59 protein-coding genes and 1 pseudogene (1 of these 60 only partly in view) are annotated in these 55508 nt (G+C 54.3%); 20 read left to right on the forward strand and 40 right to left on the reverse strand.

Annotated features, from left to right (window positions below):
- Together QMZ65_RS12460 and QMZ65_RS12465 are read left to right on the forward strand one after the other, a co-directional pair.
- Positions 1-237, forward strand: partial view of an efflux RND transporter permease subunit gene (locus QMZ65_RS12460; protein WP_283216080.1) — the end only. It extends 2826 nt beyond the left edge of the window; the window shows 237 of its 3063 coding nt (coding positions 2827-3063); the start codon falls outside the window, past its left edge; the stop codon is at positions 235-237.
- Complete coding sequence (locus QMZ65_RS12465) at positions 234-1199, forward strand: acyltransferase (protein WP_283216081.1); 966 nt, start codon at positions 234-236, stop codon at positions 1197-1199. Before QMZ65_RS12460 ends, QMZ65_RS12465 begins: the two co-directional genes overlap by 4 nt.
- Here QMZ65_RS12465 and QMZ65_RS12470 read toward each other — a convergent pair.
- Positions 1189-2694: an alpha/beta hydrolase gene (locus tag QMZ65_RS12470; RefSeq protein WP_283216082.1), complete on the reverse strand. Its 1506-nt coding sequence runs from the start codon at positions 2692-2694 to the stop codon at positions 1189-1191. The genes QMZ65_RS12465 and QMZ65_RS12470 overlap by 11 nt on opposite strands.
- The gene (gene pagP, locus QMZ65_RS12475; RefSeq protein WP_097117704.1) at positions 2684-3241 is read right to left on the reverse strand and encodes a lipid IV(A) palmitoyltransferase PagP; all 558 of its coding nucleotides are present in this window, start codon (positions 3239-3241) and stop codon (positions 2684-2686) included. The genes QMZ65_RS12470 and pagP overlap by 11 nt, the downstream gene beginning before the upstream one ends.
- A gap of 239 nt (positions 3242-3480) precedes the next feature.
- On the opposite strand from pagP, the gene QMZ65_RS12480 reads away from it, so the two are divergent.
- From QMZ65_RS12480 to QMZ65_RS12490, 3 genes are all read left to right on the forward strand, one after another.
- Complete coding sequence (locus QMZ65_RS12480) at positions 3481-3723, forward strand: type II toxin-antitoxin system ParD family antitoxin (RefSeq protein ID WP_097117703.1); 243 nt, start codon at positions 3481-3483, stop codon at positions 3721-3723.
- Entirely contained in the window at positions 3716-4006 is a 291-nt protein-coding gene (locus tag QMZ65_RS12485; RefSeq protein ID WP_097117702.1) for a type II toxin-antitoxin system RelE/ParE family toxin, read from the forward strand. Before QMZ65_RS12480 ends, QMZ65_RS12485 begins: the two co-directional genes overlap by 8 nt.
- 279 nt (positions 4007-4285) lie before the next feature.
- A complete protein-coding gene (locus QMZ65_RS12490) occupies positions 4286-4495 on the forward strand; it encodes an iron chelate uptake ABC transporter family permease subunit (RefSeq protein ID WP_255253250.1) in 210 nt (69 codons plus the stop codon).
- A gap of 7 nt (positions 4496-4502) precedes the next feature.
- On the opposite strand, the gene QMZ65_RS12495 is transcribed toward QMZ65_RS12490, so the two are convergent.
- Positions 4503-5507 (reverse strand): helix-turn-helix domain-containing protein, encoded by a 1005-nt coding sequence (locus QMZ65_RS12495; RefSeq protein ID WP_370523032.1) that lies wholly within the window; start codon positions 5505-5507, stop codon positions 4503-4505.
- Positions 5508-5624: 117 nt separating this feature from the next.
- Here QMZ65_RS12495 and QMZ65_RS12500 point away from each other — a divergent pair, with 117 nt between their 5' ends.
- A complete protein-coding gene (locus QMZ65_RS12500; RefSeq protein WP_160833178.1) occupies positions 5625-7109 on the forward strand; it encodes an MFS transporter in 1485 nt (494 codons plus the stop codon).
- Positions 7110-7112: 3 nt separating this feature from the next.
- On the opposite strand, the gene ddpX is transcribed toward QMZ65_RS12500, so the two are convergent.
- From ddpX to QMZ65_RS12540, 8 genes are read right to left on the reverse strand one after another with little or no spacing between them, the layout of a single operon-like run.
- The gene (ddpX, locus tag QMZ65_RS12505) at positions 7113-7673 is read right to left on the reverse strand and encodes a D-alanyl-D-alanine dipeptidase (protein ID WP_283216083.1); all 561 of its coding nucleotides are present in this window, start codon (positions 7671-7673) and stop codon (positions 7113-7115) included.
- Between the two features lie 15 nt (positions 7674-7688).
- Positions 7689-8801 (reverse strand): M24 family metallopeptidase, encoded by a 1113-nt coding sequence (locus QMZ65_RS12510; protein ID WP_283216084.1) that lies wholly within the window; start codon positions 8799-8801, stop codon positions 7689-7691.
- The gene (locus tag QMZ65_RS12515; RefSeq protein ID WP_283216085.1) at positions 8801-10027 is read right to left on the reverse strand and encodes a M20 family metallopeptidase; all 1227 of its coding nucleotides are present in this window, start codon (positions 10025-10027) and stop codon (positions 8801-8803) included. The genes QMZ65_RS12510 and QMZ65_RS12515 overlap by 1 nt, the downstream gene beginning before the upstream one ends.
- Positions 10028-10037: 10 nt before the next feature.
- Positions 10038-11675, reverse strand: coding sequence for a nickel ABC transporter ATP-binding protein NikE (gene nikE, locus QMZ65_RS12520; protein WP_283216086.1), 1638 nt, complete (start codon positions 11673-11675; stop codon positions 10038-10040).
- Positions 11675-12502 (reverse strand): ABC transporter permease, encoded by an 828-nt coding sequence (locus tag QMZ65_RS12525; protein ID WP_058960763.1) that lies wholly within the window; start codon positions 12500-12502, stop codon positions 11675-11677. The genes nikE and QMZ65_RS12525 overlap by 1 nt, the downstream gene beginning before the upstream one ends.
- The gene (locus QMZ65_RS12530; RefSeq protein ID WP_084932348.1) at positions 12495-13442 is read right to left on the reverse strand and encodes an ABC transporter permease; all 948 of its coding nucleotides are present in this window, start codon (positions 13440-13442) and stop codon (positions 12495-12497) included. The genes QMZ65_RS12525 and QMZ65_RS12530 overlap by 8 nt, the downstream gene beginning before the upstream one ends.
- A 9-nt stretch (positions 13443-13451) precedes the next feature.
- A complete protein-coding gene (locus QMZ65_RS12535; RefSeq protein WP_283216087.1) occupies positions 13452-15050 on the reverse strand; it encodes an ABC transporter substrate-binding protein in 1599 nt (532 codons plus the stop codon).
- Between the two features lie 21 nt (positions 15051-15071).
- Complete coding sequence (locus QMZ65_RS12540; RefSeq protein WP_283216088.1) at positions 15072-16352, reverse strand: M20 family metallopeptidase; 1281 nt, start codon at positions 16350-16352, stop codon at positions 15072-15074.
- Between the two features lie 79 nt (positions 16353-16431).
- Here QMZ65_RS12540 and QMZ65_RS12545 point away from each other — a divergent pair, with 79 nt between their 5' ends.
- Complete coding sequence (locus tag QMZ65_RS12545; RefSeq protein WP_283216089.1) at positions 16432-17202, forward strand: GntR family transcriptional regulator; 771 nt, start codon at positions 16432-16434, stop codon at positions 17200-17202.
- A 62-nt stretch (positions 17203-17264) separates the two neighbouring features.
- Here QMZ65_RS12545 and proX read toward each other — a convergent pair whose 3' ends face one another.
- The 3 genes from proX to QMZ65_RS12560 all read right to left on the reverse strand — a co-directional run bounded on the left by proX (position 17265) and on the right by QMZ65_RS12560 (position 21153).
- Positions 17265-18263 carry a glycine betaine/L-proline ABC transporter substrate-binding protein ProX gene (gene proX, locus QMZ65_RS12550; protein WP_283216090.1) on the reverse strand — a complete coding sequence of 333 codons (999 nt, stop codon included), beginning with the start codon at positions 18261-18263 and terminating at the stop codon, positions 17265-17267.
- 363 nt (positions 18264-18626) lie between these two features.
- On the reverse strand, positions 18627-20027 hold the full coding sequence (locus QMZ65_RS12555; RefSeq protein WP_034822473.1) for a YfcC family protein: 1401 nt from the start codon (positions 20025-20027) through the stop codon (positions 18627-18629).
- Positions 20014-21153: a M20 family metallopeptidase gene (locus QMZ65_RS12560; RefSeq protein ID WP_283216091.1), complete on the reverse strand. Its 1140-nt coding sequence runs from the start codon at positions 21151-21153 to the stop codon at positions 20014-20016. The genes QMZ65_RS12555 and QMZ65_RS12560 overlap by 14 nt, the downstream gene beginning before the upstream one ends.
- A 110-nt stretch (positions 21154-21263) precedes the next feature.
- Between QMZ65_RS12560 and QMZ65_RS12565 the strand changes: the two genes are divergently transcribed.
- Positions 21264-22184, forward strand: a complete 921-nt coding sequence (locus QMZ65_RS12565; RefSeq protein WP_283216092.1) for a LysR family transcriptional regulator — start codon at positions 21264-21266, stop codon at positions 22182-22184.
- 75 nt (positions 22185-22259) lie between these two features.
- Here QMZ65_RS12565 and QMZ65_RS12570 read toward each other — a convergent pair whose 3' ends face one another.
- A complete protein-coding gene (locus QMZ65_RS12570; RefSeq protein WP_283216093.1) occupies positions 22260-23465 on the reverse strand; it encodes an MFS transporter in 1206 nt (401 codons plus the stop codon).
- Between the two features lie 190 nt (positions 23466-23655).
- Here QMZ65_RS12570 and QMZ65_RS12575 point away from each other — a divergent pair, with 190 nt between their 5' ends.
- Positions 23656-24279 (forward strand): TetR/AcrR family transcriptional regulator, encoded by a 624-nt coding sequence (locus tag QMZ65_RS12575; RefSeq protein WP_283216094.1) that lies wholly within the window; start codon positions 23656-23658, stop codon positions 24277-24279.
- A 42-nt stretch (positions 24280-24321) separates the two neighbouring features.
- Here QMZ65_RS12575 and QMZ65_RS12580 read toward each other — a convergent pair whose 3' ends face one another.
- From QMZ65_RS12580 to QMZ65_RS12600, 5 genes are all read right to left on the reverse strand, one after another.
- Positions 24322-24543, reverse strand: a complete 222-nt coding sequence (locus QMZ65_RS12580; RefSeq protein ID WP_058960781.1) for a hypothetical protein — start codon at positions 24541-24543, stop codon at positions 24322-24324.
- A gap of 226 nt (positions 24544-24769) precedes the next feature.
- The gene (locus tag QMZ65_RS12585; protein ID WP_283216095.1) at positions 24770-25393 is read right to left on the reverse strand and encodes a response regulator transcription factor; all 624 of its coding nucleotides are present in this window, start codon (positions 25391-25393) and stop codon (positions 24770-24772) included.
- A gap of 142 nt (positions 25394-25535) precedes the next feature.
- Positions 25536-25649 carry a hypothetical protein gene (locus QMZ65_RS12590; RefSeq protein WP_283216096.1) on the reverse strand — a complete coding sequence of 38 codons (114 nt, stop codon included), beginning with the start codon at positions 25647-25649 and terminating at the stop codon, positions 25536-25538.
- A gap of 8 nt (positions 25650-25657) precedes the next feature.
- Complete coding sequence (locus QMZ65_RS12595) at positions 25658-26143, reverse strand: autotransporter outer membrane beta-barrel domain-containing protein (RefSeq protein ID WP_283216097.1); 486 nt, start codon at positions 26141-26143, stop codon at positions 25658-25660.
- Between the two features lie 117 nt (positions 26144-26260).
- A complete protein-coding gene (locus tag QMZ65_RS12600; protein WP_349306766.1) occupies positions 26261-26974 on the reverse strand; it encodes a response regulator in 714 nt (237 codons plus the stop codon).
- A gap of 401 nt (positions 26975-27375) precedes the next feature.
- On the opposite strand from QMZ65_RS12600, the pseudogene QMZ65_RS12605 reads away from it, so the two are divergent.
- A pseudogene (locus tag QMZ65_RS12605) lies at positions 27376-27510 on the forward strand (Fic family protein); the annotation flags it as partial.
- 107 nt (positions 27511-27617) lie between these two features.
- Here QMZ65_RS12605 and QMZ65_RS12610 read toward each other — a convergent pair.
- The 9 genes from QMZ65_RS12610 to QMZ65_RS12650 all read right to left on the reverse strand — a co-directional run bounded on the left by QMZ65_RS12610 (position 27618) and on the right by QMZ65_RS12650 (position 36238).
- Positions 27618-28487 carry an ATP-grasp fold amidoligase family protein gene (locus tag QMZ65_RS12610; protein WP_283216098.1) on the reverse strand — a complete coding sequence of 290 codons (870 nt, stop codon included), beginning with the start codon at positions 28485-28487 and terminating at the stop codon, positions 27618-27620.
- A gap of 5 nt (positions 28488-28492) precedes the next feature.
- A complete protein-coding gene (locus QMZ65_RS12615; protein WP_160833162.1) occupies positions 28493-29728 on the reverse strand; it encodes an oligosaccharide flippase family protein in 1236 nt (411 codons plus the stop codon).
- A gap of 447 nt (positions 29729-30175) precedes the next feature.
- The gene (locus QMZ65_RS12620) at positions 30176-31042 is read right to left on the reverse strand and encodes a DMT family transporter (protein WP_283216151.1); all 867 of its coding nucleotides are present in this window, start codon (positions 31040-31042) and stop codon (positions 30176-30178) included.
- A gap of 5 nt (positions 31043-31047) precedes the next feature.
- Entirely contained in the window at positions 31048-32418 is a 1371-nt protein-coding gene (locus tag QMZ65_RS12625) for an amidase (RefSeq protein ID WP_283216099.1), read from the reverse strand.
- Positions 32411-32614, reverse strand: a complete 204-nt coding sequence (locus QMZ65_RS12630) for a hypothetical protein (protein ID WP_283216100.1) — start codon at positions 32612-32614, stop codon at positions 32411-32413. The genes QMZ65_RS12625 and QMZ65_RS12630 overlap by 8 nt, the downstream gene beginning before the upstream one ends.
- Before the next feature lie 66 nt (positions 32615-32680).
- On the reverse strand, positions 32681-33688 hold the full coding sequence (locus QMZ65_RS12635; protein WP_283216101.1) for an ABC transporter substrate-binding protein: 1008 nt from the start codon (positions 33686-33688) through the stop codon (positions 32681-32683).
- A gap of 2 nt (positions 33689-33690) precedes the next feature.
- On the reverse strand, positions 33691-34533 hold the full coding sequence (locus QMZ65_RS12640; RefSeq protein ID WP_034822437.1) for an ABC transporter permease: 843 nt from the start codon (positions 34531-34533) through the stop codon (positions 33691-33693).
- 12 nt (positions 34534-34545) lie between these two features.
- Entirely contained in the window at positions 34546-35328 is a 783-nt protein-coding gene (locus QMZ65_RS12645) for an ABC transporter ATP-binding protein (RefSeq protein WP_034822435.1), read from the reverse strand.
- Positions 35321-36238, reverse strand: a complete 918-nt coding sequence (locus tag QMZ65_RS12650) for a carbon-nitrogen hydrolase family protein (RefSeq protein ID WP_097117672.1) — start codon at positions 36236-36238, stop codon at positions 35321-35323. Before QMZ65_RS12650 ends, QMZ65_RS12645 begins: the two co-directional genes overlap by 8 nt.
- A 133-nt stretch (positions 36239-36371) precedes the next feature.
- Between QMZ65_RS12650 and QMZ65_RS12655 the strand changes: the two genes are divergently transcribed.
- Complete coding sequence (locus tag QMZ65_RS12655) at positions 36372-37031, forward strand: helix-turn-helix domain-containing protein (RefSeq protein ID WP_034822430.1); 660 nt, start codon at positions 36372-36374, stop codon at positions 37029-37031.
- 72 nt (positions 37032-37103) lie between these two features.
- On the forward strand, positions 37104-37562 hold the full coding sequence (locus tag QMZ65_RS12660; protein ID WP_097117671.1) for an OsmC family protein: 459 nt from the start codon (positions 37104-37106) through the stop codon (positions 37560-37562).
- Here QMZ65_RS12660 and QMZ65_RS12665 read toward each other — a convergent pair whose 3' ends face one another.
- Entirely contained in the window at positions 37563-38648 is a 1086-nt protein-coding gene (locus QMZ65_RS12665; protein ID WP_283216102.1) for a diguanylate cyclase, read from the reverse strand.
- A 275-nt stretch (positions 38649-38923) separates the two neighbouring features.
- Here QMZ65_RS12665 and QMZ65_RS12670 point away from each other — a divergent pair, with 275 nt between their 5' ends.
- The gene (locus QMZ65_RS12670; RefSeq protein WP_283216103.1) at positions 38924-40207 is read left to right on the forward strand and encodes an MFS transporter; all 1284 of its coding nucleotides are present in this window, start codon (positions 38924-38926) and stop codon (positions 40205-40207) included.
- Positions 40208-40213: 6 nt separating this feature from the next.
- Here QMZ65_RS12670 and QMZ65_RS12675 read toward each other — a convergent pair whose 3' ends face one another.
- The 3 genes from QMZ65_RS12675 to QMZ65_RS12685 form a co-directional block, all read right to left on the reverse strand.
- Positions 40214-42049, reverse strand: coding sequence for a methyl-accepting chemotaxis protein (locus tag QMZ65_RS12675; RefSeq protein WP_097117668.1), 1836 nt, complete (start codon positions 42047-42049; stop codon positions 40214-40216).
- Positions 42050-42186: 137 nt separating this feature from the next.
- Positions 42187-42828: an aspartate/glutamate racemase family protein gene (locus tag QMZ65_RS12680; RefSeq protein WP_283216104.1), complete on the reverse strand. Its 642-nt coding sequence runs from the start codon at positions 42826-42828 to the stop codon at positions 42187-42189.
- Positions 42829-42945: 117 nt separating this feature from the next.
- The gene (locus tag QMZ65_RS12685) at positions 42946-43857 is read right to left on the reverse strand and encodes a LysR family transcriptional regulator (RefSeq protein ID WP_283216105.1); all 912 of its coding nucleotides are present in this window, start codon (positions 43855-43857) and stop codon (positions 42946-42948) included.
- Positions 43858-43968: 111 nt separating this feature from the next.
- Between QMZ65_RS12685 and QMZ65_RS12690 the strand changes: the two genes are divergently transcribed.
- On the forward strand, positions 43969-44409 hold the full coding sequence (locus QMZ65_RS12690; RefSeq protein ID WP_283216106.1) for an ester cyclase: 441 nt from the start codon (positions 43969-43971) through the stop codon (positions 44407-44409).
- A gap of 196 nt (positions 44410-44605) precedes the next feature.
- Positions 44606-45529: a formyltransferase family protein gene (locus QMZ65_RS12695; RefSeq protein WP_283216107.1), complete on the forward strand. Its 924-nt coding sequence runs from the start codon at positions 44606-44608 to the stop codon at positions 45527-45529.
- A gap of 34 nt (positions 45530-45563) precedes the next feature.
- Here QMZ65_RS12695 and QMZ65_RS12700 read toward each other — a convergent pair whose 3' ends face one another.
- Complete coding sequence (locus tag QMZ65_RS12700) at positions 45564-46613, reverse strand: NAD(P)-dependent alcohol dehydrogenase (protein WP_097117664.1); 1050 nt, start codon at positions 46611-46613, stop codon at positions 45564-45566.
- A gap of 110 nt (positions 46614-46723) precedes the next feature.
- Between QMZ65_RS12700 and QMZ65_RS12705 the strand changes: the two genes are divergently transcribed.
- On the forward strand, positions 46724-47155 hold the full coding sequence (locus QMZ65_RS12705; protein ID WP_097117663.1) for a winged helix-turn-helix transcriptional regulator: 432 nt from the start codon (positions 46724-46726) through the stop codon (positions 47153-47155).
- Here QMZ65_RS12705 and QMZ65_RS12710 read toward each other — a convergent pair.
- Entirely contained in the window at positions 47097-47921 is an 825-nt protein-coding gene (locus QMZ65_RS12710) for a helix-turn-helix transcriptional regulator (protein ID WP_097117662.1), read from the reverse strand. The two genes, QMZ65_RS12705 and QMZ65_RS12710, sit on opposite strands and share 59 nt — an antisense overlap.
- 103 nt (positions 47922-48024) lie before the next feature.
- On the opposite strand from QMZ65_RS12710, the gene QMZ65_RS12715 reads away from it, so the two are divergent.
- On the forward strand, positions 48025-48915 hold the full coding sequence (locus QMZ65_RS12715) for an SDR family oxidoreductase (protein ID WP_097117661.1): 891 nt from the start codon (positions 48025-48027) through the stop codon (positions 48913-48915).
- Here the strand turns inward: QMZ65_RS12715 and QMZ65_RS12720 are convergent.
- Positions 48900-49814 (reverse strand): LysR family transcriptional regulator, encoded by a 915-nt coding sequence (locus QMZ65_RS12720; RefSeq protein WP_097117660.1) that lies wholly within the window; start codon positions 49812-49814, stop codon positions 48900-48902. The two genes, QMZ65_RS12715 and QMZ65_RS12720, sit on opposite strands and share 16 nt — an antisense overlap.
- A gap of 102 nt (positions 49815-49916) precedes the next feature.
- Between QMZ65_RS12720 and QMZ65_RS12725 the strand changes: the two genes are divergently transcribed.
- Positions 49917-51092 (forward strand): MFS transporter, encoded by a 1176-nt coding sequence (locus QMZ65_RS12725; protein WP_097117659.1) that lies wholly within the window; start codon positions 49917-49919, stop codon positions 51090-51092.
- A 76-nt stretch (positions 51093-51168) separates the two neighbouring features.
- Here the strand turns inward: QMZ65_RS12725 and QMZ65_RS12730 are convergent, their stop codons facing one another.
- Both QMZ65_RS12730 and QMZ65_RS12735 read right to left on the reverse strand, forming a co-directional pair.
- Positions 51169-51990: a Cof-type HAD-IIB family hydrolase gene (locus tag QMZ65_RS12730; RefSeq protein ID WP_097117658.1), complete on the reverse strand. Its 822-nt coding sequence runs from the start codon at positions 51988-51990 to the stop codon at positions 51169-51171.
- 137 nt (positions 51991-52127) lie between these two features.
- Positions 52128-52766: a TetR/AcrR family transcriptional regulator gene (locus QMZ65_RS12735; protein WP_217992807.1), complete on the reverse strand. Its 639-nt coding sequence runs from the start codon at positions 52764-52766 to the stop codon at positions 52128-52130.
- An 81-nt stretch (positions 52767-52847) separates the two neighbouring features.
- On the opposite strand from QMZ65_RS12735, the gene QMZ65_RS12740 reads away from it, so the two are divergent.
- The gene (locus QMZ65_RS12740) at positions 52848-53519 is read left to right on the forward strand and encodes an O-methyltransferase (protein WP_097117656.1); all 672 of its coding nucleotides are present in this window, start codon (positions 52848-52850) and stop codon (positions 53517-53519) included.
- A 32-nt stretch (positions 53520-53551) separates the two neighbouring features.
- Here QMZ65_RS12740 and dksA read toward each other — a convergent pair whose 3' ends face one another.
- Positions 53552-53971, reverse strand: coding sequence for an RNA polymerase-binding protein DksA (gene dksA, locus QMZ65_RS12745; RefSeq protein ID WP_097117655.1), 420 nt, complete (start codon positions 53969-53971; stop codon positions 53552-53554).
- Positions 53972-54043: 72 nt separating this feature from the next.
- Between dksA and QMZ65_RS12750 the strand changes: the two genes are divergently transcribed.
- Positions 54044-54271 (forward strand): hypothetical protein, encoded by a 228-nt coding sequence (locus tag QMZ65_RS12750; RefSeq protein WP_097117654.1) that lies wholly within the window; start codon positions 54044-54046, stop codon positions 54269-54271.
- Between the two features lies 1 nt (position 54272).
- Here the strand turns inward: QMZ65_RS12750 and QMZ65_RS12755 are convergent, their stop codons facing one another.
- Positions 54273-55463 (reverse strand): CobW family GTP-binding protein, encoded by a 1191-nt coding sequence (locus tag QMZ65_RS12755; RefSeq protein WP_097117931.1) that lies wholly within the window; start codon positions 55461-55463, stop codon positions 54273-54275.
- Between the last annotated feature and the right edge of the window lie 45 nt (positions 55464-55508).

Genomic DNA, 55508 nt, shown 5'->3' on the forward strand with positions numbered 1-55508 from the left:
CAGGACAAAACGCAGCACGACGCGATTCTGTATGCCGCCACGTCGCGCTTGCGCCCCATCCTGCTGACCGCGTTCACCACAGTGTTAGGCCTGGCACCGCTGCTGCGCGATGTGTTTTTCCAGAGCATGGCGGTGGTGATTATGTTCGGGCTGGGCTTCGCAACGATACTGACGCTGCTGGTTCTGCCGGTGATTTATGCCTGCTTCCACCGCGCTGAGAAAGCGACGTCAACATGAACGCCACCGGGCTGAATGTCATTAAGACACTCGGCTGCATGGCGGCCGTGACCTTTTTTACGCTGTATAACACCTGGGACCGCTACGATTATGATTACCACTGGATTCTGGCGTTCCTGACGTTTATCTCCACCATCGCCACCCCGCTGTTTTTTGTGGTGGCGGGCATTATGGATAGCCACGCCGAGCAGGATTTACGTTGGCAGCTCAACAAGATCCGCAATGTGGTGATCGTGTTTCTGTTCTGGATGACGATTTACTATCTCTGGGAACCTTACCAGCGCGGCTATCTGATTCAGCCGTGGTTTGTGTTCTCGTTTATCGTGATCTACAGCTTCAATCCGCTGCTCAGCTGGCTCAGCCTTCATCGCCTGGCGTTTTGCGCGCTGGTCGGCGCCCTGTTGCTGTTTTCCTATGGCTACGATTTGCTGTCGGTGCTCTATCCCGAGGTGCGAGTGTTTAGCCTCGCGCCGCAATACCGTATCTGGACCTGGCTGCTGTTTTACCTCACCGGCCAGCTATTGTGTGAACCGGTGATTGCCGACTGGCTGAGTCGGAGAAGAGTCGCCCTTTTCGCTACCTGCGCCCTGCCGTTTATTTATCTGTTCACCTGGTTGTACGAGCAGCACTTCTTCTTCGCGCTGTTTAAAGCCGATCGCAATGCTTTCCTCCTCACCGGCTCACAAATCTACCTGCTGGTGGTCGCACTGGTGTTAGCCGCCAGCGGCGTGCGCTTTCGCCGCCATATCGCCCTCAAAGAGACGCTGCTGGCTACCGTGAGTAAAACCATGACCGGGGTGTACATCATGCACTACTCAGTGTTTCATATCGTCACCGCGTTGATCCCGATTAACTCGCTGGCCACTAAACTCACGCTGATTGTGCTGACCTTTGTGCTCTCGGTGTTGCTGGCCCGACTGATTCTCGCCAACGGGCTGCTGAAAAAAGTCATTACTCTTTAAGGCACTGTTGCAGATCCGGCTGCTGACCGCAGGCAGTTCGTCCATTTATTTGCGCCATCATATAAGTGAAAAACGGATTGGAGGTATTACGCATCAGCGTGTCGAGCCCAACGGTAAGACTGGAAGTTTCTCCACGCAGTGAGATGGTGCCGAGGCTGATGCCATAAAGATTTTTTTCAGTGGGTTCGCGGCCATACAGCGAATCGGTGAGAGGGAATGGGACAGCGATATGCGACAAGGAATACATATCCTGCGGCCACGCCAGATGCAGCGGACGCGTCACTTCGTTGGTTTGATCGGCAGGCGTGATGCGGGCGACCACGTCATAAGTGGTGGGCGACGCGTTAGTGATCACCGTTGTGGCGTAATGACGCGGCGCGGCAGGCAGTAAGTCGTTGACCGCTGAATACAGTGCAGGCCGGAACAGCGCGCGTAAGTTGGCCGCCTGGTTGATATCGAAAATCACTAACTGACTGCCGTTGTCCGGCAGGTAACGGTACAGCGCATTCACCACCGCGCGGGTACTGACAGTGGAATCGAGGATCGACTGGAACGACAGCACCGGTGGTAAGCCACGTATTTCGCCATCGCGTGCGAGTTGCACAATCTGTTCCTGCAACGCCTGTGTTAACAGCCAGGACTGACGCGCTGCTCGCACCGGGAACGAGTTGTATTTAAACGGGTTATATTCCGGCACGATATTGAGCCACGCCGCTTTGGCAAACACCGGGAACACCGCTGGCCATCCCGCTAACCCCGCAAAACGGGCGTATGCCGTCACACCAATCATCGGTGACAACAACACCACCTGTTGTGGTTTGCGCAGATTTTGATTCTGCTGAGCATCGAGCACATATTTCATCGCCAGCGCGCCGCCGTTGGAGTAGCCCACCAGATGCAACGGGACTTGCGTTCCCGCTAAGCGCGTGGCTTCACGTACGGCCAGACGCGTCGCGGCCAGCCACATTTTCCAGTCCACTTTGGTCAATGAGCCGGGTGCCGTGCCGTGGCCGGGTAATCTCGGTACTACCGCAACATAGCCTTGTTGCTGATAAGCCTGCGCCAGATAGCGCATGCTGTAAGGTGAATCCGTTAAACCGTGCAACAGCACCACCGCGCCTTTAATTTCACCAGCGGGTTTGAGTACAAACGAACGGTTCCAGTCGGTGGCAAATCCTGCCGGATAGACCGGGCTTTGCGCATAATAGCGGTTAAGCGAGGTTTTCTCTTCAACGCTAAGTTGATCCGTGACGTTGTGTTTCATCTGCTTGAAGATCACATTTTCCTGCGCCAGATAATCGTCGAAGGTGGCGTGATCTATTTGCTCCACCGTCATTTCATCAGCCGCCCAGGTGTGCCAGCGATGCAGCGGCGGCCCCTGCTCAGACTGATATCCACGAATCAGCAAAAACATGATCAGCAAAGAAACCACGCTCAGGGCGATTATCTTCAGCCACTTAAGCACGGGAGAACGCTGCACCCTGTCAGAAACCATAGCGGAACCAGGCAAACAGCACGTTGCCGTTGTTGTAGCTACCCGGAATATAGGTGAACTGCACGTTAAGATTTTTATAACCTGCGGAGAACAGCGGCAGGACAATCGGCAGTGGCACATAGTTGGCAAAATCATCACGCGCGGTGATGCCAGCGGTTAACCCTAGCCCTAAGCGTACATCGCGTGCCTCATCGAGATACCAGCCTTTCTCCCAGCCGTAACCGATAATCGGCTGCCACATGTTGTGCGAATCCTTAAACGCCATCGCATACAGCGCGCTCCAGTCACCGTCCTCGTTGTAGCGCGACACACCAAAACCCCCGCCCCACGGCGATTCGTTGTAGTTGTCGGTTTTGTCTTTGTCGTAGGCGAAACGCGCATGCCAGCTGATAAACGGTAGGTAGATATCGTAATACTGAGGCTGTTCCCAGGTTTGCGAGACATCCTGCTTCAGCCATTCCCAGCCATCACTCAATGTGCCCGCCGCCAGAGCCGGGAAGGTCAGAACACTCAACGAGATGCACAACGCCACCAGAAAATTACGCATGGGTTATCCTTCTGCAAAAGCACCGATGATAGTGAGCAAGGGAAACATCCAGCATGATCTGTGTGCCCATACCGGGCAGACCATCAGGGAATATTATAGTTGTTGAGTCGGGGTTGAGGTGCTGCGCAAAGCATACTGTTGCGTGGCACATTCCATAAGAACGAGGTCGATTTGACTGGCGGTGAAGACTTGCGCAAACTATGCTCTTTTGTATTAACAGTTAATACACGGTGAGTTCAATGAGAAAAATAACGTCGGTTAGCGTGGGTGAACAACTCGATAACTTCATCTCGCGCATGGTTGATTCAGGGCGATATGGATCAGCCAGTGAAGTGATGCGTTCGGCTTTACGCCTGCTGGAACAACAGGAATTACATGATCAAGTTGTCCGAAATGCCGTAGTTGATGGGTTGGAAAGTGGCGAAAGCCCGCGTTCACTGCGTGAAATCGCTGCTGAAAGGAAGAAGCTTAATCGTGTATAAACTGTCCGAACTTGCCGATAGTGACTTTGCCAATATCTATGATTATACCTTGCTCAAATTTGGTGAAGCCCAAGCCGATCGCTACACCGATGCATTGGATGAGTTCCTTGAAACATTGTCAAAGATGCCTGAGATGGGACAGGATTACCCGCGCGTGCAGGATGTGAAACGTATTGTTTTCCAGTCACATACCATTTTTTATACTGCCAATCCTTCCGGAATATTTATTGCCCGAATTTTACATCAACAGATGGATACGGCTCGTCACCTACCCGACTTTTAATTCCACACTCAGCACCCTATCGCGCCCAAAATCTTCCTCAACAACGCTTTTTTTACCTTTTCCAATCACCCCATCTTGATAACGATAACGATTTTCATTCAAATACAGCCTGCCACTCTTTTTTGTGCAGCACTGTGCGGTTGTTGGGAAGCTATCTTGCCAGCGTTACTATACGGAACTGTTCCGATATTTAAGCGGTAAACTGCGAGCTAAGCATCTCGCGAAAGAACTGACTCAGAAAACATTTAGCCGCGAGCATGGGAATTTCAACCAATATGTTTGCTGGCACCGCAATGCGCCAAAGCAATGGGCGCCAATCTACTAAGTCATCAACTGTGCGCCGCCGCGTTGATGGGAGGATTATTGATGGTGCTTGCCGACTGGTTGGGGCGCAACATCGCCTGGCCATGGCCGATTTCCGCCGGGCTGTTGACCGCATTTATCGGTGCCCCCTGGTTTTTATGGCAGCTGCGCAGAACGTCAGGCTGAAGAACACTCAGCCCATGACTACACGCTCATTGAACGCCTTACGCCATTTAGTCGGCGTGGTGTTAAAGCGTTGTCTGAAGTGATGGCGCAACGCTTCGGGAGAACCAAACCCCGCCAGCTCGGCAACCTGATCAATACTGAGCGCGTTGTTTTCCAGCATCGCGCAGGCCTTTTCCAGCCGAATACCGAGCAACCATTCACCCGGCGAGGTACCAGTGGCATCATGAAAGCGACGAATAAAGGTCCGACGGCTCATGCCTGCTTGCCGCGCCAACTGCTCGATCACCATTGGCGCGTTCAGATTATTGCGCAAATCGTCCAGCAGGGGCGCGAGGCTATAGTTGCGACGTTGTGGAACAGGTTGTTGGATCAACTGCGCCTGGCTGCCTTCACGAAGCGGCGGCGTCACCATTCTGCGTGCGGTGCGATTGGCGACATCGATGCCGTAATCGCGTCGAATCAGATGCAAACATAAATCGACACCTGCTGCACCGCCCGCCGAGGTGATGATGCTGCCTTCATCCACGTAAATCATGCCGTGTTCCACCTGCACCTGTGGAAATCTTTCAGCCAGGATCTCGGTGCTGTTCCAGTGGGCGGTGGCACGTTTCCCGTTTAATAGCCCCGCTTCACCCAGTACAAAGCTTCCGGCACAAATGGAGACAATCCGTGTGCCATTTTGATGGGCTTTTTGTAACGCTGTGATTAACGCCTCAGAGGCCGGTGCGGTCACGCTGCGCCAGCCGGGGATGACGATGGTTCCGGCGTCTTCCAGTAACTCAAGCCCGCCATCCACCACCAGGCGCACACCGCCCTGCGCACCAAACACACCCTCTTCCACCGACGCCACGCTCAGGTCATACAGCGGATGGCCGAAGACGTCATCTGCTCGGCCAAACGCTTCAACGGCAGTACCAAATTCAAAGGTACAGAGGCATTCATACGCCAAAAGCACCAGCCGCCGATTTTTCGGCGCTGCAGGAGGGGAACGCAGAGAAGAAGTGATTTGCATGTCAGCCTTATCCATGATGTTGGCACGATCTTGACGATATCTGGCATCGGCATGGATTTCCACCGTTGCGTCAATCTTCCATGCTGGCACGCTCTTAACGTTACGCAGGAATTCAGGATGAAGAACATGTTGGCGCTGATGGCGGTGTGCTTAGCCGCGTTGATGTCGGGGCTGGAAATCTCCAGCGTGCCGGTGATTTTGCCGGTACTGGAACAGGAGATGCAGGCGAATTTTCGCGATCTGCAGTGGATCATGAATGCCTATACGCTGGCCTGCACCGCCGTTTTAATGGCGACCGGCACGCTGGCGGATAACTATGGCCGCAAGCGCATCTTTCTCATCACCATTGTCGGTTTTGGTTTGACCTCGGTGATGTGCGGGCTGGTCGGGAGTGCACTCTGGCTCATCATCGGGCGCTTCCTGCAAGGGCTGAGCGGCGGTGCGATGTTAACCTGCCTGATCGCCATACTCTCGCACCAGTTCCCGCAGGGAAAACCCCGCAGCCAGGCCTTTGCCGCATGGGGGATAACCTTTGGCTTTGGTCTGGGTTTCGGTCCTATCATCGGCGGGATGCTGGTGGCGGTTTTAAGCTGGCAATGGGTGTTTCTGGTGCACGGCTTTATCGCGCTGCTGACATTCGTGCTCACACTGAAAAATGTGGATGAATCCCACCCTGGACAGGGCAACAAACTCGATCGGGTTGGGTTGATCACCCTCACCCTATGCGTGGTTGGCGTGACCTATCTCATTACTCAGGGTGCCAGCATCGGTTGGCGAAGTCTTGAAGCCCGGCTAATTATGCTGGTGATCCTGATCAGCGCGGTGGTGTTTATTCGCACGGAGAAGCGCCATCCTCACCCGATGTTTGATTTCTCGGTGTTTCGCATTCGCTCCTTCTCGGGGGCTTTGATGGGTTCGATTGGCATGAACTTCAGTTTCTGGCCGCTGATGATCTACCTGCCGGTTTATTACCAGAGCGGGCTTGGGTTCAGCAGTATGGATACCGGTTTTGCCCTGCTTGCCTATACCTTGCCCACCTTATTGATGCCGCCGATAGGGGAAAAACTGGTGCTGCGTTTTGGCGCTGCCCGTGTCATTCCCCTCGGATTATTTTCGATCGGTGCTGGGTTCGTGCTGATGAAACTGGCCATCACCTACCAACTGAGTTTACTGCCGGGTGCCCTGCTGGCGGGAACCGCGCTCGGACTCACCAATACGCCGGTGACCAACACCACGACCGGTTCCGTTGCCGCTAATCGGGTTGGCATGGCTTCCGGGATTGATATCAGTGCACGTTTAATCACGCTGGCGATCAACATCGCCTTGATGGGCAGCCTGCTGGTGGCAGTGATCGCCGCCAGTCTGCGGCAACGGCTTCCTGCCTCCAGCGATGTGGTTGCGCTCGCAGAACGCATAGCGGCTGGCGCTGAAGTTTCGCTTAGCCGCGCTATCGCCTCGCAAGTGCTGGCTGACGGTTTTTCCGCCGTGCTGACCTATGGCGCGCTGGGTGTAAGCGGTCTGGCACTGGCGAGTTATCTGCTGTTCAGGCCTGAAAGTCTGAGAGTGGCTGAGCGGACGACCCATCCCTGCCGACGAGAGTGAGGGTTATCGCGCCACGCAGCCAAAGCGATCTTCCAGCAACGGATAGCGCTGCGCATCCGGTAACTCAAAATGCCACCACTCGGTTGGCATACCGACAAAACCGCCTGCCAGCATAATGGCATTGAGCATCAAACGATGGCGCTGTGCCTGTGGCGGTACAGCGGGATGGAACGGATGCGACAGATCTTCCATCGCATCAAAGGCCGTCCCCATCTCCAGCACCTTGCCCGCGTCATCCACTAACGTCAGATCAATTGCCACGCCACGGCTGTGATTCGAGCCGATTGCGGGCGGCACCACGTAGTCGGCATCCGGGCAGGCATCCCACAGATGCCACTGCGCCTGCTGCGGGCGATATGCATCAAAGACTAATAAGGTGAAGCCAGCCAGTCGGGCGACCTCAACACTTTTTTGCAACGCGCGCGCGGCTGCTGGATGCAGCAGAGCTCGCGCTTCGCGATAAATGGCGTAACCGGTGATGTTATCGGTTGTGGCGTACTTCAGGTCAAAAGCCAACGTTGGAAAGCTAGCGGCTAAATCAGTGAGTAAAATGTCCTGCGTCATCCTTCATCCTGTTGATCAATGTTCCGGCAATGATAATAGCTGGCGCGGCAGCGTTGTCAGCCGCTCTGCACCCTGCGGCGTCACGCGAACGGTTTCGCTGAACGCCAGACTTTGCGCGGAAGTATACATATGGAACACCATATCCTCCTCCAGTAACCACTCCGCTTTGGCATGGAAGCTACAGGAAAAATCACTCGGGCGCGGCGTGCGCGTATACAGCCCCAGCGCATAGCCGGTGATGTTGGGATAATCCGCACGAAGTCCATTGCGCAATAACCCCTCGCGCACAATCGCATCCACTTCCCGTGCGCTGACGCCGGGTTTCATGGCCTTGAACTGTTCATCCTGTATTGCGATAAGTTGCAGCGCCAGCTCAGCGCGCTGGGTGGAGATCTCCCCCACAATAAACGGACGCATCAGACGCGCGCTGTAGTGTTTCACTTTAGGAATCAGCTCTACGTGCAGCACATCGCCACGCTGTAAACGCTGTTCGTGGCCGCTGGCATGGAGAAAACCGTTGTCGCCGCTGGCGATGACGATAGGCCCGGTTTCCCCGGTATCCGCACCCAGACGCAAAAATTCGCCTGCCGCCAGCGCAGCGACATCGCGTACACGCCAGCTGCCCTGCACGGCTTTGCCCATCGCGTCCAGCGTGGTATCGGCAATGGCGGAGGCCTGACGCAACGCCTCCAGCTCTGCCGGGAATTTCACGCTGCGCAGCCGATCGTTCACACCGTTTAAATCGCACCACTGCACGTCCGGCAAATGGCGCGACAGCTGCTGCCAGCTGTGCACCGTCATGCCATAAGAGGTGTAATCCGCGCCCAACCGCGCCCGTTGAAAACCGCGTCGGAGCATACTGTGCGCCACCGCAAACCACGGGTCCTCATCGTCACGATAGCTTTCTACTGTCAGCGCAGGAGATTGCGCCCGGCACGGCGCTTCATCTAACTGACGCAGCACCATCCAGGGGTCGCCGTTAAGCGGCACCAGGCAAGCGCGATACAAGGTTTCTGACACGGTATAACCGGTCAGCCAGGCCAGCAGTTCACCATGATCGATGATCATTACGTCCACATTGGCCTGCTGCATCGTGGCACGCAGGCGACTCAGCGCCGCAGCGTTCATTATGCGCCCTCGACCGGCTGGCAGATCTCCAGAATCGCGAGCAGATAAATACGCACCATATCAAGGAATTCGGTTATCTCGACGCGCTCATCCGGCATGGTGTTGTATTTACCGCCCGGACCACACACGATGCCTTCCATGCCTGCATGCTGATACAGGTGTGCAGCATCCGTACCAAAGAAGGCTGGCGGCGTGATAACGCCAGTAGGTTGTTCAGTGCCACGCACGGTTTTCCAGCCGCGATTCACCGCTTTGACAATCGGTGACTCTGGCGACACTTCGAAAGGCAACATGGTGGGCTTATCGCGGATACCGTCATCAAACAGCTCGGCTTTCAGGCCGGGAAAGCGCTGGCACAGTGTATCCAGCAGCGCCTGCAGATCCGCCAACACGCCTTCAACGGTTTGACCCGGCGCAAAGCGGGCTGAACCCTTCAGGCGTACAAAGTCAGCCACCTGCGGCGGACGCCACTCTTCCAGATCGCGTCCCAGCGCACCGTGCACGGTGCCAATGTGCCCACGGTTAATTTTCAGATGTTCATCGCTTTTTGCGCCGCTGAACACCATGCCGTTAATCTGCGGAATCAGCTCCACGGCGGCGTTAATCGCATCGACGGCTTCTTCGCGTTTCGACAGATGGCGGGTATCTCCGGTGAGTTCAATGGTGAACATCAGCGAACCGGCGTGCATGGTCAGCGCCTGGAGATCAGTGGGTTCCGCATTGATAAAGTAATCGGCGCGCACGCCCTGTTCAATTGCCGCCAGCGTGCCGATACCGCCCTGCAATTCGCCCACCACGTAGGTCAGAATCACATCACCTTTCAGTTTCACACCGGCATCAATCAGCGTTTTCAGCGCACAGAAGTAGGCCGCATCGCCCGCTTTCATATTGGAGACGCCAATGCCGTAAATAAACTGATCGTCAATTTTTCCTGCCCAGGGATCCACCGTCCAGCCTTCGGTTACCGGATTGGTGTCCAGATGGCCGTTGAACAGCAGGCTGTTGCCGCAGCCGCTGCCCGCCAGGCGGCCGATGGCATTGAGACGGTCGCCCGGGACTTTTTGCAGTTCGGTTTCCAGGCCCAACTGTGCCATTTGTTCTGCCATATAGCGGGCTAACTCACGCTCGCCGTCGGTGGCACTGTAGCTTTTGTGCTGCACCATTTTTGCCAGGAAAGAGAGACAAAACTCGCGATCGATATGATGAATTAACTGTTCAGGATTCATGCGTTTCTCGTTAAGCAACGGATTGGTTTAACTCGGGAACGTGCACCGCGTCAAGCAGTGCGCGGGTATAAGAATGCTGCGCTAGCGCGCTCATATTCTCGCCGGGCAGCACTTCCACCACATCGCCGCGATACATTACCGCCACGCGATGGGCGATTTGACGTATCAGGTTGAGATCGTGGGTAATAAACAGATAGGCCGTGCCGTAGCGGCGACGCAGTTCCAGCAAAAGCTCAATGATGGTGGCCTGCACGGACACATCCAGCGCAGCGGTGATTTCATCGCAAATCACTAAATCTGGTGGATTGGCAAAAACACGTGCGATAGCAACACGCTGTTTCTGACCACCGGACAGCGCGTGCGGATAGCGCATGGCAAACTCTGCGGGCAACCGCACTTCCTCTAACAGGCGAGCCACGGCTTGCGCTTCCGTTTCTCCCGGCGGCAAACCGTATAAGCGCAGCGGACGCGCAATGATTTCACCGATGGTCATGCGTGGATTCAGCGAGGCGTCCGGATGCTGAAAGATCATCTGCACCCGGCGGCGATACTCTTTATCCATCTGCGCGCGGCCTTGCAGCGCATAGCCGCAGAAGTCGAGCTCACCGCTAAACGGCACCAGTCCGGTGATCGCTTTGCCCAGCGAGGATTTCCCCGAACCTGACTCGCCCACCACGCCAAGGATCTCGCCCTGATGCACGGTGAGCGAAACCGCGTTGGCGGCACGCGTGGTATTGGCTTCACGTTTAAGCAAGCGGTCGACAAAACCTTGCTGGCCGTAATCGATGGTGAGCGCGTCCAGCGTCAGCAGCGGCTGCGATCCGGCGGCATCCTGTACCAGACGCTGCTGCGGATTTGGCACTGCTGAGATCAATTTGCGGGTATAGCTGTTCTGCGGTGCACTAAACAAATTCTGCGTATCGGCCTGTTCAACAATACGGCCCTTCTCCAGCACGCAAACGCGATCGGCGACTTTCGCCACCAGCGCCAGATCGTGGGAAATATACAGTGAGGCCACCCCCGTCTCTTCGCGCAGACGTTCATAGAGATCGAGGATCTGCGCCGAGCTGATCACATCCAGCGCGGTGGTCGGTTCATCGAAGATCATGCAGTCCGGCTGACAGGCGAACGCCGTGGCGATTAAGATGCGCTGCTTCTCACCTCCGGAAACCTGATGCGGATAACGGCGCATCATGCGTGCCGGATGTTTGAGCTCGACGTCATGTAACAGCGACTCGCCCAATTCCTGCGCTTCACGTGCCGTTAAGCCGCGATGGCGCCGCAGCACTTCTGTCACCTGCTCGCCCAGCGTGAGGGTGGGATTGAGCGAAGCGCTCGGATCCTGAAAAATCATCCCCAGCTTCGCGCCGCGCAAGGCCATCAGTTTTGGGGCGGGCAAACTCAGCAGGCTCTCTCCGTTGAGGCGGATGTCGCCCCACTTCTCGCGCGCATTGCCCGCCAGCCAACGCATGATCGCCCAGCCGAGCGTGGTTTTGCCGGACCCGGATTCCCCCACTAACCCCAGCACTTCGCCGGGCATCACGTTTAACGTAATATCGCGCAACACCGGCAGTGACTCACCGCTTTGTAACGCGTAATCAAGGCTGTAATTTTCCACCGACAGCACCGGTTCAGGCTTCACACTCATCAGTGGCTCCTTGGGTTGAGCACGTCTCGCAGCCCGTCACCCAGTAAGTTAAAACCAATCGCCACCAGCGCGATCGCCAGGCCCGGAATCATCATCATCCACGGCGCGGTGAAGAAATAGGTGCGGGCTTCGGAGACCATCAGCCCCCACTCTGGCTCGGGAGGCTGTGCGCCTAAACCGAGGAAACTCAGGGTGGCGAACAGCATGATGGCGAAGGCCACGCGGATGGTGGCTTCCACGATGATCGGTGCGAGGATGTTCGGCAGCATTTCACGCAGGATGATGTAGTGCCCGGCTTCACCACGGGCAATCGCCGCGTTGATGTAATCCTGCTGCCGCGCCGCCAGCGCCACGCTGCGTGAAATACGCACCATGCCCGGCACAAACGCAATGGTGATCGCCAGCACCGCATTCATGCTGCTCTGACCCAAAGTGCTGACAATCAGCAAAGCAAACAGCAGGCTGGGGATCGCCATCACGGCATCCATAGTGCGCATCATAAATTCATCGATCTTGCCGCCCAGATAGGCGCTGGCGGTGCCCAGTACTGAACCAATCACCATGGCTAACGCGGTTGCCAGCAGTGAAAGCACGATGGTAGAGCGTGCGCCCACCATTACCCGGCTGAAGATGTCTCGCCCCATTTGATCGGTGCCAAACCAGTGCTCGGCACTCGGCGGTTTGTAACGCGTCAGAATCGAGATCGACTCGGGATCAAAAGGTGCGACATGCGCGCCACCGACCACCATCAGCAGCGACAGCAGGATAATCAGTACCCCGACCGCGCCCTGCGGTGAACGCAGTAAACGTTTTAAAATATCAGGCATAGGAAATTCGCTTATCCAGAACCACATAGGCCAAATCGGCGAGGAAATTCACCACCGAATAGGTCGCGGCGAGAATCATCACACCGGCCTGAATGGTGGGCAGATCGCGTGCCTGCACGGCAACAATCAGCTCACGACCAATACCGGGAATGGCGAAGATCTCCTCGACTACCACAATGCCGCCCAGCAGGTAACCGACATCCAACGCCACAATGGTGATGGTCGGCAACAAGCCATTGCGCAGCGCGTGACGCCAGAGAATGCGGCGGCGCGACAGGCCTTTCAGCCAGGCGGCGCGGATGTAGTCGGTATGCAGCACATCCACCATCTCCGAACGCACCATGCGCGAGACGTGCGCCACCAGGATCAGCGCCACGGTGATTGACGGCAGGATCAGGTGCTGGACGCCGCTGATGAAGTTTTCACTCAACGGCACATAACCGGTGGCGGGCAGAATCTGCCAGACATCAGCAAACAGCAGCAGCACCAGCGTGGCGGTGACAAACTCCGGGAAAGAGATACCGATGTAGGAGATGACGCTGACCAGCACATCGGCGGTTTTACCGCGACGTACCGCCGCCCAGATACCGAGCGGAATAGCGATCACCAGCATCAGCAACAGTGCACACACCGCCAGCAACAGCGATCGCGACAGCGCGGTCAACAACGTCGGCCCCACTTCGAGCCCATTGCGCATCGACACACCAAAATTGCCCTGCAACGCCTGGCTTAACCAATGCCAATACTGCAACCAGGCGGGCGCATCCAATCCCAGTCTCTCACGCACCGCGGCGAGTGCCTCTGGCGTGGCATTTTGGCCCAGCAAGGTGACAGCGGCGTCCGCTGGCAACAGCTGCGTGATGCCAAAGACCAGCAATGACACCACCAGCAAGGTGTAGATCATTAGCAGCAGGCGTTTAAGCAGATAACTGGCTGTCACGGTCGCTCCTTACACTGCACGCTTAGGCGCTTTGTCAGTTAACCAGGTATGGTCGAGACGGAACACGGCACCACGCGGATGCAGATGATATCCGCCGACGTAATCACGGCTGGCAGCCAGCAAATCGAAGAAGGTCGGAATCAGCGAAGGCACTTCGTCATGCATCAGCTGTTGTGCTTTACCGTACAGCGTGGTGCGCTGCGCATCATCGTTGGTTTCACGGGCGGCATTGACCGCACTATCGAAATCGGCGTTGTTCCAGCGTGTTTCGTTCCATGACGCGGTCGAGGTGTAGAGCAGTGAGAACACCGCATCCGGCGTCGGTTGCATGTTGTAGAAACCGACGTAGAAATTGCCTTTTTTCCATACCTGATCGAGGTAAGTGCTGTGTGCCATGGTCTGCACGTCAATGCGGAAACCGCCCTGCTTAGCCATCTCACGCAGCGCGATACCCAACTGGGTGCGAGTCGCCGGTTTATCCGAGGCAATCAACGTTAAATCGAGGCCGTTGGGATAACCCGCGTCCGCCAATAAGGCTTTGGCTTTGCTGTAATCCACCGCTTTTTTCGCCAGGTTAGCGAAGTAAGGGTAAGAGGCGTTGATTGGCGTATCGTTGCCTGGCGAACCGAGGCCATCGGCAACAAAGTCCACCGATGCCGGGCGATCAACGCACAGTGCCAGCGCCTGACGCACGCGCACATCGTTAAACGGCTTTTGATCGCAGCCCATGTTCACATTGAGGAACTGACCGGATGCCACCCGCAGTGGCAGCACACCTGACGATTTGGAGAGACGCGCAAATTCGCTCGACTGCGCACTCAGCATCAAATCGGTATCACCGGAGATCAGCGCCGAGCTTTCTGCGATACCATCGGGATAGACCACCACTTCCACGCCATCCAGATAAGGACGCGCCGGGTCGTAATAATGCGGGTTGCGCTTTACCACGATTTTGCGTTCGGGATCGTAGGAAACCAGCTGGAACGGCCCCGCGCCCAGCGAGGCTTTGGTGAGTTTGTCGTACTGACCCTGCGCAATGCTGGCGGGAATGATTTTGGCATCGGGATAGGCCAGCATCACCGGCAGGTCAGCGTAAGGGGCATCGGTTTCGATCAACACGGTGTTGGCATCTTTGGCGCTCACCGCTTTGATCGGACCGATGTTGTGCAGTGCCGGAGAAGCATTTTTCGGATCCAGCAACGCCTGCAAACTGGCTACCACATCTGCTGAGGTTAAGGCCGTGCCGTCACTGAACTTGAGGTTCGGACGCAGGGTGAAAGTCCACTGCTTGAGATCGGCACTCGCCTGCCAGGATTGGGCCAGGTCTGCTTCGGCTTTCATCTCCTGCGTCAGGCGCGTCAGGCCGCTGTAGAGCAACTCCGCGACCAGATATTCCGGGTTGACGCGCACCTGATGCGGATTCAGCACGCTGACCGCCTGATCGACACTAATACGCAGTACGCCGCCTTTACGTGGCGTGCCGCCCGGCGTCGCGCTGGTTACCGCTGCGGCATGGGCCGAGAACGACCAGGGTAACATGGCTGCACCGGTCAGAGCGGTAGAGCTGGTGATAAACTGTCTGCGGTTTAACCCTTTCATCGCGCACATCTTCTCTTCCTCGTTAGTTTGTTAAATACCCTGGGTTGGCTGAAACTCATCGGCGAGATACGCCAGAATGGACTGCGAAAGTGCGATAACATCTGCCATCGTTGTGAACTCATCGGCGGCATGAATGCGGTTGTCGGGGCGGGCTAAACCACCCAGTAAAATTTCCTGCATACCGGCCTGCTGAACCCAACCCATATCCGAACTGGTTGAGGATCCCCAGGGTTTAAACTCCTCCGCTTTAAAACCAAACCCCTGACTCAGTGCGGCCTGCCAGCGTGGCCAGTGCGGGCCATCAGGATTGGCCACCGGGGCCAGATGACCAATCATTTGCACGCTGACATCAAGCGCTGGGCTGCCTTGCATCGCTTGTTGGATGCAGTGGGTCAACTCCTGCCAGACGTTGTCAAACGCCTCTTCCGGGGCATAACGTCGATTGATCAGCAGTTCGAAACGTTCGGGGATGGTTGAGCCTTTGCTGCCACCCTGTGCGGCAGCCAGCGTCAACAGTGAGGTCAGCGGTTTGCCCTGATAATGCGGCGGCGCAGGCATTGCCGAGGTGCGCTGTTCCACTTCGCCTTTCAGTTGATAAAGCGCGTTCATCAGCGGCAGCGCGGCTTCAATCGCATTGATGCCGTGCAGCGGATCGCCAGAATGCGCGGAACGCCCGGTAACAATGATTTTGAGATCGATACTGCCAAAGCAGCCCGCCCAGATGCGTGGCACTGCGCCGCCATTGAAGCTCAACAGATGCCCAGCGAAGCGCTGCTGTTCCGCGAGGTAACGAATACCGGGATACAACCCGCCCTCTTCATCGGTACAAAGCAGAAAGACCGGATTGAAACGCAGCGGCAGATTGCAGGCCTGCGCTGCACGGATCGCCGCCATCGCCGCCACGATCGTCCCTTTCATGTCCGCCGCGCCGCGCCCAAACAACTTACCTTCGGCCACCGTCAGTGCCAGCGAAGGAAATCGCCAGCCATCACCCGCAGGCACCGTATCGGTGTGAAAGTAGAGATTGCAGTTTTCGGCTGCGCCACAGTTAAGCGTTGCCAGCAAATTCACTCGCTCGCCGGATGCGCTGCCATCGGGCGCTTGCCAGAGATCTTCCGGCACTGAAACACGCTCAAAGCTAAAGTGCATTGGCGCTAACAGCTGTGTCATCAGATCGGCAAATTGCCCATAGCCATTGCCCGGTGGAAAACAGGTATCCACGGCCAGCATGCGCTGCATATCGTCAGTTATCTGTGCGGTGTCATCCGCAATGGTCTCTAACGCACTGTTAAGTCGAGAATTCTGCAACATAGGATTATCGTCTGTTGTATTTCTATATAGTTTATAGATAATGCAATTCAAGGACGCAGGTCAATCGGTAATCGGAAACATGCAAAAAAACTATGACGCAGACGACAGGCCGCAATTCTCTCGTTTAAGCGAAGGGGAAGGCGCGCCATTGTATGAAGTGGTGAAACGCCATATCAGCGAATCGATCCTGCAGGGTGAGCTACCTGCGGGCACAATCCTGCCGAGTGAAAACAGCCTGGCGTCAAAATTTGGCGTGTCGGTGGGAACGGTGCGCAAAGCGCTGGCCGCGTTGACCACCGAAGGGATGTTGATGCGCCGTCGCAAAACCGGCACGGTGGTGACCGGCTGGGCACCGCTGCACAACCTGAGCCACTTTTTCCAGTATTTTCGCCTGCACGATAAAAGCGGCGGATTGCTACATTCAGACACGACACTGCTGGATTATCAGTTGAGTCAAGCTAACGAGCGGGAAGCAGAAAAACTGCAGATCGCTGCCGGAGATGACCTGATACGCCTGAAGCGCACGCGTCGGGTGAAAGGCATTGCCGCCATGCATGAAACGCTGATATTGCCTGCTGCGCGTCTGCCTGATTTCCCTCCGGCAGAACACTTGCCGCCGCTGCTCTATCGCTTTCTGTTCGAACATTACGATATGCGAGTGGCAGCGGTACGTGAGCAGATCACGGCACAGTTGGCGAACGAAGAAGATGCGACGTTGCTGGAGCTGGCATTGCCGCACGCGGTGATGGTGATAGATGAAGTGTCTTTTGACCAGAGTGCGATCCCCGTGATCCTGGCGCATCATCGTTTCAGCACCGAGCACTTCATGTATGTGAATGAAGTACGGTAAAACGGTTTCCCGCCCTGCGATTCTGCAGGGCGGGAAGCGGATCCCTGGGGACGCTAACGCCGTTATTGCGCTGCGGCGGCGGCCTGCTTCACCCAGCCATCAAACGTGGCCTGGTGCGCATGAATCCAGCCATTCACGTGGCGCTGAATATCTTCGCTGGACGATTCTCCCTGATGCATCCGCTGGTTCTGCGCATTAACATCATTAAGCGGCAGTTTGACGATCTCGAACAGTTTCGCCGCGGCAGGATTCTTTTCTGCCCAGGCTTTATTTGCCACCACATGTTCATTGTTTGGTTTGAAGCCATAATTCTTGCCATTTGGCAGCGCAGTATCTTCATTCTTCTGCGAGCCCGGCGTGACAGAATGCGGCACCGTCAACCAGACCACATCTTTGCCCGGTTTTAATTCATCGCTCACCCAATAAGGTGTCCAGGTAAAATAGAGCACCGGATTACCCGCTTTATAGCGGGTCAACGTATCGGCAATAATCGCAGAATAATTACCCTGATTCTGCTGCACCGTATTACTCAGACCATAAGCATCAATTTGTGCATTAATCACCTGACCACAGACCCAGCCCGGATTACATCCCGCCAGATCGGCTTTGCCATCTCCATTAGCATCAAAGAGTTTAGCCAGTTTCGGATCTTTCAGCTGAGAGAGATCGGTAATGTGATATTTGTTAGCGGTCTTTTTATCGATAAGATAACCCTGCGCGGCACCACTGATATAGGTGCCTTTGCGATAGAATTTTGTATCCCCGCCTGCGGCGTTGTACATATCCTTTTGCAGCGGTTCCCAGTTAACCGCCATGTAAGTCGCATCGCCCGCAGCAATCGCCGTGTAAGCCACGTTGTAGTCCACTTCTTCAGTGGGTTTGACCTCGTAGCCCAGTTTTTCCAGCGCTCTGTTAATCAGCTCCGTCTGGAATGACTCTTCCGGCAAGGTACTTTGCACTGGGGAGACCGTCACACCTTTGCCCGGCAAGTCGGCAGCAAACAGTGTCGGTGAACTGATTAACGCAGTGAGGGAAATCGCGAGTAGATTCTTCCTGGTCATAATTTAAAACCTTATTATTTTGGTCGATGCCAGCAAATGGCGTGAGAATATCCCTCTGCAGTGAAGAGAGATGAAATGCAGCTGTCAGTAAAAGTTTAAAAGCAGAATATTACTGTTGCAGATAGTGACGTGCGTAACGAAGGCGGGTGTTGTAGGTGGAGAAAAAAGATAAGTCAGAATTCATCATTATGATATCTGGTGACAGACCCTGGTTCCTGTTATCAGGTCCGCGACATTCACTCCGGTAAATTAATCGTGCAGTTACCATAACACATTATTTTCGAGCTGCAACCGCTAATGAAATATTAGCAGCGATGAAAAAGGGATGCCAAACAGGCCATCCCTTTTGTCAGAGGAAAATATTTAGAACGGACCCCAGTTGATCGCCACACCAATCAGCAGCGTCACCACGCAAATCGCAAACCAGATGGCGACGACCGGTGCCACGAATTTAAGCCATTTGCCGAACGAGATATTGGCCGTGGCCAGCGCGGCCATCAGCACACCCGAGGTCGGACTGATGGAGTTCACTATCCCTTCGCCCAGCAGCACGGTTTGCACCGTGACCTGACGTGTCAGGCCGAGGTTATCGCCCAGCGGGGAGAAAATCGGGATCAACAACGCTGACTCGCCCGAACCGGATGAAATGCCGAAATGCATCAGTGCGGCGCTGATAAACATGCCCACAGCGGCAATCGCAGGCGGAACCGGTGCCAGCAAGTCTGACAGGAAGCCAACAATCGGATCGAGGATATTGCCCTGCTGCAGCACCACCGAAATCGCACCTGCCATCCCGACAATAAAACCGCCTTTGACCAGCTGAGAGCAGCCGCTCAGGAAGGTGTTAGCAATAGCAGAACCGGACAAACGGCCAATTAAACCGACCAGAATCGACAGGATGATAAACATCGCAGACATCTCATTGGTGGCCCAATGCAACTGCACCGTACCCACCATAAACAGAATCAGCGTCACCGCGCAGGTCAGCAGAATCAGTTTATGACGGCCGGTAATCGCCAGCGGTTCAGCGCTTTCCACCGCAGTGTCCACGCGCACCTGACCATTTTTGCGCATGCGCTTCACGGTAATAATCAGGTAAATCGCCACCGTTAGCACAAACAGCAGGTTGGTGATACCGCGCAGTAACATGCCCGAGAACAGCGGCAACTGCGCCAGATGCTGTGTCAGACCGGTGGTGGCCGGGCCGAGAAACGCCACGTTGAAGCCTGCCGCGCAGGTCAGGTAGATCAGCGCCATGCCGATCACCGGCGGTAAGCCTAACGAACGTGCCACCAGCAGGCCAATCGGCACAAAGGCCACCACCGAGTTTTGCACCACGCCGGTACTACCGAGGATGGCGAAGATCACCGCGAAAATCAGGATCAAACGGGTATCGCTGATTTTGGTGCTGCGTGACAGCGAATTCAGCGCCGTGGCAATCGCGCCTGTGGCTTCAATCACCGCCAGCAGCCCGCCGGTGAACAGAATCAGGAAGATGATCGGTGCCGCTTTGATCACCCCCTGTACGATGGCCATGAAAATCTCGCCGGGGTAAACGCCGGTACGCGCCACTTCATGCAAACTGCCTTTAATGGCAAAGGTCACGCCATTGCGGGTTTCGTGATCAAATTTACCCGCCGGGATGATCCAGGTAGCGACCGCTGCCAGCACCAGGATGATAAACAGCAGCAGATAAGGGCTCTGCTCACTCTTCTTGCCTGCGGGTTGCATCGCACTATTTTTTTCAACATTAACCTGCGACATGGTCTTCCCCCAGCATTAGACCCGCTACCAGCGCGGTGCGTGAGGCAATATCGGCAATGATGATGTGCTCATGACGCGCATGAATACCTGCACCGGTCGCGCCCAATCCATCTAAGGTTGGGATATCCAACGCTGCAGTGAAGTTACCATCGCTGCCGCCGCCCACCGATTGACCTTCCACGCTGAAACCGATCTGTTGTGCCACGGCTTGCGCACGCTGCATGATCGCCAAAGACTCTGCGCTCTGGCGCATCGGTGGACGTGATTGTGCGCCGGTAATCTTCAGCTTAATGCCCGGTAAGTGTGGCTGAATCTGGGTGATTTCGGCGTGAATGCGCTGGGCTTCCTCTTCGCTGGTGACGCGCGTGTCGATGCCCAGCACCGCTTTATCCGCCACCACGTTGATGCGATTACCGCCCTGCGCAATCCCGACGTTGACGGTGGTGCCACGATCCGGTGCGTTCAACCCATGCAGGAACAGCACCTGATGTGCCATCTCCTGCACCGCGCTGATACCTTCTTCAGGGTTGTTACCTGCATGCGCGGCCTGGCCGGTGATCACGATTTGATATTGGCCCGTGCCTTTGCGCGCAACCTTCAGCGCACCGGTGCCAGCCACGGCGGGTTCCACCACCAGCACTTGCGATGACCCTAACGCATGGCGGGAAAGCCACTCGCTGGAGCTTGGGCTGCCCACCTCTTCGTCGCTGCCACAGAGGAAAACGATGCGTTTCCCTGCCAGCAAGTCGTGTTCTTTTAACGCGCGCGCCGCCCAAATCGACTGCACCAGGCCCGCTTTCATGTCCAGAATGCCGGGGCCATAAAACTTGCCGTCTTCCTCGCCCATCGGCAATTCGCCTTCATCCCAGACGGTGTCAAAATGGCCGAGCACCACGGTTTGATCGTCGCCTGAGCCCAGCGTGAACTTGAGGTGGTTCCCGTAGTGTTCCTGTACATCGATTTCAGCATCAATACCCAGACGCTCGGCGAACAGGGCTTGCAGCACGTTGCCACAGCGATCCACCGCTGCCTTGTTCATGGAGGGTGACTCTGCTGCCACCAGGGTTTTGATATCTGAGAGAATATCGTCTGAATGCTGTTGCAAATAACTTATTATATTTTTCATTACTTCTGTCCTCACCAAGTGAATCTCGAGTATGAGGATAAAATTGCGCTTAAAAAATGGGTATAAAACGTTATTATTGTTGACCTGAGATCAACAGATAATGAAAACCTATGGCAATGCTGCTCTATCCTGACAAGTCCATAAGATACTTGTATGAAGTCGGTGTCCATGGCGGTATTCGTCGTGCGGCGGAAGCTCTGGATGTCGATCCCGCGGCCATCAGTCGTCAGCTTTCGCAGCTGGCGCGTGATATGCAACTGCCACTGCTGGAGCGGCGCGGACGCAATGTGGTGCTCACCGAAGCGGGGAAATTGCTGGCTGAGGATTACGCGCAAACGCATCAACGCAGAAGCCACCTGGAAAGACGTCTGCGCGATTTGCGCCATAAACGCGGCGGCTCGATCCGTATGCGTGTCGGCCAGGGGATGGTCGATGAGGTGGTGAAGTATGTCTTGCGGCCTTTTTCGCAAAGCTATCCTGAAGTGTTCATCGATATTTTATCGGGCGATATGCAAACCACGGTGAGCCTGATCACCCGTGGCGAAGTGGATATGGCCGTGGGTTTTGGCCCCCTCGGTCCGCCCGGCGTGAAGTGTCACAGTTATCTGCGCGGCCCCATCTGCGCCATTGTGCATCGTGACCACCCCATCGGATTGTATCAACAGGTTGAGGTCAGCGATCTTGCCGAATATCCACTGATTGGCATGGACAAAGACTTTGGTATTCAAAGCTATATGAACGTCATGTTTAATCAGGAAGGATTGGTGTTCACGCCCGCCTACAGCTGCAACCTGTTTTCCAGTGCGATTGCGCTGAGCCAGGCGGGAATGGGCATTGCCTTTATGACCACTAAAGTGGTGGAAGACGCTCTGGCATCACGCAATCTGATCGCTGTGCCGATCAATCATCGCATCGCCCGCGAGAGCCAATGCCATCTGTTACGCAGCGCCGACCACCGCTTTACCCCAGCGGCACAGCACCTTTGGCAGCTGCTGTGCAAGTTTTTTGAGGGCAGTTCACATGACGCTTAATGTGGGAGATGCCACTCCACGTGAGCGGCGATTAACATTTCCAACGTGGGGGCAGACCTTATATTGAGCGAACGATTAATGACCCGTGCGAGCGCCCGCTCTAAATCCGTGTTCACTTGCTTGCCAGGCGATAACGAATGCGACGATCAAGAGCACAAGCAAAACGGGTGGGAATGATTGCGCGCCCCAGTGATTCAACAAAATGCCGCCCGTGATGCCGCCCGCCGCAATCGCGCCGTTCCACGCCACCACGTTCATGGAAAGTGCGATATCTGCGCCCTCTCCGGCGGTATCCGCGAGCGCCGTTTGCAATAGCGTTGCTGCCCCGCCGAAGGTCAACCCCCACACGGCAACACCGAGGTACAGCACTGCTGGAATGTGCGAAAAGCCCATAAACCCCAATGAAACCAGGGCAAATACCGCCAGACTCACCAGTACGCTGCTGCGTAATTGGCGATCGATCAGCCGCCCGATCACAGCAATCGCCAGCAGCGCGGAAAGCCCGAACACCAGCAGCACGACATCCACTTGAGAACCCAATCCGGCCAACTGCAGAAACGGGGCGATGTAGGTATAGAGAATGTTGTGAGCCAGCATCCAGGCGATCACCACACTGAGCACGGGTCTCACACCTGGCGTGGTGAGCACCTTCAATAGCGGCATACGTTCATGGCGCGATTGCCCCGGATAATCAGGCACTTTGGTCAGCACCCATACCACCAGCACAAGGGTTAAGGCAGAGATAACCGCGAAGGCGCTGCGCCAACCCAGCAGGCCACCCAGCCAGGTGCCGAGCGGCAAGCCCAGTGACAAGGCGATAGGCGTGCCCACCATGGCGATGGCCATCGCTTTGCCCTGCTGGTGAATCGCCACCATCCTGCGGGCATAGCCCGCCAGCAGACTCCATGACAATCCCGCTGCTACGCCAGCCAAAAAACGTGCCGTTAGCGTGAGCCAGTAGTTTGCGGACAGCGCCGTAATAGAATTGAAAATCAGGAACCCGGCGATAGCCAGCAGCAATACATTTCTGCGCCGCCAACTCTGTGTCGCGATGGTCAATGGGATCGCGGCGATCAGCGAGCCCAGCGCATAAGCCGTGACCGTCTGCCCCGCCAGCGCGTTAGAGATGCTGAGTCCCGCTGCCATTTGCGGCAACAGCCCGGCGGGTAAGGTTTCGGTGATGATGCAAATAAAGCCCGTCATCGCCAGCGCCAGCAGAGCCGATATCGGCAGCGGTTCTGTTGCTGCATCTTGTTCAGTAAGTGCGAGTTCTTTTTCCATAATTCCTTCTGAAATCATTTATGTATCGACTGGTATATATTTAGCCGTGCAATATCGCCTTGTTGAAGTTAAAGAGAGCGATCTGGATTAATATAGCGATCGGTACACTAGTCAGGCAGGTTCGCTTTGTCAACGAGTTATGTATCGTTTAGTATAGTAATCCACTGCACGCATTAAACATGAGGACGCGATGGCAACGATGGGACGCCCGAGAACATTTGATCGAGACCAGGCGATCGAACAGGCGATGTATCTGTTTTGGCAGCAGGGCTACGAATCGACTTCGCTTACCCAGCTCAAAGCCAGCATCAACAACGGCATTTCCGCACCCAGTTTTTATGCCGCATTCGGTTCGAAAGAGGCATTATTCCGTGAGTGCGTGCAGCGCTATCTCGCGACCTTTGGTCAGGTAACGGAATTCCTGTGGGATACCAATCTGACGGGACGTGAAGCCGTGGAAACCTCGCTGCGACGCTCAGCGCAGATGCAGTGCGAGCCAGGCCATCCCACCGGATGTATGGTTGGCCTCGGTGCCATGAGCGCCACCTCCGCCGAACATGCCGCCGTGACCGAACCGCTGGCACGCTCGCGCGATCGCACCCGAGCCGGAATCGCCGCCGCGATAGAGCGTGCCGTTGCCGCAGGCGAGTTGCGGCCGGACGTTGATGTCAGCGCGCTGGCGGCATCTCTAAGCACTTTTATGTTTGGTTTATCTATTCAGGCACGCGACGGCGCCAGCATTGAGGAACTCAACAAGGCGATTTCGCAGATGATGTGGATGTGGGATGCGAATAAGCGAATCGCCTCCGGTTAAACTTGCAAGCATCACGTTAAACCGGAAGCGTTTATCTGCCAATTACTTTTGTTGCTGCTGTTTGGCCTCAGCTTCCTTTTGCTTCTTACTGGCCATGTGGTGACCCACGACACAGCCCCCTACCGCGCCCATCACGGCATGGTGCGCAACATGCCCCGCTGCGGCACCAATCATCGCGCCTTTCAGGCATCCTTGTGCTTCAGCCTGAGCGCTGACGGCTAAAAACAGGCCTAAAGTGATAACCAGCTTTGACAGATTTTTCATACAACTGTGGTTCCGAAAAGGGATGAAGCTGAGTACGTTACCGATAAATTTGTTTGAATTCGTGCACTATTCGCTTAGGCGCACCACTGATTGAGGGCTGTTGATGAATGGTTGTTGATTGGGTGCTGCAATGGGGTTTCGTCAATCACCCATTCATCAACCACACACGGCACATCGTCATGCTGTTCGATGCCTGGAAGGGCTCTGATTAAGACTGTGAGTACTGCTACAGCAGATGATAGCGCCGCGCGAAGTCAATGAGTTTCACTAATGAGGTGATGTTCAGCTTTATTTTGAGGCGATGTTTATAGGTGCTGACGGTTTTTTCACTGAGCGACAGTTGCGCACCAATCTGTTTATTGCCCATGCCTTTTGCCAGCAAAATCAACACCGTCATTTCGCGCGCGGAGAGCATGCGTAAGCGTTGCTCATCACTGGCCCCATGGCGACGATCGGCTGCAGTCGGAAAATCCTGCGCTGGGGCGAAACTGTAACCACGCATCACCATGCGCACCGCCTCTTTGAATTCGCTGAGTTGATCCGAGGCGATGACATAGCCATCGGCACCCGCGTCCAGACAACGCTGCGCGAAATGCCCACTGTGCGGTGCCGCTATCACCAAAATTTTCATGGCACCACTCAGTGCGCGAAATGCGGACAGCAGCGTTAATCCTTCAAGGTTGTTGATGAGATTGACCACCAGCAAGTCCGGACACAGTCGTTGAACCTGATCCAGCGCTTCAACCACAGGCAAGCATTCAGCTAAGACGGTGATGCCGCTGTTTTTCAGCGCCATCACGCGTTCGCGGCAGTGGTCTGAGTGGTTATCGATGATAATGGCGGTATTCATGGCGTTCTGATGTTCCTTTCAGAGGGTGAATAAGCGTCCTTGCATGCTTATCACCTTAGCCCGCGAACATTGTACCGGCTGTAGGAGAGTACTTATCTGTTGAGCAAAAATCCGGCGCCAGGATGCCGCCGGATATCTGTGATTACCAGATCCAGCGCACACCGAAAGCCGCATTCCACGGGCTGTTCATATGCCGTCCTTTGCTGGTCGCTGCTTCGGTATAAAGCTGTAGATCAGGTTGAAGCTGAGCGGACATCCCCAATGTCATCCTTGCGCGCGTACCGGCAGTTCATTGCTGAAACGCTGATCGTTAAGGGTCATACGGTTGTTGCTTTCCAGCTCCTGAATCGCTGATAACCGTACCCACGGCGTTAACTGCGCCCCCTGGGATAAGGTCAGTGACTTGCCCACGACGCCGTGCAGCGCAACTCGTTGCGAGCGTGCCGAACCGCTACGGGCAGCCAGGCCATTATCAAAGCGGAAACTATCACTCTTCGCCCACAGCGTGCTCAACTGTGCCGACGGCTCAACGAACCCGCCACCGCTGCCATCAATACTGAAGCTGTCTACACCGGTCATCGTACCTGCAAGCGAGGAACCGCTGTTTAATGCCAGTGCGATACGGCTGGTGGTGTCAGTGCGGACGTTATCGGTGAGTACCGAGTCATGGCTGGCGGTGACTGCGGCTAAGGCATTGCTGTTGCCCTGTAATACATTGCCACTGCTTTGACATACGCACTTGATTCTCACCTTTATTTGCGGCGGTACACCTTTAAAAGTGACGCGCCCAAGGTGTTGATAAGGTGTATACTTCCTGATTGACGTAAAACCATCCAGTCTCTGCTGAATGGAATAAAAAATTGAATGTTAGAAAAGATGATCGCGGTATTTAAACAATTCTAAATCGGTGGTCAGCCCCAGTTTTTTCATCCCCGATTGCTTGTGCCCGCTGATGGTTTTACGGCTGCGTTTTAATTTTTCTGCGATCTCAATTACCTGCATGCCATCAAGGAAACAACGGATCACTTCCGCTTCACGCGGCGATAACAGCGTATCCAGTCGCGAAAGCTTCTCGCCGTTGGCGTGATACAGCGGCCCATCTAATACCGCGCCATCGCGCTTTCGCACTGGTATTTTGCTTAATTCACTTTCAATGTTATCTGGAATAAAGCGCAGCCCTCTGTCAATCACACGGATGGCTTCAAAATACGTCTGCGCCTCTTCACGTTTAGAAATATAGCCTTTGATTCCACTCATAAAGGCGGCACGTATTACCGCCAGGCTTTCCATGGAGGACGAGAGTAAAATCTTTAATGTTGGATGGCGTGATAAGATCTGTTTTATTAACGACAAACCATCAAGCTCATCGCCACCCAAAATATAATCCAGCACCAGCACATCAGCAGCGTTCTTTTGCAACCATGATAAGAGTTCGTGGCTATGGGAAAAGCTGCCGGTGATCTGCATATCGGGATAGTGGCTGGCTGCCATTTCCAGTGATAATCGAATCATCGGGTGGTCATCCAGTAATACTACCGTTATTTTTTCACCCGCGTAACGAATCATCAATGTCAACCTCATCAGTCAGCCAGAATAAACAACAAAATACGTTTTATTGCGTGCTGATCGAAACGCAAGGTGAGACCATTCTGAGTCAACAGTTACTGATTAAACGGTAGGGATTTACTTACACAGCCATGGCAAATAGTAGTGCCATCAAACTTCTCTGACAGGCGTTACATCAGGGTGACATCGACATGCTGGCCATCTGGCGTCCCGCTCTGGAGAACAACCGTACCGTTGCCGCCTCCTTGCCCTGGCTGCACGGTCAGGCCGTGGTGTTACATTCCGATCAGCCTCTACTTCAGCAAACGGAAATTGAGAACGGGTTATTGGCGTTAATGCAGGACAAACAGCATCAATGGGACCCCTATGGTGCCTCACCAAATAGTTTTTTGGATTGTTACCATGCAGTACAGCGACAGGCTACCGCTAAACGTCAAACGGCATCCACTTATTTGAAACAGCTTGTGGGAATCGGCGTATTAGAAGAGAAAAGTTATGGGCGCGAGAAGCTGTACATGAATACACGCCTGTTGCAGGAACTGAATCAATAAATGAAAAGGGATTAAGTGCTTCATTATGCCGCCCTCAATCCCCGAACCGCTATTCATCAACTGCCAGAGTTAACTCTACTCTGTCTGGGGCGCTCCATGCACACCAATCACAACCTCAGTTGCCCACCCAAAATGGCATCCGCTTCCTGAAGGGAGACATCCAGACCTGCTGAAGGCGTAAATGTCAGTTCACCAAAAATGACTTCGCCATTGAGAAGATAGAAATCAGTGCGCACGAATTTAAAATCGCTCGCCAGTTTCATTGCATACTGCTTCATTTTTACAAAGCCCTCAGGCATCTCGGGCAGGTCATACTTATTAATCAACTTCACCGTATCCTCAAAGGGTAGCGGATTCCAGTTCATGTCAAAGTAATAGAATTTAGGCGTGCCTTTTTCACGGCCGACACAAACCATGACGGCGTAGGGTTTACCGTTAAAGCAGTAAAACTTATAGTCGTCTGGAAAACCACCGCGTTCATTCTCGATAAATTTTTCGCAGAGAATCTTTCTCTCAATCTTTCGGTACTGTGGCTCAATAAAATGTGATGAGAAATCCTCACTTAACCACTTGCTCAACTGCCGGTTGGTTTTATCAACATCTAATGAGGATTTATCACTACAAATGATGTTGTAGCCTGCACCATGATTGCACTTGAGCGCAAACCTTTCAGGCAGTGCAGCATAGTCAATATCTTGAGGACTATCGTAGACGCCATAAAGCTCATTCAGAATTTGACCGCAGCCTTTGGATGAAATATATTCTCTGACTTTATACTTATCCGCACAGCGAGTGTAGATATCATTGTTCAGCTCATTGAACTTGAGCCACTGAATCTTTTCATTAAAATTGGTAGGATTGGTTAAATTAAGTTTCTTCTTGAATTTAATGTAGTAGTGGGCTTTAGCACAGAATTCTGGTGAAATATTAGCGCTAATTTTCAGAGCTGACTTAACTGTGTGTTTTATCATTCTCATTGAAATTATCTCGTTTTAAAAATGTTGAGGTGCATTTTGATGATTGTTCTATTCTTGAAAAAGTAATTCAGTAACGTGCAAGACAAAATTTCAACAATCAAAAAACAGTATGCAGCGCCATTAATCCCGAAGGAACGGATCATGACCCAGGAAAATGGCACGGTTAATACACAACATAAAAACATCTTCTTAGCCAGGTAGTTGTATCCGGACTCTTTAATCATATACCGGTAGCAGATCGTTCCCAGTGACGAGAACATCGTGCCAATAATGATGATGGGTATAATTTCGGCAGATTCCATATACTTATTGCCATAAAGCAAATGGATAAAGTCATCACCAAACAGATAGAACCCGCCTAGCACAACAAGAGACAGCAGGATAACAATCCTGTTGATTTTACTTAGTAATTCATCTACAGCAGGTTGATTCTTTTCATTGTAAATCTTTGAGAAGAAACTCGTTATTAATGCCAATACGATAAATGACCAGGCGCCTCCTATGGTTAATGCAACGCTATAGATTCCCAGATTTGAGTAAGAGATCATTTTAGCCAGAAAAATACTCGAAATCTGCGTGTAGATATCCGCTGATATGCTCGACAGAATTAAGGCTCCGCCGGTATACAACATATGACGGTTATACATCACAGCACCTTTACTACTTTCATTGACTGCTGTGGTCTGCCTAAAGTACACAAGGCGCATGACGTAAGGGACCAGAGGGATAATGATGATAGGTATCGTGAAATAGTAAATCGGCAGTTCAAAGTGAGATATGTAAAATCTGGCCATCAGTGCCAAAGACAATCCGATGACATTGGTAATCGTATTGATCTTTGATTTTAATTGAGTGTTGTTATAGATCGAAAAGAAGTCCATCACGATGTAATACGTCGCGATGCAGTTGGCAACGCCAAAGATAAAGACCGTGAGATCCGTAAAGAAGTAGAGATACGTGAGTACTGCACTTGAGGAGATGAGAAAGAAAAAACGTCTTTGATTCTGCGTATGCATCGCCAAAGAGATACCTGAACGGGCTCTCTCACTCATGCGTTTAAAAATAATATTCTGGCCACCAAACCATGACAACGTCTGTACAAAGATAAACAGCGAGGTGGCGATGTTTATCTTGCCAAAGTTATCCGGGCCAATGTATTTAGCCATTAATGAATTGATATATATCAGCCCGATGATATTGACTGACTTCTCCAGCATGATCCATATCGCGTTAGAATACATGTCACGTCTCACATACACTTATGTTGAGTTGCAGTTGTTTATGCTTGATTGATGTTCTACGCTCAAAAGCAACGGAGTTTATATGCATTACTGGTATATTTATTTTTCAAAAGGTTATATAGTCAAATAACCTTCATATTCTCTCTTTACTTTACGCTTTCATTTTAATTGGTCGATACTGTGACTGTTTACACAAAAATAGTGAAGGGTTTTCTGTTCGAATCAGATTAATAGCAGTCATTTATAAATATTAGTGCCAGACATTAATAAAGCGTTGTATTGAGGGAGTTAATTAAATAGGAGAGTAATAATCAGGAAGATAGGGGAATTAACTCGCGGTTTTGAGGCGACGTGCGCGCCTTACATGCCGCATAGCAGGTTTGAGTGATATGCCGATATAACCCTCTTACATAAAGAGTTCTGGGCATTCCGGCTGAAAAATCCCAATTACACGACCACCCTCTTCTTCATGACTGTGCCTCGTACCACTGCCAGCAATATCCCTCCTACAATCAGCAGCGTGCCGATCACTTTGCTGTGATCCAGCGATTCATGCAGAATTGCCACGCCCATCAGTAATGCCAGCGCCGGGCTGAGCAGTGACCAGGGCAGAATCTGGCTGGCGGGATAGCGTTTCAGCAGGCCGTACCACAATGAATAAGCGAGGATGGACGAACCCAGCGCGCTGTAGATGACCCCGAGCCAACCGCGCCAACCCGTTGCGAGTAGCAAAGTGAACTGGTGCTGCTCGGTGAGTAGCGAACTCACCCCCACCAGTGGAATGGCAAACAGTGACAGCCATCCCGTCATCGCCAGCGGTGCAATCGGCGGCAAACGCTTGATCAGCACCGTGCTGCATGCCCAACCACAGGCGCTCATCAATAACCACATAATGCTTTGCCAGTGCGACAGCGCCGGACTGCCCGCAAGAATCATCACGCCCAAAAACGCCACCACTACGCCGCCGATTTGCTGATAGCGCAGCCGCTCTTTGAGCCAGAATGCTGCCAGCAGCATGGCGATCGGCGTGCCCATCTGGATAAACACGGCGGTGGTGCCCGCATCGGTGGTTTGCATGCCAATCACCATTAACCCGAAATGCACAAAACCAAAGGTGAATCCCAGCAGCATCATGCCAGGTAACTGACGCCACGTCAGGCGATGAAACGGCAGCAGCAGGGCCGCCACCAGCACAAAACGCAGCGTCATCATGAAAAGCGGCGGCAGTTCCATCAGGCCAAACTTCATGGCGATAACGTTAAAAGCCCAGCCGTTGACCACCAGCAGCAGGATTAACAGGTCGCGCAGCGGAATGGGTTTCACGCACGTAGCCGGGTTGGCGTTTGCAGATGATAATCGTGCTCCTGTTGGAATCGACGCGCGAAAGCGAGCAGTTTGCGCTCAGCGCCATCACGTCCGATGAGCTGCATGCCAATGGGCATCCCTGCATGATCAAACCCGGCCGGCAGACTGATAGCGGGCAGTGCTGACAGACTTGCCAGCGCGTTGTAACGCATGTTGCCGGTCAACACGTTCTCTTCGCGGTCTCCCATTTGAATCGCTTCCAGTCCTTTATGCGGTGCGGTAAACGGCAGCGTCGGCACCAGAATCACATCCACCTGATTCAAATGCTGCAACAACTGCTGGCGTAAACCGGTGCGGAAACGTTGTGCCTGCAGATACTCCACTGCGGTAATGGCGAGTCCCGCTTGCAGCAGCTTACGCACATCCGCACCGTATTCTTGCGGACGGTCAGCAAGCCAGGCGGCGTGCAATGAAGCCGGTTCCGCAAGGTTGATCAGCACTAGCGCATTCACCGCCTGCTCAAGCCCGGTCAAACTCAGCGTTTGGCAACGCGCGCCCGCCGCACTCAACCACTGCACCATTTGATCATAGGCAGTCGCGACATCAGGCTGTACCTGCTGATGCACATCAGCTAGCAAGCCAATACGCAATCCGGCCAGTTCCGGTAATGCTGTCAGCGGCTGTGTTTTGCCGTCGAGCACATTAAACAGCACTTCACACTCTTCGGCATAACGAGCCAGCGGCCCAACGGTATCAAGACTGGTGGCGAGAGGAAAAATGCCCTCCGTGGAGAGTCGGCCCACGCCCGGGCGCAAGCCGGTGATCCCGTTCATCGACGCCGGTAAACGAATCGATCCCCCGGTATCGGTGCCCAACGTTGCCAGCGCACTGCGTACCGAGGCGGCGACCCCCGAACCGCCGCTGGAACCGGCAGGAATGCGGGCATCATCCCAGGGATTGCTGCTGGCACCGTAGTGCGGATTGTTGGTGGTACCGCCCCAGGCGAACTCATGCATATTGGTGCTGCCGATGATTAACGCGCCCGCCTGCTTCAGACGCTGCACGACCACCGCATCACGCTGGGCGATATTGCCACTGAGTATCTGACTGCCCGCGTGCATCTCTTCACCGGCCAAATCGATATTGGCTTTGATGGCAATCGGCATGCCATGCAGCGGGCCCAAATCATAACCCTGTTCCAGCAAGCGCTGGCTGGCTTTGGCTGCCTGGCGTACCTGATACACATAGACTTCATTGAACGCATTGAGATCGCGCGTGGTTTCTTCACGCGCCAGACAGGCTTCGACCAGCTCTGGCACGCTGGTCTGCCGTGTGCGCAACTGCTGTGCCAGCGTCAGCATTGAGGCATCGATTAACTCACTCATGAGGCAACTCCAGCGGCGGATGCAGCGATGAAACCCACGCGTTTGCCGGCAGCAACGTTGGCGCGAAATGTTGCGCAGCAAAGGCGCTAACGCCCGCCGCACGCGCTTCACAATCGGTAAGCAGGTGTTCCAGCTCAACCGCATCAGCCGCGCAATGGCGCTGTATCAATGCCAGTCGAAGTGTCAGTACATCCATAATCAATCCTCTTTATATGCGGGCGCACAGCGGTACGCCCGTAACCTGGCGACAGTCGGTGAAGGCTTATTTATCGCCCATCGCATCGACCGCTTCTTTGGCCTTAGTCGCCAGCGTCGTGTTCACGTTGTTCTGATATGACGTGGCTTCAGAGGGATAGGCTTTGATGTTTTTGGCATACAGCGCGATGTTCATGTTGTTATCCCAGGCCTTCTGCGACACCAGCACGTTCTCCGGATAGCCTTTGGCATCGATTTCACGCTGCACTGCGGTTTTCACCACCTCCTCGGGCAACGCCGGGAAGTATTTACGTGCAATGGTCACCGACTCAGCCGGATGCTTGTAGATAAAGCGTGAGGCCTGTTCAAAGGCGGTCACGACGGCCCGCGCGGCCTGTGGATTCTTATCAATATATTGTTGTGTGGTCGTCAGGCTAGAGAAGGCAAACGGATACCAGGATTGCGCGGCTGAGAACGAATAAGCCACATGCAAGCCGTTCTGCTTTTCGGCCATGGTGACCTGTGGCTCCGCCGCTAACGCGTAATCTGCACGACCTGCCGCCACCGCCGGGATCTCATTGCCAATCGCCACATGCACCAGCTTCACGTCTTTGAGGTTGTTCTGTTTGATCAGATAACTCATAAACGCCCAGGTGGTATCAGGTTGCGGGCTGGTCACCACACGTTTGCCCGCGAGCAGTGACAAATTGTCCTGCAAAGAAGCCGCTTCTTTGCCGAAGATGAAGATGGTTGGCGCGTTCTGTACCCCGGCCACCACCACCCCTTTGCCGCCGTTTTCACGGGTTTTCGGCACAAACACCGGATCCTGAATCGAGAAATCTGCCGAGCCGCCAATCACCGCCGCCCAGGATTGCGCCCCGCCGCCACCGGTGCTGATTTTCACATCAACGCCCTGCTGTTTAAAAAAGCCCTGCTCCTGTGCCACATACAACGGCAGATAGAGCAGCGATTGAAACGCCTGGTTGATGCGCACTGGCGTGTCAGCCGCGTGCGCACTCACCAGAGAAGCCAGACAAACTGCGGCAGAGATCGTAGCTAAACGGAATTTTTTCATGATTATTTCCTGTCCCAGGAGAGAATGAGGCGTTCAATAAATGCCACCAGCGCGTTGAAACACAGCATCATCAGCATGACCAGCACGATGCCAGCCAGCACAATGTTCATACCGAAATTGGAACTCCCCAGCAGGATCATATGACCCACGCCGCTATCCGAAGAGATGTATTCACCGACGATGGCACCGACCAGCGCGAAGCCAACGTTAAGCCGTAAGCCCGACAGCACCCACAACATCGCGGATGGCACCACCAGCTTGAAGAAAATGGTGCCGCGTCCGGCGTTGAAGGATCGCAGGAGGTTGATGAGATCGGGATCGGTGCGCATCGCGCCTTTATAAGAGGTGGTCAGTGACACCACCACGCAGGAAAACGCCACAATCACCACTTTGGAAAGCATCTCCGTGCCGAACCAGATGATGGTCATCGGCGCAATCGCCAGTACCGGAATTGAGCCAATCGCGGCGATAAACGGCGCGGCAAGGTCAGAGATAAAGCGCGAGTACCACAGCAGCAACCCCAGGATAGAGCCGCCAATCGCGCCCACGGCAAACCCCACCAGGGTTTCAACGGCGGTGACGCGCACATCGGTCACCATTTCACCGGACTGAAAGCGCTGGACCAGCACCTCCCATACCTGCGAGGGGCTGGAGAACAGGAAGGCGTTGATGTTGCCACTGCGCACACCGAGCTCCCACCCTCCCAACAGCAGCACCACAATCGCCACCTGTAAGAACAGCAGCGTGTAGCGACGTGCGTTAGCTGAGCGGAAAAAGGTTTCTCGCGAACTGCGATTTGCCGTCGCCGCAACCGTAGGGCGTGTAGACACTGAGTTCATTGTCATGTCGTCCTCTCGTTAGTTAACCGGCTCAGGCTGAATGCCGATGCTGCGCCAGATATGCTCGTAATACTCATTGAAACGCGGCGACAGGCGGCGTTCGGGTATCGACAGGCTATCCGTGCCGAGATCGACCTCAATCTCCTGCACAATTTCACCGGGGCGCGCTTTCATCACGTAAACACGATCCGACAGCGTGACCGCCTCTTCGATATCATGCGTAATGAAGATCACCGTCTTGTGCTGCTCTTTCACCACACTCAGCAATTCACTTTCCAGCGAGATTTTGAGCGGGTAGTCCAGCGCCTTATAAGCCTCATCCATCAGGATGATTTCCGGGTTGGTGACCATGGTGCGCATCAATGCCACACGCTGTTTCATGCCGCCGGAAAGCTGCGACGGATACTTCTGCTCGTAACCGGTCATTTTGTAGAGTTCGAACAGTTCACGCGCTTTGGCTCGCGCCTGTGCTTTGGGCATGCCGCGCACTTCCAGACCGAGGATCACGTTGTCGATCACCGTACGCCACGGGAACAGCAGGTCTTTTTGCAGCACATAACCGAGTTCCGGTGACGGCGTGCCGGTGGTTTCGCGATTCTTCAGCAAAATGCTGCCGCTGTCGGGCATTAGCAGCCCGGTGATGATGTTGAACAGCGTCGATTTGCCGCAGCCGCTGGGCCCGACAAATGAGACGAATTCATTGCGATTGGCATGGAAGTTGAGGTTGCGCAGCACCGTCACCTCACCCTCCGGCGTGGGATAGCTTTTGTGGATGCCAGCGGCTTCCAGAACTTTACTCATGGTTTTCCCCCAAAGGTCGCGCGTGGCGATTGTGAACCGTCAACGGCGAAGGCGGGGCCTGCACCGCAACGTAATCTTTCAGGAAGTGATAGCCGAGATAGTCGCTGCTGCGGGCGCGCAGGATGGCGGACTGCACCTCGACGCGGGCAATCGCCATGCCTTCCGTGGTGCCACTGTCAGCCACGATATTTCCCAGCGGATCGATAATGCGGCTGTGGCCGTGATAGTGAAGATTGCCGTGCTGGCCGCACAGATTGGATTCGATCATCCAGCATTGATTTTCCAGTGCGCGCACACGGCCAAACAGCGTGTAGCTATCCACCATGGGATCGGCATCGCCTGCACTGCCGTCTCCGGCATAGCCCCATGCGGTGGGCATGATCATGATGTCCGCGCCTTTCAGCGCCAGCTCGCGAGTGCTTTCCGGGAACACTTTGTCGTAGCAAATCAACATACCAATGCGGCCAATTGGCGTGCTGAACACCGGAAAATCGCTGCCAGGATAGTAGACGTGCTTCTCATCGCCCGGCTGATGCACTTTGCGATACACGCCGAGCAAACCGTCTGGCCCCAATAGCACCGCACTGTTAAACAGTACTTCGGCACGTTCAGGATGGCGCTCGGTCATGCCGAAAACCACATGCAAGCCCAGTTGCGTGGCGAGCTTTTGCATGGCCTGCACGCTCTCACCTTCGGTCACCACTTCGGCTTGCGCCATTTGCCACGCCACCGCTTCGCCGTTCCAGTTGAGCGTATCCGGCAGATAGCCTTGTAAAACCTGCTCCGGAAACACCACCAGGTCGGCACCTTCCTGTGCTGCCTGTTCCATCCAACTCAGCAGGTTGTTGAGGTTGCGGGCTTTATCGTAAAACGCGGGCAGTGTAATGCTGGCGATGGTGGTTATGTTCATAGCAGCTCCCAGAAGTTTTCTTTTAAACTGCTACTCTGCTCACATTTAGACCAATACAATTTTCTTATGTGATAATTTTTATCATATGTGAGAAATTAACTGTCCAGTTCACTTAGCAGAAGAATCATTGCCAATGAAAACCACCCGACAGCATGAAGCCTCCGGGCTGGGCGCCGCCTTAACCGGCGAACAAGATTTTGGACTGCGAATCAAAACGATACGTCAGGCGCGAGAATTGACGCTGGAGCAGGTCGCCGAGTTGAGTGGCGTGTCGATTTCGACACTTTCGAAGATTGAAAAAGGCCAGGTGTCCGCTTCATTCGATACCATTGCCAAGATTGCCAGCGCGTTTGATTACTCTCTGGCCGAACTGTTCGCCGAAGAGTTGCCCCTGCCTTCGGTGGCGAGCACCGCCATTCAGGGCCGCCGCACTTACACATTGGCCGGTAAAGGATTGGCCTTTACCAACCCCTATTTTCGTTATGAAGTGCATGCCGCTGAACTGCTGGTGAAAGGGATGATTCCGGTGGTGATGGGAATTGAGACGCGCGAGTTGCCGCCGCCGGAAGCCTGGTCTCAGCATGCCGGTGAAGAGTTCATTTATGTTTTGTCAGGCGAAGTGATGTTGCATACGCAGCTCTATGCACCGCTGCGGCTGGCACAAGGTGACAGCGCTTACATCGACAGTACGATGCGCCATACCTTTGTACGGCTAAGTGATGAAGCCGCCAGCCTGATCTCTATTTGTCAGACTGAAACGCTGGATATTGAGGATTTGACGCGCGGTGGCTGATCAGAGCCTTCCCGCCACGCCAGCAAACACAGTAAACTGACCGCCGATTACCCCACAAAAGGAACTTCAGCTATGGCACGGGAACACCACTATCAGGTCACGGTCCGCTGGACCGGCAATCGCGGCACCGGCACCTCCTCTTACACCGCTTACGATCGTAACAGTGAGATGCTGGCAGACGGCAAACCCATAATGCCTTTGAGCGCCGATCCGGCATTTCGTGGCGATGCCACGCGCTGGAATCCTGAAGAGTTATTGCTGGCTTCGGCCTCCGCCTGTCACAAACTGTGGTATTTGCACCTGTGCGCGGACGCGGGAATTGTGGTGGAAGCTTATGAGGATGCCGCGGAAGGCACCATGGTAGAAGGGGCTCGGGGTCGTTTTACGCAAATCACGCTGAAACCGCGCATTACGCTGCGCGATCCGGCAGATGCGGATCGCGCGCTTGAGTTACATCACCAGGCACATGAGGCCTGTTATGTGGCCAATTCACTCAACTTCCCGGTGAACTGCGAACCGACGTTTGCCTGATCAGGCGGCGCCGGCCAACGGTGGTTGCGGCGGGACCCACAGCCGCACACCATTTCGTCCGGCGCGTTTTACCTCGTATAACGCTTCATCTGCATGGCGTAACCAATGGCGCAAGGACTCGGCGTTGGCGGCTGAAGCAATGCCGATACTCACCGAGCAGCGAAACTCCGCCGACGCTGGCAGGCGCACCTGAGCGATTTTTTCCTTTAAGCGATTTGCCAACGCTACCACCGTCTCATCGGTCGCATGGTGCACGATCACGCCCAGCTCATCACCGCCGAAACGCGCGGGAATATCCTGCAATCCCACATGATTACGAAGCAGTGCCGAAATCTCTGCCAGTAAAAAATCCCCGGCTTCGTGGCCCCAGGTATCATTCACCGACTTGAAGTAATCAAGATCCATCAGCAGCAGATAGCCCGCGCTGTCGCCACGACGCGTACTCAGGAATTCGCTCTCCAGACGACGTTCAAACAGACGCCGGTTAGGGATCTCCAGACCAGGGTCCATTAACGCAATACGCTCCAGTTCACGGTTTCGTTTACGCAATTGCCAGGTCAAATTGTAGGACGTCACGCTCAATACCAGCATATAGCAGGTTGCCAACGGCAATGTCAGCCAGACGCTTTGCGCACTGAATGTGAGATTGACACCCGCGCCATCCACCAGCCAGACCATAACGAAAGCGCAGAGGAAAGCCTGCATGGCAGCGATTAACTGCGCTGCGCCTCCTGCCGCATAACGATCCGAGACCAGCACCGCCATAATGATAAATGACGGCAACGGGCTAAGCGCCATCAGCGCCACCCAAATACCGCCAAATGCCGCGTCCAGCGTTAAGTTATGCCGTTCGGTGCCGGTGGCGTCTTCGGCACGCAATGCCCGGCGATAAGCCACCCACGGCCAGATAAATGCATTGATAAATAACAGGGCGCTGAACGCCACTCCGCGATGCATCTCCATCAATACCGAGAGAATCGGGAAGAAACATAAAATTGTGCCAAGCTGGCGCATGATAAACATACGACGAACGAAGCGCTGTGAACGCCGCTTCAGATGGCTATCATCAGGTGAGTAATAATTCATTCACTGGAAAAGTCTGATCGACAAGAAAAGCAGTTTAACGGGAAAAGGGGATAGCAGGTCGGAATATTTTAAGAATATTTACCTTGTGCTGAGGCAATAGTGCAAAAACCCTTCGTTATGCTGAAAAGTCCGGCAAACATCAGCATTGAATAGCGCCCTTTCACATTAAAACTTTGAACCCACAGCGATTTTCAGCAGCAGATTAGCGCCAGCGGTTGTCACACCAACGGCTTGCCCGCAGGATGTTCACTGCCCCCTGTTGATAGGAAAACGTCATGTCTCTTTCTGCGGCACACAAGCGCGTGCTCATTGCCGGATCCGTTGGCAATTTTATTGAGTGGTATGAATTCGCCGTTTACGGTTTTATGGCCACGCTGATGGCTAAAAACTTCTTCCAGCTTGAGGGCGAAAGTGCCCTCACCAGTCTCATCCTGACCTATGCGGCATTTGCCGTGGCCTTCTTTTTTCGTCCTTTAGGCGCGGTAGTGTTCGGCAGGCTGGGCGATCGTTATGGGCGCAAACCGGTATTGATCGCTGTGTTGATATTGATGACGCTCGCGACCGCTGCGATCGGTCTGGTGCCGGTTTATGCCTCCATTGGCGTTGCTGCACCGCTGCTGATTACCGCGTTACGCATCCTGCAAGGGTTGTTCGCAGGTGGAGAGTACGGCGGCGCAGTGTCACTGATGACGGAATTTGCACCTCCGGGCAAGCGCGGCTTTTACGGAGCATGGCAGTCTCTGACCGTAGCGTTTGGATTACTGGCGGGCGTGGCCGTGGTGGCGGTTTTGCCGTTGCTCATCGGAGACGCAGCCATGATTGACTGGGGCTGGCGCATCCCTTTCCTGCTCGCACTGCCTCTTGGCGCGATTGCACTTTGGCTACGGTCGGGCTTAGAGGAGTCTCCACAGTTTGAGCAAGCAACAAATGCAGAAAGCGCGTCGGTCAGTGCCACTGTACGCGCCATTGTGCTGGGGATCGGACGACTGATGGTGTGGTCCGCAGCGGGCTATACCTATCTGGTGATCATGCCTACCTATTTGCAGGCAGCGCTGCATACCGGCTTCAATCAGGCGCTGCTGATTGCGGTGATCTCGAATCTCGGCTTTGCGGCGACTATCCTGCCTGCGGGTATCCTGAGCGATCGCGTAGGACGACGCACAGTGATGTTACTGGCGACCTTCTTGTTGCTGGTGCTGGCATTCCCGCTGCTGAAAGTATTGCAGGACCCACTAAACGGCTTGCTGATCAAAGCGGCGGTGGTGTTTGTGGCCGGGGCATTGGTCGGCATGCTTGCAGGGCCGGGGCCCGCGATGTTGGCGGAGATGTTCCCGACGCGCGTGCGCTACACCGGGCTTGGGTTAGCCTACTCGCTGTCGAATGCGCTGTTTTCTGGCTGTGCGGGGCTGATTATTACCGGATTGATGAAGCAGACGGGTAATGCGGATATTCCGGCATGGTATGTAATGGGCACAGCGCTGGTGAGCTTTGTCGCGCTGTGGACATTGAATAAAGACGATCATAAAAAGAAGGCGGCCATCAGGCCGCCCCATCCTTGAACAAACTTAACGCCCCGCTCCCTGCAAGCGGAACTGCGCGACCAACCGCTCTAACATCATCGCTTGTTCTTCCAGCGAGTTTGCCGAATGCGAGGATGCGCTCACCAGCGTGGCGTTTTGCTGGGTAGTGGTATCAAGTTCACCTACCGCGCGAGCAATTTGCTCAATGCCACGGCTCTGCTCATCGGAAGCAGCAGAAATTTCCTCCATGATCTCATTCACGCGCGCAATGCTACCGAGAATTTGATCCATGGTTTCGCCAGCACGCGCTACCTGCTGATGCCCGTTGCTGATGCGGCTCACCGACTCACTGATCAACTGTTCGATGTCTTTCGCTGCACCGGCGCTACGCTGTGCCAGGTTGCGCACTTCACTGGCGACCACGGCAAAACCACGCCCCTGCTCACCGGCTCGGGCCGCTTCGACCGCCGCGTTCAATGCGAGAATATTGGTCTGGAAAGCGATGCTGTTAATGACGGCAGTAATGTCGGCAATTTTCTTCGAGCTGTCGGAGATTTCCCCCATGGTGCTGACCACATCGCGCACCGCTTTACCGCCCTGATTCGCATTGTGTGAAGCTTCTGCGGCAATCTGGCTGGCCTGCCGCGCGTTCTCGGCGTTATTTTTAACGGTAGCCGTTAACTGCTCCATGCTGGCAGCCGTTTCCACCACCGCCGCCGCCTGCTGCTCGGTACGTGATGACAAATCGAGGTTGCCCTGATTGATCTCGCTAGCGGCTTGCGACACGCTGCTGACGCTATGCAACACATCGCCAATCATACTGCGCAGACGGTCGTTCATCCGCCCCATCGCCGAGGTCAGCTTGCCGAGTTCATCATGACGATCGGTGGTAAACTGCGAGCTTAAATCGCCGCTGGCAATGCGCTCCGCCAGCTCAAGATTGTGGAATACCGGACGCGTAATCTGACGGATGATGTACCACGCTACCAGTACGCCAAACAGAATCGCCAGCCCCCCAATCAACAGGGATAGCGTTGCTGAACCGTTCGCCAGTTCATCATTGCGCTCCTTGACGATAGCAATGATCTTTTTGATCGCCGCACTGCTCTTATCACCCGCGACTTTTACCGTGTCTTCTGACGCACGCAGCTGACCATAGCTGTCCGCCGCTTGCAGGCTGAGATCTTTAAAGCGTTCGGTATCCTGCCACAGCGCGGTAAATCCGCCCTGCTGTTCTGGTGGCAGCTGAGCCAACAAGGCTTTCATACCCTGATCGGCCTGCTGGAAATGGGTTTGCAAGGTATTGCGCAGGGTATCGGAGACATTGAAGCGCAGCGCCCAGGCTTCTTCACGCACGTTGCTAATGGCGAAGAGCTGTTCATAGATCTGATTGGTCAGTTCTGGATTGGTCACTGGCGTGCGGATCAACTGCATATAGCGCGAGGTCATGTCTTGCTGGCTCAGGGAATCGAGCTGTGCTCGCTGGCTATTTAGCTGCTGCGTGGCTTGCGTCATCGCGCCAATACTGTTTTGGAAGCTGGCGAGATGAGTATCCAGTTCATCCACCAGCGCGCGGGCATTGTCTGTCCAGGAGAGTTGTTTAGCCTCGCGATTCAGTTGCTGTGCATGAGCGACGTATTCGGCCATCACCTTGCCGGATTTATCATCACCATACAGGTATTTGAGGCGGTTAATTTTGGCCTGGAACACCTCAATGTTGATGTCGTAGATCAGATTGGTTTTCTGATAGATGTCATGAATCGCATTGAAACGCTGCACGCTGATGCCGGTGGCTAATGCCACTAACAGCAACACGATGCCAAATCCTGCTGACAATTTTCGGGTGATGCGTACATTACGTAAACGGGATACCAGCCCCATGTTCCCTCTCCTGCGAATGTTGTTTTTGTAAATTCTGGTAAGGGAGTTATCGGAGCGAGGCGGGATTTGTTTATCGCGGAGATCACAAAAAAACGATTACAGGATGTTATGCGCCGCCGGGCAGCGGCGCGAGCAGGTTATCGCGCGGATTGCGGGGCTAACTGGCTGATAAACAGGCCTGCCGCACTCACCGCATCCACCGCCACTTTCCTTAACTGCTGGCGAATGCTGTCGCCTAGCGCGATGGTGGAAAAACCGGTGCATGAGAAGGCGATGACTTCAATGCCATCGCGATAAAGACTATCCGCACAGGCCAGGGCGCTGGCGCGACCTTCTGCGCTCAGCAAGTCCGTGGTGTTCAGCACCCCTTCCGGACGCGCGTAGCGCACGGATTCACCCAGCAACTGACGGAAAGGCGCCGGGGCCGCCGCGCCAATCCCCATCACCGCGACAGGACGCTTGAGCATACGCGCAATGCTTGCCGATGCCGAACCGGCGCTGATGACGGGAATCGATACGGCATCGCGCAATGCCGCAAGGCCAGGATCGGCGGCGCAGCTGAGAAACAGCGCATTGCAGCCGTCGGACTCTAATTGCCGCCCGAGCGTAACGATCTTAGGCACCGCCAGCGATTCACTGGCATCATCAAAAATCCCGTTGTGCTGATCGGGGATCGCCCGGCTAATTGAGTTGATAGCGTACTCCTGATAAATCAGCCGACCATGTTCTTCGACAAAGTGCTGATCTGGATGGGTTAATACGCGGATTATCCCCAGCATGGCTGTTACTCCTGGTCTGATGTTAAACAGGTTTGCAAAGTGGCCTGGTTTTTATTGTGTCGAGTAACATGGCAGGTTTATGCAAAAGCGGCAACACGTACCCGCCGCTGGTTTGATCTACAATGCTGCTCCTACTTCCGCGATCACACCGCGTAACCACTGATGCGCCACACTGTCCTGCGTCCTGCGATGCCAAAGCAGATCAAATGGAATCGAGGGCAGCGCCAACGGCGGTTCAAACATGATGATGTCGCCCTGGCTGGCTGAAGTGGTGCCCACGCGGCGCAGTACCGTTGCCACATAATCCGTTCCCGGTAAGAGCGCGGGCACGGTAAACATGGTGGGCAACGTCAGACTGATGATGCGCGCTAAACCTTGCTCTCGCAATTGTTGGTCCACCAAGCCGTAATGGTTGCCTTCCGGTGACACCAGGATGTGGCGCATTGAGAGAAACGCTTGCAGGTTCATGCCTTTACGCGCGGCTTCGTGGTCGCGCCCGACTAAGGTGACAAAGTCATCACGTAGCAATGGCTCGGAAAGAATTCGGTTTTCTGCTTTGGTTGGCGGTACGCCTACGGCAATATCAATCTTGCCCGCATCGAGTAGCGCCACAACCTCATCACGATCAATAAAATACCGCACATGAATCGTGCAATGAGGTGCCACTGCCGCCAGCTTTTTGGTTAACGCGGGCAGCAGCACATGCATCGGATACTCCGTCAATCCCAGGGTAAAACTGCGCTGTTTGGCTGTGGGATCAAAGACCTCTGCGGGCTTCATTAAATGACGCACATGCCCTAACGCATCGGCCACCGGTATCGCAATCTCCTGCGCTTTCGCCGTGGGCAACAAGCCTTCTGCGCTGCGGATAAAAAGCGGATCGTCAAAGACACGGCGCAAGCGAGAAAGCGCGGCACTCATCGCCGGTTGGCTTACGCCAGCCAGTGCCGCCGCTTTAGTGACGTTGCGCTCCAGCATTAAGGCATTGAATGCCACCAGCAAGTTGAGATCGAATCCTTCAAAATTCATATTTTGTATAATGCTCTATACCAATCATTTGTTGGATGGATAGTGTCAGATTCAGGAATACTGCACAAGCCGGTGAGATGCACCGCTAACTAATCCAATAAGGTTTCCAACATGTCTGCGACACAACCACTGAACCAACGCCTGCAAGCTGAACGTACTGCGGTAGAAAACCTCTATCGCGCTTTTAGTGACAAAAATCCCGATCTGCTGGATCTGGCGGTCACACAAGATTGGGATGACATCCCACTGGCGCCAGGTCAGGGGCCGGGTCCAGAAGGATTTAAGCCACTGCTGGCAGTTTTTATCGCCGCGTTCCCGGATATCAACATCACCGTGCACGACATGCTTCAGGAGCCTGGAAAGATTGCTGTGCGTGCAGAAATTACCGGTACGCACCAGGGTGAGTTTATGGGCATTGCGCCAACCGGTCGTCGCATTAGCGTGCGCCTGCACGAATTCCACTTGCTTAACGGCGAGCGCGTGACCACCACCTGGCATATGGAAGATTGGTTTGCCATGTTCCAGCAGATTGGGCAATTCCCAACTCCCTAAAAGAAGCACTGCAGATAGCGTATAACTCATGGCAGAAGTCCTCGGCATTGTTAGTCACTAATGACGCAGCGGAGAGTTAAGGACATAAACAAGCCTTTGACGAATTAACAGCGATCAACTGCATGGTTTAAGCCAGGCATAATCTTCCCCTACTATGCTAAGCACCAAACGTTAATCAGTGTTCACAGGCGGAAGAATGAAAGTCGTGTTATGTGCGTATCATGAGATGGGATGCGCGGCGCTGGAAAGTTTGCAGGAAGTGGGATTTGAAGTGGTGTGCGTGTTCACCCACGCGGGAGCCCATCAGGAAAATAGCTTCTTTGACTCGGTTGAAGCCATGGCGCTGCAGCAACAGATCCCGGTGTTTTGTCCGGACGATATCAATACGCCAGAATGGATTGCCAAAGTAGCGTCGCTGCAACCCGATGCGATTTTGACCCTGTCTTATCGACAAGCGCTCTCTCCTGCCATGATTGCCACCGCCAAAAAAGGCGCATTCAATGTGCATGCTTCGCTGCTGCCCGCCTATCGCGGACGTGCGCATCTCAACTGGGTGATTATCCGCAATGAGCGTGAAACCGGGGTGACGCTACATCGCATTAATGACGTGCCAGACGGCGGGCCAATTTTGGCGCAAAGCCGTGTCGCTATCACTGATGAAGATGAGGCGCTTTCATTACATCACAAACTGGTACGCACCACGCGTGAACAGTTGCCAAACTGGCTGCGCGCTCTGCGGGCGGGTAGTTTGATTGAACGCGTGCAGGATGAAAGTCTCGCCAGCGAACCGGGACAACGAAAGCCTGAGGATGGGCAGATTCACTGGCATCAGTCTGCCGATGAGATTCATGCTCTGATTCGCGGCGTTGCTTATCCGTGGCCTGGTGCGTATAGCCTGATGGGAGAACAGCGTTTTATCGTGTGGAAAAGCCGCGTGATTACCCAGTCGCATCAGCACGCAGCGGGCAGCATTATTTCCATCGATCCGCTGTATATCGCCTGTGGCGAAAATGTGCTGGAAATTGTCGCAGCGGGGTTATCGCATCACGACAATCTTAGTGCGGCGCAGCTCGTGCAGCACTTCTCACTGTGCGTGGGGATGCAACTGAAGTCATGTTGAGCTGGCGATTTCAGGCTGAAATCGCCAACTTTTATCACCAGCGGGTCGCTGCCATATCAATCACAAAGCGATATTTCACATCACCTTTCAGCATGCGCGCGAATGCATCTTCGACTGCTTCACCCGCAATCAATTCGATATCTGCCGTGATGTTGTGTTCGCCGCAGAAATCCAGCATCTCCTGCGTCTCTTTGATGCTGCCGATGGATGAGCCGCTGATGCTCAGGCGACGGAAGACCATCGGCGTGACGTCAGGTGCCTGATGCGGTTGTTCCGGAATGCCTACCAGCACCAAACGACCATTGGTTTTGAGCGTGGCGAGGTAGGGATCGAGATCGTGAGGCGCGGACACGCAGTCGATAATGAAATCGAGAGAGGTTCGCGCCGCTGCCATCTGTTCCGCATCGCGTGAGACCACCACGCGACTGGCCCCCAGGCGTCGCGCATCGGCACCTTTTTCCGGAGAGGTAGTGAACAGCGTCACTTCCGCACCCATCGCACTCGCCAGTTTTACCGCCATATGCCCAAGCCCGCCTAAGCCCACTACGCCGACTTTGTCGCCGGCCTGCACCTTGAAGTGACGCAGCGGTGACCAAACGGTGACGCCCGCACACAGCAACGGAGCAACGCCTGCCAGCGGCAGGTTCTGCGGCACTGACACCACAAAATGCTGATCGACCACCACATTCTGTGCATAGCCGCCCCAGGTGCTGTCGCCTGTGTGTTTGTCGATACCGTTATAGGTCGCGGTAAATCCGGCTTCGCAGTACTGCTCTTCCTGCTGCTGGCAGAAATGGCATTCACGACAGGAATCGACCATCACGCCGACACCCACCACATCACCGACCTTGAAGTTTGTGACCGCTGCGCCGGTTTCCCGCACGCGACCGATGATTTCGTGGCCCGGCACCAGCGGATAACGACTCACCGCCCATTCGTTACGTGCCATATGCAGATCGGAGTGGCACACGCCGCAGTACAGAATATCGATTTTAACGTCCTGCGGTTGCAGTGGACGCAGCGCGATCTGGCTGGATACTAAAGGTTTTGCCGCGTCGTGTGCGACTAATGCGTTGATTTTCATGGTGCCTCCGCAAGGTGCTGGCGTTATTGAGTTGAAGGCGGCAGACTATAGTCAACGTGGTGCAGAAATGATAGTAGTTACCTTTTGGTGACCATAGAGGAGTGACACTGATGCCAGCCTGGGTTGACGGCAAGCTGTTTTTTTATGCGGATTCCCCGCCGCGTCGCTTGATGGATTTGTTCTCGCTGAAGTGGAGCAGCATGGTGCTGCACGCGCTTTATCACTGGCCGGGACAGCGTGCGCGCACCGGCGAGTTGCAGCGCAGCCTGCAGGGAATTTCGAAGAAGATGCTGTTTCAAACATTAAAAGAGCTGGAGCAGCGCGGATTGATTGCCCGCCATGTGTATGACGTGATTCCACCGAAAGTGGATTACCGTTTGACGCCGCTGGGACAGACCTTTGCAGCCCCAATCGAACAGATGTACCAGTGGGGACTGGAGAATCAGGCGGCGCTGGATGCAATGGACGCCAACCTGCGCGCGGCTACGGACGTGCCATCAGACGCGCCACCGTCTCACGACCTCTCGGCAAGCGAGGATTAAACACCACCAGGCTCAGGCCGGGCTTACCCTCAACGGCGAAGGTGCTGTATTCGAGTTCCAGCACGCCTTCGTCCGGTAGCCACAGTTGCTTTATCCCTTCGCCATGCTGGCTCACTTCCTGCGATTGCCACAGTTGACGGAAGGTTTCGCTCATCGCGCTGAGTTCTTCCACCAGCGTGCGCACATGCTCGCTGGCACCGGTACGTGCTACGTCGGCACGGAAATTCGCCACCATGTTACGCGTGACCTGATGCCAATCCGGCAGGCGTTTTTTCATCTCTTCGTTGCTGAACATCATTAATAGAATATTGCGCTGTTCCGGCGGCAGTTGGGCGTAATCCACAAATACTTTGGTCGCCGCATGGTTCCACGCCACCACCTGCCATTCAGCGGTTTTCACCAGCGCGGGCGTGTGCGTCATGCTATCCAGGACGCGTTGCAACGAGGGTGAAACATCCACGCCCGCCTGCCAGGTGACGCCCGGCAAACGATTCTGCGCCAGCAGAAAAAGGTGGTCGCGCTCGGCGGCACTTAGCTCCAACGCTTTGGATAACCGTTCCAATACCTCTTCGGAGGGCGCACCACCTCTGCCCTGCTCCAGCCAGGTGTACCAGGTGGTGCTGACGCAGGCGCGCACCGCCACTTCTTCCCGACGCAATCCGGGCGTACGACGCCGCAGCAACGGATAGCCGAGTTTGCCAGCATCCAGTCGCTGACGTCGTTCACGCAGGTAGTTGCCGAGCAGATTGTCGTCTTGTTGGGTCATGGCGTTATCCTGTTAGTGCCTATACCTGTATAAGCTCACGACTTTTCGCCGCGCCGCAGACTTTTATCATAGTGCTTCAACAGCCAGAAATAGGAGTACGAATATGCGACTTTTTGTGACCGGCGCAAGCGGCTTTATCGGTTCGGCCATTGTGAAAAAACTGCAGGCACGCGGCGTGGACGTGCTTGGACTGGCACGCAGTGACGCGTCAGCAGAGAAACTGCACCAGCAGGGAGTCCAGGTGATGCGCGGCGATTTAGAAGATATTGCCAGCCTGCGTAGCGCCGTTGAACAGAGTGACGGTGTGATCCATGCCGGCTATATCCATGATTTCAGCCGCATGGATCACGCAACGACTATCGATCAGCAGGCAATTCTGGCGATGGGTGAAGTACTTGCCGGGTCAAACCGTCCGCTAGTGGTGACCACCGGTACTGCATTGGTCTCGCCAGGACGTCTCGCGGTTGAGCAGACTCAACCGGTTTCCGGCGGCCATCCTCGTTCCGACTCCAACATCGCCGCACTCGCGCTGGCGGATAAAGGGGTGCGCGTCTCGCTAGTGCGTCTTCCGCCCACGGTACACGGCGCAGGCGACCACGGCTTTGTGCCGATGATCATTAATATGGCGAAAGAGAAGGGTGCGGCGGTGTATATCGGGGATGGTGCGAATCGCTGGCCTGCGGTGCATCGTGATGATGCGGCGGAGTTATTCTGCCTCGCCGCAGAGCACGCCGAAGCCGGCACGATTTTGCATGCGATTCAGGAAGGAGGCATCCCATTTCGTCAGATCGCCGAAACCATTGGTGCAGGTTTGTCTCTGCCGGTAAAAAGCCTGAGCATGGAAGAAGCGAAAGAGTGGCTGGGCTGGATGGCGTTCTTTGCTTCCATTGATAATCCGGCTTCCAGTGAATGGACACGTCAAACATTTAACTGGCAGCTCACCGGACCGGGACTGCTGCAGGATATGCGTGAGGCGGGCTATTTTTCGCGTTGATTCCGCACCGCCTCTTGCAGGAAATCAATAAACGCGCGGCTTCTTGCGGGAAGAAAACTCCGTTCCTGGTAGAGCAGCGCAATCTCAAGGGGTGCGGGAGCGAGTTCAAGCTCAATCACTTCTAACTGCCCACTTCGAATATAAGGCTCACAAGCCTGCGCTGAAAGGATGGCAAACCCGATGCCTTTCAGTGCAGCTTGCATCGCCATCTCACCACTGTCGACACGGAAAGGACTCAGCACATTGATGTGTCGAAATCCTTTGCCAGTGGTTATAAATTGCCACGCTTGCCCCTGAAGTGCACTTACGGTGGTGATGCAGGGCAGAGCCAGCAATTGTTCTGTATGCGTTGGTCTGGTGTATTTTTGCAGTAAAGTCGGCGCCGCAACAATCTGGCAGGGCAATGAAGCCAGCGGCCGGGCTATGACATCACTGCTGGCGCGCGTGCCGCGACTGATATCAATGACAACATCGCAGTCATCCCACAGTGCCTCTGCTCCCTGCAGGCTGGTAGTACAATGGAGTTCAATTCTGGGATATCGCAGTGCAAAGTCAGCCAAAAGATTGCCGAAAATCACCGGCCCGACTCCATTTGGTAAACATACGCGTAGCAGCCCTTCCGGCTCAGTTTGTGCGTGGCTTAATCTGGCTTCCGTCTCATTCACCGAGTCCAGCAGTGGTCGCATGCTGTCAAAAAACATCTGCCCTGCTTCAGTAAGCTTCATTTGACGCGTACTTCGCTGTATGAGTCGCATCCCTAATCGTTCTTCCAGCTGCGAAATCTGGCGACTCACATTCGATGCAGGCATTTTCAAGGCACGCGCGCCGCCGATAAAACTGCCCTTCTCTGCAACGGTGACGAATACCCGCAAAACATTTAAATCGATTCTACTGCGCATCGATTATCCCATTTTTGATAATTAATCCTCTCACTTTATCGCTCTAATCATAATGATGCACGGGCAATAGACTAGGCCTCCTGTAACTTAATGGAGCAAACTATGCCTGTCCTCACTCCGCAATCAGGTTCATTCGCTGTGATCCGCATCGCTGTGATTATCGCTTTTGTTCAATTCACGAATGCCCTCGAATACATGATGTTTAATCCGCTGTTTGCCTACATGGCGTCTCAATTTTCAGTGCCTGTCACTTATGCAGGTTATGTCACGGGGACTTACACCCTGGGTTCAGTGCTATCCGGGTTATGTATTTGGAAATGGATTGACCGCGTTAACGCCAAACGGTTTTTACTGTGGAATATGGCGCTTTTAGGCGCTCTGACGGTGCTGATCACCTTCACGAGCGATTATACCCTGCTGCTGGTTCTACGATTTATGGCGGGCTTAGTGGGAGGAACAACCATGGGTGTGGGGATGAGTTTATTAATCAGCCTCGCGCCAGCGGCATTACGAGCACGGATGATTGCCACCGTCATTGCCGCTTTCTCTGTGGTCAGCATTGCAGGGATGCCGACCATGCTGTTTTTGAGCACACATTTCGGCTGGTATAGCGCAACGAGACTCATTGGTTTGCTGTGCCTGATAGCTTTGCTTCTTATTGCCGGGTTTATTCCTGATGCCCCGCGCAAAATCGCCCCTAAATCATCGATAACAATGACGCCAGAATGGTTGTTTTTCGCCAGCGGGAACGCCATCGCGCAATTCACTCCTATGCTCATCATTCCTGCTTTAGTGCCTTTATTGACCCAACACATGCAGGCTGTGAGCGCCTCGCTGCCCATGCTGTTCTTCATCGGTGGCATCGCTGGGTTGATGGCGACAAAGCTTACCGGAAAACTATTGGCTCACTGGTCCAGCTACACCTTAGCCGTTGTCTCAACGCTGATATTACTGGTCAGCATGCTGCTTCCCATGACAGGTTTGCATGCCAGCGCATTATTCATGGGGCTGTTTCTGAGCGGGGCTTACGGACGATTGGTGGTGGTGTCGTGTGTGACGACGAGATTTCCAAATGAGGCCAGTCGGGCTGGTTTCCTGTCCCTGCAAACGGCGCTGATGTCATTGAGTACCACCCTCGCCTTTTTTGTTTCGGCCATGACTTTTGAGATAGCAGCCCCACTACCCATCATATTCTGGGTGCTGGTTGCCGGCAGCGCATTACTCTTGCCACCGCTGATTAAGAGGATGGAAAAAAGGTTAGCGAGACGTGAGGCCTGAGGTGATAAAGGTAGCGGCAGAATCGATCGCCCAGCTAAAAGTTTAGCTCTGGCTCGATAAACTCTGCCGCGAGGGATTAGCCAAACGGCTCTTCGCGTGCCAGCAAGCGTGCTATCACGTTAAGCGCACCTTCGTCGTTATTGCTGTCGGTTTTATAACGCGCAACAGCGGCCACGGGCGCGGCGGCATTGGCCATCGCAAAGCTGTAGCAGGCCTGACGCAGCATTTCGAGGTCGTTAGCACTGTCGCCAATGGCCAGCACTTCGCAATCGTCGATGCCCCATTTTTCCTGCAGCAGCGCGATGCCGTGCGCTTTGTGGCAGCCAGGAATGATCAGATCGACAAAACCAAAGCCGCTGGAGACCGGATGCATAATGTTTTCAATCGCGCCCAGTTCTTTGTGCAGACGATCCATCAGGGCATCCACCCCTTCGTGGGCCAGATTCAGCGAAAACTTAAAGATGGTGTCATCGATATCGTACAGATTGTCGCGCTTTTCCAGCCGATGATAGTGATTCGCCAGCATCGCAATCACTTCCTCCGGCATTGAGGTGTGCACATAAGCGCCATTGCGACCGCACACCACGGTGCTGATATCCGGCTCTTTAGCCAGAATATCCAAAATTTGATGGACGCGTTCTGGTGCCAGTTCGCCGCAGAAGATCTCTTCATTGCTGTCTGACACCCAGGCACCGTTCTCGGCGACAAAGGCGATTTCATCTTTGATATCCGGGAAGTAGCGTTGTAACTGGTAATACTGATTGCCACTGGCGACCACAAAACGAACGCCTTTCTCTTTCAACAAGGCGTACTGGCGCGCGAATCGTTGAGCGTTGTACTGTTTGTTGTCATCGAGAAAAGTCCCATCCATATCCACCGCAATCATTTTTACTGCCATCTTACTCTCCCGTATCGTTTGACCAGCATTCCATCCAGCTGTGAAAAGGTTTTCATAGAGCTTACTCGCGGTGTGGATTAATGAGAATGGTAATAATGAGATTGTTAACCGCTTTCAGAGATTTCCAGTGCCATCTTTTACTGCAAATCCGCCCCTTTTTCCCTGATCCAGACACAGAACATCTCTGCCATGTCCTTTGCGTAGTCGAGAATCTCCGCCTCAGTGCGCGGCGTTTCGGAAAAATGTTTGCCCACGTTACCCAGTGTGCTGTTGATCAGGTCCGCAGCGCGCAGACGTTGATTCTCTTCCAACTGGGGCAATAACTCATACAGGAAGTCACTCATCACGTTTTCACCCGCCGCGCGCGCGGCTGCCACTTCCGGTGCATCACGGTATAACGGCGCTGCATCGTTAAGTGCGGTCCGCATTGCCGCTTCTTCACACTCTGAGTGCAAGAAAGCCAGCGTGAGTTGGTGCAGACGTTCACCCGCAGGCACATCCTGATTGCGCAGGATCGATCCTAAAAGATCGCCGGTACGTTGCCATTCCTCACTTTGTAAGCGGAAAAGGATAGCCGCTTTATTGGGAAAGTATTGATACAGCGATCCAATACTGACACCCGCCCGTTCCGCCACACGTGCGGTGGTAAACCGCGTGGCGCCTTCCTGTTCCAAAACCTGAGTAGCCGCTTGCAATATCGCGGAAACCAGCTCGCTGGAGCGGGCTTGCTTCGGCCTTTTTCTCTCTGAAATCTTAGCGTTACGGGGTTCAGCCACCTGATGCTCCTGAACACGAATAGTGAAATGCGAATGATTCATCGTATTCTGTTCGCACAGATTAATCCACGGAGAATCATCATGACGACCTTAACTTCCGCGCCATTGGCGCCGCTGCTTAACTACCTGTTCGAACTGGCCGACAATATGGCGCATCCGACCAATGAAGCCTTCCGCGTGATGTCCGATGAAGAGCAAAATCGCCTGTTGCAGAGCAAAACAGATTATCTCGAACTCTATGGTCATCTGAAAAATGTGCCACTAGCGGTGTCGCGTGAAACCGGCAAGTTGCTGTACATGCTGGCACGCAGCAGCAAGGCGCAGTCGATAGTGGAGTTTGGCACCTCCTTTGGGATTTCAACGCTGCATCTCGCGGCAGCGTTACGCGATAACGGCGGCGGAAAGATCATCACCAGTGAATTTGAGCCGGGAAAGGTGGCGCTGGCGCGCAATCATTTTGCCGATGCGGGCGTAAGTGATTTGATTGAAGTGCGCGTGGGTGACGCGCTGCATACGTTGAGCCGCGACCTGCCTGCTGCCATCGATATGCTGGTGCTCGATGGCGCCAAGGCAATTTACCCTGAGATACTGGCGCTGGTTGAACCACATTTGCGCCCTGGTGCGCTGATCGTCGCCGATGATGCGGATTTCAGCCCCGAATATCTCGAACATGTGCACAGCGGGCGTGGCTATCTGTCGCTGCCTTTTAACGACGGCGTTGAAGTGTCAATGTGGCTCGGACGTTCACAGTAATCAGCACCCAGAGCCTGTGCTCTGGGTGATTTTTATTTCCGATACTGCGCTTCGACCCGTTCCTGCTTGATCTTGGCATCAATGGAGAGTTCTGCGGTGGGGCGGAGCAACAGACGAGCCAGGCCAATGGGATCGCCCGTATCACGACAGTAGCCATATTCGCCTTGATGGATGCGCTGCACTGCCGCATCAATTTTTGGTAGCAGCCGACTTTCACGATCGATCTGGCGAAACAACAAGCGCAGTTCTTCTTCGCGTATCGCTTTGTCCGCTTCATCCCCTTGCTGTTCACTGCGTTGCAGCTGCGTTTTCAGGTAGTCGATATGTTCGAGCAGTTCCTGCCGCTCAAAACGCAATAAGCGCAAAAAATACTCACTCTGGTGAGGATTCATATACTCTTCTGGCGGCATACTGAGAAGGTTTTGCTGCTCGGCTGCTGTGGGTTTGGTCATGTTGAAATTCCTTAACAGCTTCGTGTTAATGTTATATCGTCACATTTCAAATCATTCATTGAGGTTGCTGCGATGAAGACTACTGTTCCTCTGTTGCTTATCGCCATAGCATCGGCAAAAGCAGGTGCCTTTCAGGCAAAGATTGATACGTTAAAACTGGCGCAAAAGCCGGATACCGCAGTGGCCAACGTCGATTTGACGCAGCCTCTGGCGACGGCGGAAGTGCATGCGGCGCTGTTAAAGCCCGTATTCGGCTGCCAGTGTCCGTTCTGTACGCAAATGCGTGCGCTGGCGGGCTAACTCAGGCGGATACGCGCGCCACGCGCTGCGGCCAGGGATCGGCAAATTCGCCGCCACTTTGCCACCATGCAAGCTCCTCTTCATTAAGAAAGCAGCGTTTCAGGGCGACGGTAAAGGCTTTCACTTCATCCGGTTCACCAATTACCGTTAAACTGCAGCGCCGATCGCCAAATCGCCCCGGCATTTTTGCCACTGCCTGTTCGACCGCCGCGCGCTCCTCTGCAGTGAGCGGACTATCACGATGATTCAGAATTCCCGCTTTCCAGTAACTGATAAATTCCAGACTGATGCTGCCCGTGGCCTGATTCCACAACAGCGCTAGATCATCGCGCGTCGGCAACCAGAAAAAGCCTTTACTGCGATAGATGCCCGCGCCCATAAAGTGGTGGCAGGTATCCCACAATCGCTGCGGATGGAATGGACGATCGTCGTGAATCACTTCGGAAGTCATTTGCCACGCACCGGGATCAATGGCATCCACCTCATCCGCTAATTCTTCAATTAACTGCGCGACCCGCCCGAAATCGTAGGACGGCATCGCCATGAGTTCACTCAGAGAGAGATTTCCCCGCGATACCGCCATCACTGCCACATAGGGATTGAGTGGATGAATGGCCTGGGCAATGCGGGTAATGCTGGAAGACGGCAGCCGATCATTTTTAGTGAGCAGCAGATGGCTGCAAAACATGATTTGTTCTGCCAGCAGATTCTCGATGCGCCGCTCGTGACGAGTCAGATTGGCCTGCAAACGAGGAATCAGCGCTTCGCCCTGCTGGTAATCATCATTCAGCATCACGCTGTCGACCAGCGATAAGAATCCATTGAGTTGCACTTCAGCATGGTCGCGGAAATAACGCACCAGCGGCAACGGATGGCTGCTGCCCGAGGTTTCCAGCAGGATCAGATCCGGACGATGTGCGTTGAGCATCGACTCAAGTGCGGCATCGAGTTTTTCGATACCCGTTCGGCTGCTAATACTGTCGGCCGAGAGCGTAATGAAATTGTGTTTACTGGCGTTGACGATTTCAGTGTTGGCAATCAGCACGCCATCGACGTCCAGTTCGCTCATATCATTGACGATGACGCAGACTGCAAGTTGCTGTTTATGCGCCTGAACCAACAGACTTTTTAATAGCGTTGTTTTGCCTGCACCAAGAAAACCGTTGAGAATGGTGAGGGGGATTTTTTGCATCGTGACCTCTTGCTGCCGCACGTTGCGGCTGGGTTTGCCATCCAT

The sequence above is a fragment of the Pantoea sp. EABMAA-21 genome (assembly GCF_030053335.1).
Taxonomy (GTDB): domain Bacteria; phylum Pseudomonadota; class Gammaproteobacteria; order Enterobacterales; family Enterobacteriaceae; genus Pantoea; species Pantoea communis.

What these genes read in the sequence shown, in the direction of transcription:
- QMZ65_RS12465 (WP_283216081.1), top strand. Translation starts at nt 234, where the DNA reads ATGAACGCCACCGGGCTGAATGTCATTAAGACACTCGGCTGCATGGCG.
- QMZ65_RS12470 (WP_283216082.1), bottom strand. Translation starts at nt 2,694, where the DNA reads ATGGTTTCTGACAGGGTGCAGCGTTCTCCCGTGCTTAAGTGGCTGAAG.
- pagP (WP_097117704.1), bottom strand. Translation starts at nt 3,241, where the DNA reads ATGCGTAATTTTCTGGTGGCGTTGTGCATCTCGTTGAGTGTTCTGACC.
- QMZ65_RS12480 (WP_097117703.1), top strand. Translation starts at nt 3,481, where the DNA reads ATGAGAAAAATAACGTCGGTTAGCGTGGGTGAACAACTCGATAACTTC.
- QMZ65_RS12495 (WP_370523032.1), bottom strand. Translation starts at nt 5,507, where the DNA reads ATGCAAATCACTTCTTCTCTGCGTTCCCCTCCTGCAGCGCCGAAAAAT.
- QMZ65_RS12500 (WP_160833178.1), top strand. Translation starts at nt 5,625, where the DNA reads ATGAAGAACATGTTGGCGCTGATGGCGGTGTGCTTAGCCGCGTTGATG.
- ddpX (WP_283216083.1), bottom strand. Translation starts at nt 7,673, where the DNA reads ATGACGCAGGACATTTTACTCACTGATTTAGCCGCTAGCTTTCCAACG.
- QMZ65_RS12510 (WP_283216084.1), bottom strand. Translation starts at nt 8,801, where the DNA reads ATGAACGCTGCGGCGCTGAGTCGCCTGCGTGCCACGATGCAGCAGGCC.
- QMZ65_RS12515 (WP_283216085.1), bottom strand. Translation starts at nt 10,027, where the DNA reads ATGAATCCTGAACAGTTAATTCATCATATCGATCGCGAGTTTTGTCTC.
- nikE (WP_283216086.1), bottom strand. Translation starts at nt 11,675, where the DNA reads ATGAGTGTGAAGCCTGAACCGGTGCTGTCGGTGGAAAATTACAGCCTT.
- QMZ65_RS12525 (WP_058960763.1), bottom strand. Translation starts at nt 12,502, where the DNA reads ATGCCTGATATTTTAAAACGTTTACTGCGTTCACCGCAGGGCGCGGTC.
- QMZ65_RS12535 (WP_283216087.1), bottom strand. Translation starts at nt 15,050, where the DNA reads ATGTGCGCGATGAAAGGGTTAAACCGCAGACAGTTTATCACCAGCTCT.
- QMZ65_RS12540 (WP_283216088.1), bottom strand. Translation starts at nt 16,352, where the DNA reads ATGTTGCAGAATTCTCGACTTAACAGTGCGTTAGAGACCATTGCGGAT.
- QMZ65_RS12545 (WP_283216089.1), top strand. Translation starts at nt 16,432, where the DNA reads ATGCAAAAAAACTATGACGCAGACGACAGGCCGCAATTCTCTCGTTTA.
- proX (WP_283216090.1), bottom strand. Translation starts at nt 18,263, where the DNA reads ATGACCAGGAAGAATCTACTCGCGATTTCCCTCACTGCGTTAATCAGT.
- QMZ65_RS12555 (WP_034822473.1), bottom strand. Translation starts at nt 20,027, where the DNA reads ATGTCGCAGGTTAATGTTGAAAAAAATAGTGCGATGCAACCCGCAGGC.
- QMZ65_RS12560 (WP_283216091.1), bottom strand. Translation starts at nt 21,153, where the DNA reads ATGAAAAATATAATAAGTTATTTGCAACAGCATTCAGACGATATTCTC.
- QMZ65_RS12565 (WP_283216092.1), top strand. Translation starts at nt 21,264, where the DNA reads ATGGCAATGCTGCTCTATCCTGACAAGTCCATAAGATACTTGTATGAA.
- QMZ65_RS12570 (WP_283216093.1), bottom strand. Translation starts at nt 23,465, where the DNA reads ATGGAAAAAGAACTCGCACTTACTGAACAAGATGCAGCAACAGAACCG.
- QMZ65_RS12575 (WP_283216094.1), top strand. Translation starts at nt 23,656, where the DNA reads ATGGCAACGATGGGACGCCCGAGAACATTTGATCGAGACCAGGCGATC.
- QMZ65_RS12580 (WP_058960781.1), bottom strand. Translation starts at nt 24,543, where the DNA reads ATGAAAAATCTGTCAAAGCTGGTTATCACTTTAGGCCTGTTTTTAGCC.
- QMZ65_RS12585 (WP_283216095.1), bottom strand. Translation starts at nt 25,393, where the DNA reads ATGAATACCGCCATTATCATCGATAACCACTCAGACCACTGCCGCGAA.
- QMZ65_RS12590 (WP_283216096.1), bottom strand. Translation starts at nt 25,649, where the DNA reads ATGTCCGCTCAGCTTCAACCTGATCTACAGCTTTATACCGAAGCAGCG.
- QMZ65_RS12600 (WP_349306766.1), bottom strand. Translation starts at nt 26,974, where the DNA reads ATGAGGTTGACATTGATGATTCGTTACGCGGGTGAAAAAATAACGGTA.
- QMZ65_RS12610 (WP_283216098.1), bottom strand. Translation starts at nt 28,487, where the DNA reads ATGAGAATGATAAAACACACAGTTAAGTCAGCTCTGAAAATTAGCGCT.
- QMZ65_RS12615 (WP_160833162.1), bottom strand. Translation starts at nt 29,728, where the DNA reads ATGTATTCTAACGCGATATGGATCATGCTGGAGAAGTCAGTCAATATC.
- QMZ65_RS12625 (WP_283216099.1), bottom strand. Translation starts at nt 32,418, where the DNA reads ATGAGTGAGTTAATCGATGCCTCAATGCTGACGCTGGCACAGCAGTTG.
- QMZ65_RS12630 (WP_283216100.1), bottom strand. Translation starts at nt 32,614, where the DNA reads ATGGATGTACTGACACTTCGACTGGCATTGATACAGCGCCATTGCGCG.
- QMZ65_RS12635 (WP_283216101.1), bottom strand. Translation starts at nt 33,688, where the DNA reads ATGAAAAAATTCCGTTTAGCTACGATCTCTGCCGCAGTTTGTCTGGCT.
- QMZ65_RS12640 (WP_034822437.1), bottom strand. Translation starts at nt 34,533, where the DNA reads ATGACAATGAACTCAGTGTCTACACGCCCTACGGTTGCGGCGACGGCA.
- QMZ65_RS12645 (WP_034822435.1), bottom strand. Translation starts at nt 35,328, where the DNA reads ATGAGTAAAGTTCTGGAAGCCGCTGGCATCCACAAAAGCTATCCCACG.
- QMZ65_RS12650 (WP_097117672.1), bottom strand. Translation starts at nt 36,238, where the DNA reads ATGAACATAACCACCATCGCCAGCATTACACTGCCCGCGTTTTACGAT.
- QMZ65_RS12655 (WP_034822430.1), top strand. Translation starts at nt 36,372, where the DNA reads ATGAAAACCACCCGACAGCATGAAGCCTCCGGGCTGGGCGCCGCCTTA.
- QMZ65_RS12660 (WP_097117671.1), top strand. Translation starts at nt 37,104, where the DNA reads ATGGCACGGGAACACCACTATCAGGTCACGGTCCGCTGGACCGGCAAT.
- QMZ65_RS12665 (WP_283216102.1), bottom strand. Translation starts at nt 38,648, where the DNA reads ATGAATTATTACTCACCTGATGATAGCCATCTGAAGCGGCGTTCACAG.
- QMZ65_RS12670 (WP_283216103.1), top strand. Translation starts at nt 38,924, where the DNA reads ATGTCTCTTTCTGCGGCACACAAGCGCGTGCTCATTGCCGGATCCGTT.
- QMZ65_RS12675 (WP_097117668.1), bottom strand. Translation starts at nt 42,049, where the DNA reads ATGGGGCTGGTATCCCGTTTACGTAATGTACGCATCACCCGAAAATTG.
- QMZ65_RS12680 (WP_283216104.1), bottom strand. Translation starts at nt 42,828, where the DNA reads ATGCTGGGGATAATCCGCGTATTAACCCATCCAGATCAGCACTTTGTC.
- QMZ65_RS12685 (WP_283216105.1), bottom strand. Translation starts at nt 43,857, where the DNA reads ATGAATTTTGAAGGATTCGATCTCAACTTGCTGGTGGCATTCAATGCC.
- QMZ65_RS12690 (WP_283216106.1), top strand. Translation starts at nt 43,969, where the DNA reads ATGTCTGCGACACAACCACTGAACCAACGCCTGCAAGCTGAACGTACT.
- QMZ65_RS12695 (WP_283216107.1), top strand. Translation starts at nt 44,606, where the DNA reads ATGAAAGTCGTGTTATGTGCGTATCATGAGATGGGATGCGCGGCGCTG.
- QMZ65_RS12700 (WP_097117664.1), bottom strand. Translation starts at nt 46,613, where the DNA reads ATGAAAATCAACGCATTAGTCGCACACGACGCGGCAAAACCTTTAGTA.
- QMZ65_RS12705 (WP_097117663.1), top strand. Translation starts at nt 46,724, where the DNA reads ATGCCAGCCTGGGTTGACGGCAAGCTGTTTTTTTATGCGGATTCCCCG.
- QMZ65_RS12710 (WP_097117662.1), bottom strand. Translation starts at nt 47,921, where the DNA reads ATGACCCAACAAGACGACAATCTGCTCGGCAACTACCTGCGTGAACGA.
- QMZ65_RS12715 (WP_097117661.1), top strand. Translation starts at nt 48,025, where the DNA reads ATGCGACTTTTTGTGACCGGCGCAAGCGGCTTTATCGGTTCGGCCATT.
- QMZ65_RS12720 (WP_097117660.1), bottom strand. Translation starts at nt 49,814, where the DNA reads ATGCGCAGTAGAATCGATTTAAATGTTTTGCGGGTATTCGTCACCGTT.
- QMZ65_RS12725 (WP_097117659.1), top strand. Translation starts at nt 49,917, where the DNA reads ATGCCTGTCCTCACTCCGCAATCAGGTTCATTCGCTGTGATCCGCATC.
- QMZ65_RS12730 (WP_097117658.1), bottom strand. Translation starts at nt 51,990, where the DNA reads ATGGCAGTAAAAATGATTGCGGTGGATATGGATGGGACTTTTCTCGAT.
- QMZ65_RS12740 (WP_097117656.1), top strand. Translation starts at nt 52,848, where the DNA reads ATGACGACCTTAACTTCCGCGCCATTGGCGCCGCTGCTTAACTACCTG.
- dksA (WP_097117655.1), bottom strand. Translation starts at nt 53,971, where the DNA reads ATGACCAAACCCACAGCAGCCGAGCAGCAAAACCTTCTCAGTATGCCG.
- QMZ65_RS12750 (WP_097117654.1), top strand. Translation starts at nt 54,044, where the DNA reads ATGAAGACTACTGTTCCTCTGTTGCTTATCGCCATAGCATCGGCAAAA.
- QMZ65_RS12755 (WP_097117931.1), bottom strand. Translation starts at nt 55,463, where the DNA reads ATGCAAAAAATCCCCCTCACCATTCTCAACGGTTTTCTTGGTGCAGGC.